This is a genomic window from Agrococcus sp. GW821-FHT14H11 (assembly GCF_058803545.1).
Map to the genome: position 1 here is coordinate 166608 of NZ_JBXAPA010000003.1, position 57671 is coordinate 224278.

Genomic DNA, 57671 nt, shown 5'->3' on the forward strand with positions numbered 1-57671 from the left:
AGGCGGTCGCGCTGCTCGACCTCGCCGAGGACATGCACCAGATCCAGGACCGCGAGGTGAAGAAGCTGCCGGCGCTGCGCGGCCGCACCGTCGTGAACCTGTTCTTCGAGGACTCCACCCGCACGCGCTCGTCGTTCGAGATCGCCGGCAAGTGGCTCTCGGCTGACGTGATCAACGTCTCCGGCAAGGGCTCGAGCGTCTCGAAGGGGGAGTCGCTGCGCGACACCGGCCTCACCATCGCGGCGATGGGCGTCGACGGCGTCGTGGTGCGCTCCGGCTCCTCGGGCGCGCCCGCGCAGCTCGCCGACTGGATCGGCCGCCCCGTGGTCAACGCGGGCGACGGCACGCACGAGCACCCCACGCAGGCGCTGCTCGACGCCTTCGCGCTGCGCCGCCGCATCCATGGCGGAGCCGCACGCGGCCGCGGCCTCGACGGCGTGCGCATCGCGATCGTCGGCGACATCGCCCACTCCCGCGTCGCGCGCTCCAACGCGCTGCTGCTGCCGGCGCTCGGCGCCGAGGTCACGCTCGTCGGCCCGCCCTCGCTGCTGCCCGTCGCCGCCGCGGACGGCACCCGGCTGGGCGTGCGCGCCGAGACGAGCCTCGATCGCGTCATCGCCGAGCGGCCCGACGCGCTCATGCTGCTGCGCGTGCAGCTCGAGCGGCAGGCCGGTCGCATCGCGCCGAGCGCGGGGGAGTACATCACGGGCTGGTCGCTGACCGACGAGCGCCTCGCGCGCCTCGGCGACGCGCACATCATGCACCCTGGCCCGATGAACCGCGGCCTCGAGCTCTCGAGCCGCGCCGCCGACAGCGACGCATCCACCATCCTCGAGCAGGTCACCGCCGGCGTCTCCGTGCGCATGGCCGTGCTCTACTCGCTCCTCGCATCCGACCACCCATCTTCCGTCGACGGAGGCACCCGATGACCACGCTGCTCACCGGCGCCCGAGTGCTCGGCGGCGAGGTCCGCGACCTCGCCATCGAGGGCGGCGCGCTCGTCGACCCGGCGACCGTCGACCGCGACGCGGCCGAGACGATCGACGCATCCGGCCTCGTCGCCCTGCCGGGTCTCGTCGACCTGCACACCCACCTGCGCCAGCCCGGCGGCGAGCAGGCCGAGACCGTCGCCACCGGCGTGCGCGCCGCGGCGGCGGGCGGCTACACGTGCGTGTTCGCGATGGCGAACACGAGCCCGGTCGCCGACACGCCCGCGGTGGTCGAGCAGGTGCACCGCCTCGGGCTCGAGGCGGGACTCGCCACGGTGCGGCCGATCGGCGCCGTCTCGGTCGGCCTCGCGGGGGAGCGGCTCGCCGACCTCGGCATGCTCGCCGGCAGCGCCGCGCGCGTCACCGTCTTCAGCGACGACGGCCACTGCGTCGCCGACGCCGAGCTCATGCGGCGCGCGCTCGAGCACGCCGCCGCGCTCGACGCGGTGATCGCCCAGCATGCGCAGGACCCCGCGCTCACCCGCGGCGCGGTCATGCACGAGAGCCCGCTCGCCGCCGAGCTCGGGCTCACCGGCTGGCCCTCGGTCGCCGAGGCGTCGATCGTCGCGCGCGACGCGATGCTCGCCGAGGCCGCCGGCGCCCGCCTCCACGTCTGCCACGTCTCCACCGTCGAGACGGTCGAGGTCGTGCGCCAGGCGAAGGCGCGCGGCATCGCCATCACCGCCGAGGTCACGCCGCACCACCTGCTGCTGACCGAGGAGCTCGTGCGCGGCTACGACGGCCGCTTCAAGGTCAACCCGCCGCTGCGCGCCGACCGCGACGTGCAGGCGCTGCGCGAGGCGCTCGCCGACGGCACGATCGACATCGTCGCCACCGACCACGCGCCGCACGCGCCCGAGGCCAAGCAGACGGCGTTCGCGGATGCCGCCTTCGGCATGGTCGGGCTCGAGACGGCGCTCGGGGTGGTGCAGCAGTCGATGGTCGAGACCGGCCTGCTCGATTGGGCCGGCGTCGCCCGCGTCATGTCGACCGCGCCCGCCGCGATCGGGCGGGAGCCCGGCTACGACGCGCCGCTCGCGATCGGCTCGCCCGCGCACGTCGTGCTCGTCGACCCCGGCGCCCGCGCCGTCGTCGAGGCGTCGAGCCTCAAGGGCCGGTCGGCGAACTCGCCGTTCCTGGGCGTCGAGCTGCCCGGCCGCGTGCTGCACGTGTGGCACGGCGGCCGCCGCACGGTCGCCGACGGCGAGGTCGTGACGGGCGGGGCCGCATGACCAAGGAGCTCTTCGCGCTGCTGAGCGCCGCGTTCGTCGCCGTGCTCGCGATCGCCGCCGTGCTCGGCGTGCTCGCCCACCGGCGCCGCCAGCGCGACATCGAGGCTCCGTCCGGCTGGATCGACGTCGCGCCGCAGCTCGTCGTCGACGCGCTCTACGTGGCCACGACCCGCGCCGGCGAGCCGTACCAGCGCATCTTCGCCCACGGCCTCGGCTTCCGCGGCCGCACGCGCCTCGCGATCGACGCCGCCGGCGTGCAGCTGCTCGCCGACCGCACCGAGATGCGCATCCCCGCCGGCCGCATCCGCGCCGTCGAGCGCGCCACCTGGACCATCGACCGCGTCGTCGAGCCGGGCGGCATCATCGTCATCGCCCACTCGCTCGGCGCCGACGTCGACACCTACCTCCGCGTGATCGGCGACGACAGCGCTGCCTTCGCGGCGCTGCACGCGCTCGCCGCGAAGGCCTCGCCGGCGACGCCGACCGCCCAGCGCGCCCAGCACACCCAGTCCACCCAGCAGGCAACCGGGGAAGGAGCCACCCCATGACCGCACCCGCTCCCGCGGCCCTCGTCCTCGAGGACGGCACGATCCACCGCGGCACCGCCTACGGCGCGACCGGCGTCGCGCTCGGCGAGGCCGTCTTCGCGACCGGCATGACCGGCTACCAGGAGACGCTCACCGACCCGTCGTACGCGGGCCAGATCGTCGTGCAGACCGCGCCGCACATCGGCAACACCGGCGTGAACGCCGAGGACGCCGAGTCGCGCCGCATGTGGCCCGCCGGCTACGCCGTGCGCGCCGCGAGCCGCACCGTCTCGAACTGGCGCGCCGAGGGCAGCCTCGACGCGCAGCTCGAGCGCGACGGCATCGTCGGCATCGCCGGCGTCGACACCCGCGCGATCACCCGCCGCCTCCGCGACGCCGGCTCGATGCGCGCGGGCGTCTTCTCAGGCGACGCGCTCGCCGACGACGCCACGATGCTCGCTGCCGTCCGCGAGAGCCCGCAGATGGCCGGCCGCAGCCTCGCCGACGTCGTGACGACGCCGGAGGCCTACCGGCTGCCCGCGACGGGCGAGCCGATCGGCACGCTCGCCGTGCTCGACCTCGGCGTCAAGGCATCCACCCTCCGCTTCCTGCAGGAGCAGGGCTTCGACCTCGTCGTGCTGCCGCAGAGCGCCACGCTCGAGGAGGTGCTCGCCCACGAGCCGATCGCCGCGTTCTACTCGAACGGCCCCGGCGACCCCGCCGCGAGCGACAGCCAGGTCGAGCTGCTGCAGGGGCTGCTGCGGGAGGACCTGCCCTTCTTCGGCATCTGCTTCGGCAACCAGCTGCTCGGGCGCGCCCTCGGCTTCGGCACCTACAAGCTGCCCTTCGGCCACCGCGGCATCAACCAGCCGGTGCTCGACAAGGCCACCGGCCGCGTCGAGATCACGAGCCAGAACCACGGCTTCGCGGTCGACGCGCCGCTCCACGAGGAGCTCGCGAGCCCCGCCGGCTTCGGCCGCGTCGAGGTGAGCCACTGGTCGCTCAACGACGAGGTGGTCGAGGGCCTGCGCGCCCTCGACATCCCCGCCTTCAGCGTGCAGTACCACCCCGAGTCGGCCGCAGGCCCCAACGACGCCCGCCACCTCTTCTCCCGGTTCCGCGAGCTCGTGCTCGAGCACCGCGCCGCGACCGCCACCCACTCCGAGCAGAAGGACGCCTGATGCCCAAGCGCGACGACATCCGCTCCGTCCTCGTCATCGGCTCCGGCCCGATCGTCATCGGGCAGGCCGCCGAGTTCGACTACTCCGGCACGCAGGCCTGCCGCGTGCTGCGCGAGGAGGGCGTGCGCGTCATCCTCGTGAACTCCAACCCGGCGACGATCATGACCGATCCCGACTTCGCCGACGCGACCTACATCGAGCCGATCACGCCCGAGGTGATCGAGACGATCATCATCAAGGAGCGCCCCGACGCGATCCTGCCGACGCTCGGCGGCCAGACGGCGCTCAACGCGGCGATCGCGCTCCACGAGCAGGGCATCCTCGCCCGCCACGGCGTCGAGCTCATCGGTGCGAAGGTCGACGCGATCCAGCGCGGCGAGGACCGCATGCTGTTCAAGCAGCTCGTGCTCGACTCCGGCGCCGACGTCGCCTCGAGCGCCATCGCGAAGTCGGTCGACGACGCGCTCGCGTTCGCCGAGGAGTACGGCTACCCGGTCGTCGTCCGCCCCTCGTTCACGATGGGCGGCCTGGGCTCGGGCTTCGCGCACGACGAGGCGGAGCTGCGCCGCTTCGTCGGCGACGGCATCCACTCGTCGACGATCGGCGAGGTGCTGCTCGAGGAGTCGATCCTCGGGTGGAAGGAGTACGAGCTCGAGCTCATGCGCGACACGGCCGACAACACGGTGGTCGTCTGCTCGATCGAGAACGTCGACGCCGTCGGCGTGCACACGGGCGACTCGATCACGGTCGCGCCCGCGCTGACCCTCACCGACCGCGAGTACCAGCGGCTGCGCGACATCGGCATCGACATCATCCGCCGCGTCGGCGTCGACACCGGCGGCTGCAACATCCAGTTCGCCGTCGACCCGGCCACCGGCCGCGTCATCGTCATCGAGATGAACCCGCGCGTCTCGCGCTCCTCGGCGCTCGCGTCGAAGGCGACCGGCTTCCCGATCGCCAAGATCGCGGCGAAGCTCGCGCTCGGCTACCGACTCGATGAGATCCAGAACGACATCACACGCGTCACGCCCGCCTCGTTCGAGCCCGCGCTCGACTACGTCGTCGTGAAGGTGCCCCGCTTCAACTTCGAGAAGTTCCCGGCGGCGGATGCGACGCTCACGACGACCATGAAGTCGGTCGGCGAGGCGATGGCCATGGGCCGCACGTACGCGCAGGCGCTGCAGAAGGCGCTCCGGTCGCTCGAGAAGAAGGGCTCCTCGTTCCACTGGGAGGGCGAGCCCGGCGACGCCGCGGCGCTGCTCGAGACCGCAAGCATCCCCACCGACGGCCGCATCGTCACGCTGCAGCAGGCGCTGCGCGCCGGCGCGACGGTCGAGCAGGCGCACGAGGCGACGGGCATCGACCCGTGGTTCCTCGACCAGATGGTGCTCATCAACGAGGTCGCCGACGAGGTGCGCGAGGGCGAGCTCGACGAGCGCCGGCTGCGGCTGGCCAAGGAGCACGGCTTCTCGGACGCGCAGATCGCGCAGCTGCGCGGCCTCGAGGAGGCCGAGGTGCGCGAGGCGCGCTGGGCGATGGGGCTCCGCCCCGTCTACAAGACGGTCGACACGTGCGCGGGCGAGTTCCCGGCGGTCACGCCGTACCACTACTCGAGCTACGACCTCGAGACGGAGGTCGTGCCCTCCGACCGCCGCAAGGTGATCATCCTCGGCTCCGGCCCGAACCGCATCGGCCAGGGCATCGAGTTCGACTACTCGTGCGTGCACGCGTCCTTCGCGCTCGCCGACGCGGGCTTCGAGACCATCATGGTCAACTGCAACCCCGAGACGGTCTCGACCGACTACGACACGAGCGACCGGCTCTACTTCGAGCCGCTCACGCTCGAGGACGTGCTCGAGATCGTGCACGCCGAGCGCGGTGCGGGCGAGCTCGTCGGGGTCATCGTGCAGCTCGGCGGGCAGACGCCGCTCGGCCTCGCGCGGGGCCTCGAGGCCGCGGGCGTGCCGATCCTCGGCACCACGCCCGACGCGATCGACGCGGCCGAGGAGCGCGGGCGCTTCCAGCGCATCCTCGACGCGGCCGGCCTCGTCGCGCCGCGGAACGGCACCGCCACGACCGAGGCGCAGGCGGTCGAGATCGCCGAGCGCATCGGCTACCCGGTGCTCGTGCGCCCCTCGTTCGTGCTCGGCGGGCGCGGCATGGAGATCGTCTACGACACCCCGAGCCTGCACGGCTACTTCGACCGCATCGCGGCGCACGGCATCGTCGGCCCCGACGCGCCGCTGCTCGTCGACCACTTCCTCGACGACGCCGTGGAGATCGACGTCGACGCGATCTACGACGGCGAGGAGCTCTACGTCGGCGGCATCCTCGAGCACATCGAGGAGGCGGGCATCCACTCGGGAGACTCGTCGTGCACGCTGCCGCCGGTCGGCCTCGGCCGGGCGCAGCTGCACGAGATCCGCGACGCCACGCTGCGCATCGCCGAGGGCCTCGACGTGCGCGGGCCGATCAACGTGCAGTTCGCCTACGCGACCGGCGTGCTGCACGTCATCGAGGCGAACCCGCGCGCGAGCCGCACGGTGCCGTTCGTCGCGAAGGCGCTCGGCACGCCGATCGCGAAGGCCAACGCGCGCGTGCTCGCCGGCGCGACGATCGCCGAGCTGCGGGCCGAGGGCATGCTGCCCGAGCAGGACGGCACGATCCTGCCGATCGACGCGCCGGTGGCGGTGAAGGAGGCCGTGCTGCCCTTCCGCCGCTTCCGCACCGCCGACGGCCGCATGGTCGACTCGCTGCTCGGCCCCGAGATGCGCTCGACCGGCGAGGTGATGGGCATCGACCGCGACTTCCCGACCGCGTTCGCGAAGAGCCAGGCCGCCGCGTACGGCGGGCTGCCGACCTCCGGCACCGTCTTCGTCTCGCTCTCCGACCGCGACAAGCGGCAGGCGGTGCTGCCGATGCACCGGCTGCAGCAGCTCGGCTTCACGATCATCGCCACGACGGGCACCGCCGAGGTGCTCGCGCGCAACGGCATCCGCGTGCAGACGGTGCGCAAGCACTCGGAGGCGGGCGACGAGCCGTCGATCGTCGACCTGATCGACGCCGGCGAGGTCGACATCATCATCAACACGCCGACCGGCGGCGCCGCGCGCGCCGACGGCTACGAGATCCGCGCCGCGACGGTGGCGGGCGACAAGGCGCTGTTCACGACGGTGTCGCAGCTGGGCGCGGCGGTCGCGGCCATCGAGGCGGCGCGCGAGCCCTTCGAGGTGACGAGCCTGCAGGAGTACCACGCGCGGCGGTCGGCGTGACGCTCGCCGCGCGCCTGCGGGCGGCGGTCGCCCGGCGCGGCGCGCTGTGCGTCGGCATCGACCCGCACCCGGGGCTGCTGTCGTCGTGGGGCCTGCCGACGGATGCGTCGGGGGCCGAGCGGATGGGCCGCGCGGTCGTCGAGGCGGCGGCCGGGCGCGCGGGCGTGGTCAAGCCCCAGGTGGCGCTGTTCGAGGCGCACGGGGCCGCAGGGCTCGCGGCGCTCGAGCGCGTGCTCGCCGACGCGCGCGAGGCGGGGCTGCTCACGATCGCCGATGCGAAGCGCGGCGACATCGGCTCGACGAACCTCGGCTACGCCGCGGCCTGGCTCGAGCCCGGTTCGCCGCTCGAGGCCGACGCGCTCACCGTGAGCCCCTACCTCGGCGTCGGCGCGCTCACGGGCGCGTTCGAGGCGGCGGAGCGCGCCGGCAAGGGGCTCATCGTGCTCGCGGCGACCTCCAACCCCGAGGGCGCGGCGCTGCAGCGCGCGCGGCTCGAGGACGGCCGCACGGTCGCGCAGGCGGTCGCCGAGGAGGTCGCCGCCCGCGGCGCGGGCCACGGCCTCGTGATCGGCGCGACCGTCGACCGCGCCGCCTTCGGGCTCACCGACGCCGCGATCGCCGCGACGCCGGTGCTCGCTCCCGGCTTCGGGGCGCAGGGTGCACGGCTCGCCGACCTCGACGCCCTCTTCCCGCCCGAGGCGCTCGTGCTCGCGAGCGCCAGCCGCAGCATCCTCGCCGCAGGCCCCGACGGCCTCGCCCGGGCGATCGACGCGGCGCGCGCCGAGCTGCCGCGGTGACGCTGCCGGATCCCGCCGCCGCGGGCAGGGCGGCGGTCGAGGCGCGGCGCGCCCGCGCGGCCGTGAAGCGCGCGCTGCGCGCGGGCCAGCGCGGGCCGCGCGACGTCGCCGAGCGCGCGTGGCAGGAGCCGGAGAGCCCCGAGGGCCGGCTGCGCGTGCCGGAGTACCTCGGGGCGCTCCGCGGCATGGGGCCGAAGCGCGTCGAGCAGCTGCTCGCGACGCTCGGGATCGCCGAGGGCAAGCGGCTCGGCGGGCTCGGCGGTTTGCAGCGCGAGCGCGTTCGCGGTTGGCTTGCCGACGTGGATCCCTCGCGTCGCCCCCGTCTCATCGTGCTCGCCGGTCCGACCGCGGTCGGCAAGGGCACGGTCGCGCAGTACGTGCGCGAGCACTTCCCGCAGATCCGCCACTCGGTGAGCGCCACGACGCGCGCACCGCGCCCCGGCGAGATCGACGGCGTGCACTACTCGTTCGTCTCCGACGCCGAGTTCGACCGGATGGTCGACGAGCGGGAGTTCCTGGAGTGGGCGACGGTGCACAACCAGTCGCGCTACGGCACGCCGCGCTCGAGCGTGCAGGCGGCCCTCGACGCCGGCGACTCGGTGCTGCTCGAGATCGACCTGCAGGGCGCGCGCCAGGTGCGCGAGTCGTTCCCGGATGCGGTGCTGCTGTTCCTCGCGCCGCCGTCGTGGGACGAGCTCGTGCGCCGGCTCGTCGGCCGCGGCACCGAGACCGAGTCGGAGCGCGAGCGCCGGCTCGAGACCGCGAAGGTCGAGCTCGCGAGCCAGCCGGAGTTCGACGCGACCATCGTGAACACCGACGTCGCCGAGGCCGCCCGCGAGGTCGTGGAGCGCATCCTCACCGCGGAGGCGGACAGCGGAGCGTGAGCCGATCCCGGGGCCCGGGACGGGCCCCGGCGCTGGCGTCGCGGCGACGGTCCGAAAGGACCGTCGCTCCCAGCTCCAGCGCGCGATAGGATGACCCATTGCGCCCTGTCGGCGCACGATCTTCCGCGGGCGGCGCCCGCATCACCACGAGTCGCAGGAGGCACCCATGCGCACCAAGGGCATCATCAACCCGCCGATCGACGAGCTGCTCGACAAGGTCGACTCGAAGTACCAGCTGGTCATCTTCGCGTCGAAGCGCGCGCGCCAGATCAACGACTACTACACCGACATCCACGAGGGCTCGATGTTCGACAACGTCGGCCCGCTCGTCGACGCGACGATCGAGGACAAGCCGCTCTCGGTCGCCCTGCACGAGATCCACCGGGACAAGCTCGTCCTGACCAAGGACGAGGTGGCCTCGGCCTGATGCGCGTCGTCGTCGGCGTCTCCGGCGGGATCGCCGCGTACAAGGCCGCGCTCGCCATCCGCGAGCTCGTGCAGGCGGGCCACGACGTGCACGTCGTGCCGACCGCGTCGGCGCTGCGCTTCATCGGGCGGCCGACGCTCGAGGCGCTCAGCCGCAACCCCGTCTCCGACGAGGTCTTCGACGACGTCGCCGCCGTGCGGCACGTCGCGCTCGGCCAGTCGGCCGACCTCATCATGGTGCTGCCGGCGACCGCCAACACGATCGCGAAGCTCGCGACCGGCCTCGCCGACGACCTGCTCGGCACCACCGTGCTCGCCTCCCGCGCACCGCTCGTGATCGCCCCGGCGATGCACACCGAGATGTGGGAGCACCCGGCGACGCAGGCCAACGTGCGCACGCTCGCCGGGCGCGGCGTGACGGTCGTCGGGCCCGTCGCGGGAGAGCTCACCGGCGGCGACCGCGGCCTCGGCCGCATGGCCGAGCCGGCCGACGTCGTCGCCGCGGCCCTCGAGGTCGCCCGAGCCGCGGCGGCCGAGCCGCGCCCGCTCGCGGGCCGCAGCGTCGTCATCTCGGCGGGCGGCACCCGCGAACCCATCGACCCCGTGCGCTTCCTCGGCAACCGCTCGAGCGGCGCGATGGGCGTCGCCCTCGCCGCGGCCGCGCACGCCGCCGGCGCCGACGTGGTGCTCGTCGGGGCCAACCTCGACGTCGCGCCGCCTGCGGGCGTCGAGGTCGTGGCCGTCGAGACGACCGCCCAGCTGCGCGACGCGATGCTCGCCCGTGCCGACGCCGACGTGGTCGTGATGGCCGCCGCTGTCGCCGACTATCGCGTCGACGGCGTCGCCGACGAGAAGCGGTCGAAGGAGTCGTGGGGCGACGCGCCCACGATCGTGCTGTCGCTCAACCCCGACATCCTCGCCGAGATCGCCCGTGCGCCCAGGGACGGGCTCGTCGTCGGCTTCGGCGCCGAGACCGAGCCCGACGACGAGGCGCTGCTGCGCCGCGGCCGCGAGAAGCTCGCCCGGAAGGGCGCCGACCTCCTCGTCGTCAACCGCGTCGGCCACGACGCGGGCTTCGGGGACGTCGACACGCGCATCCGCGTCCTCGACGCCTCCGGTGTCGTCGCCGACGCCTCAGGCAGCAAGGCGTCGGTGGCCCGCGCCATCATCGAGACGATCGCCGAGCGCCTCCACGCGCCGAGCGCCGCAGACACCGCACAGGAGCCCCAGTGAGCCTCAGGCTGTTCACGTCGGAGTCGGTGACCGAGGGTCACCCCGACAAGATCTCCGACCAGATCTCCGACGCCGTCCTCGACGCGATGCTCGCGCAGGACACCGAGGCGCGCGTCGCGGTCGAGACGCTCGTCACGACCGGCCTCGTGCACGTCGCCGGCGAGGTGCGCACGACCGGCTACGTCGACATCGCCTCCGTTGCGCGGCGCGTCATCGTCGACATCGGCTACGACTCGAGCGAGGTGTCGTTCGACGGCAACTCGTGCGGCGTCACCGTGTCCATCGGCGAGCAGTCGCCCGAGATCGCGACCGGCGTCGACACCGCGGTCGAGGCGCGCGACGGCTCGGTCGACCCGCTCGACCGCGACGGCGCGGGCGACCAGGGCATCATGTTCGGCTTCGCCACCGACGAGACGCCCTCGTTCATGCCCGCGACCGCGTGGGCCGCGCACCGGCTCGCCGAGCGCCTCGCCGCGGTGCGGCGCTCGGGCGAGATCGACTTCCTGCGGCCCGACGGCAAGACGCAGGTCACGATCGGCTACGACGGCTTCCGGCCGGTCAGCGTCGACACCGTGCTCGTCTCGACGCAGCACGCGCCCGGGGTCACGAACGACGACATCCGCGCCGCCGTGGTCGAGCACATCATCGACCCCGTCGTGGGCGAGCTCGGCCTCGACACGAGCGCGATGCGCGCGATCGTCAACCCCTCGGGCTCGTTCCTGACCGGCGGCCCGAAGGGCGACGCGGGGCTCACGGGCCGCAAGATCATCGTCGACACCTACGGCGGCGCCGCTCGCCACGGCGGCGGCGCGTTCAGCGGCAAGGACCCGTCGAAGGTCGACCGCTCGGCCGCCTACGCGCTGCGCTGGGTGGCGAAGAACGCCGTCGCCGCAGGCCTCGCGAAGCGGCTCGAGGTGCAGGCGGCCTACGCGATCGGCATGGCGCAGCCCGTCGGCCTCTACGTCGAGTCGTTCGGCACCGGCGTGCTCGACGACGCGGCGATCGGCGAGGCCATCCAGCAGGTGTTCGACCTGCGGCCGGGCGCGATCGTGCGCGACCTCGACCTGCGCAAGCCCAAGTACCGCCAGACGGCGGCCTACGGCCACTTCGGCCGCGACCTGCCGGACTTCACCTGGGAGCGGCTCGACCGCGTCGACGACCTGCGCGCCGCCGCAGGGCTCTGACTCCCGTGACGGCGCGGTACGCGCGGGTCGTCGTCGACTCGCGGCTGCCGCAGCTCGACCGGCTGTTCGAGTACCGCATCCCGCCCGCGCTCGAGGGCGTCGCGCCCGGCGTCCGCGTGCGCGTGCCGCTGCGCGGCGACCGCACGGCGGCCGGCTACGTCGTCGAGGTGGCGGATGCGCGTGCCTGGGAGGGCGAGGTCGCCGACGTCGAGGCGGTGGTGTCGCCCGTCCCGGTGCTGCGGCCCGAGGTCTGGGCGCTCGCGCGCGCCGTGGCCGACCGCGCCGCGGGCGGCGCCGCCGACGTGCTGCGCGTCGCGATCCCCGGCCGCCAGGCCAGGGTCGAGAAGGCGTGGCTCGCACGTGCGGCGGAGGGCGCCGCGGCCGAGGCCGCCGATCGCGCCGCGACCGAGGGCGCGGCCGAGCAGACCGCGTCGTCCGAGCCGCCCGAGTCGCCCGCACTGCCCGAGCCGACCGCATCGCTGGAGCCGGACGCACCGCTCGAGCCGGACGACGCATCCGCCCCGCTGCTGCCGGGCCTCGTCGAGGCGCGCCGCAAGGTGGCGCTCGAGTGCGCCGGGGGCGTCGCCGAGGTGCCGGTCGCCGGCGGCGGCACGGCGTGGGTGGGCCGCTGGGCGGTCGCGCTCGCCGCGCTCGCGAGGCAGGCCGTCGAGCGCGGCGAGCAGGCGATCCTCGTCGTGCCCGACCACCGCGAGCAGCGGCAGCTGCGGCTCGCGCTCGAGGCGGCGGTCGGCGAGGAGCGCGTCGTCGAGCTCGATGCGCGGCAGCGCAACCCCGAGCGCTACGCGGGCTTCCTGCGCTGCGTCGACGGGGGCGGCCTCGCGATCATCGGGCCGCGCTCGGCCGTCTACGCGCCGGCCGCCGACCTCGGCCTGCTCGTCGTCTGGGAGGACGGCGACCCGCTGCTCGCCGAGCCGCTCTCGCCGTGGGTGCACGCGCGCGACGCGGCCCTCGTGCGGCAGGGGCAGACGGGCTGCGCGCTCGTGATCGCCGGGCACGCGCGCTCGACCGACGCCGAGCGGCTCGTCGAGGTCGGGTTCCTCGAGCACGAGCGGGTCGGCGCGCACCGCGTGCGCGTGCTGCCGACCGCGCTCGCCGACGACGGCCGGCGGGTGCCCGCGGCGGCCTTCCACGCCGCGAGGGAGGCGCTCGCCTCGCGCCCCGTGCTCGTGCAGGTCGCCCGGCCCGGCCACGCGCCGGGCCTGCGCTGCGGCGACTGCGGCACCCGGGCGCGCTGCGCTGCGTGCGGCGGCCCGCTCGGCCAGCGCACGCGCGGCGGCCAGCCCGGCTGCCGGCTCTGCGGCCGCCTCGCGGCGGCCTGGCGATGCCCTTCCTGCCACGGCACCCGGCTCGTCGAGGTCGGCCGCGGCTCGACGCGCATCGCCGAGGAGCTCGGCCGCGCGATCCCCGGCGTGCCCGTCGTCGTCGCCGACGGCGAGCACGAGCGGCTCACGATCGACGCGCGGCCGCGCATCGTCGTCGCGACGCGCGGCGCGGAGCCGGTCGCCGACGGCGGCTACGGCGCCGTGCTGCTGCTCGACGGCGACTCGCTGCTCGCCCGCGAGGGACTCCGGGTCGCCGAGGAGGCGGTGCGCCAGTGGGCGACGGCGCGCGCGCTCGCCGCCGAGGGCGCGACGGTCGTGCTCGCCGGCGTCATCGGCCCGACCGTCGGCGCGCTGACCGGCGACACGACGGTGCCGTTCGCGAAGGCCGAGCTCGCCGAGCGCCGCAGCCTCCGGTTCCCGCCCGCCGTGCGCACCGCATCCGTCGTGGGCCACCCGGACGCCGTCGCCGAGGCGCTCGAGGCGCTGGCCGGCATCGAGCACGTCGACGTGCTCGGGCCCGTGCCGGCCGAGGGCGCGTCGGGCGACCGGCTCGAGCGCGCCATCGTGCGCTTCGCGTACGCCGACGGCGCGCGCGTCGCGGGCGTCGCGCGCGGGCGGGTGCTCGCCGCGGCCGCCCGGCCCAGGAAGCCCGGGGCGGCACCCCGGCTCCGCATCCGGTTGGATGATCCCGAGCCCTTCGACGGCCTCTGACCCCCACGCGAACGGAACCCATGCGCATCGTCTTCGCCGGCAGCCCCGCCGCCGCCGTCCCCAGCCTCGAGGCGCTCGCGCGCGCTCACGAGGTGGTCGCCGTCGTCACGCGCGCCGCCTCGCCGCAGGGCCGCAGGCGCGTGCTGACGCCGACGCCGGTCGCTGCACGTGCCGCCGAGCTCGGGCTGCCGGTGATCGAGGCCGACCGGCTCGACGCCGCGGCGACGACCGCGATCGAGGCGCTCGGTGCCGAGCTCGGCGTGATCGTGGCGTACGGCGGGCTCGTGCGCGAGCCGCTGCTGTCGGCGCCTGCGCACGGCTGGATCAACCTGCACTTCTCGCTGCTGCCCGACTACCGCGGCGCCGCGCCCGTGCAGCGCGCGCTCATCGACGGCCGCGGTGTCACGGGCGTGAGCGTCTTCCGGCTCGTCGAGGCGCTCGACGCGGGACCGGTGGTGCGGATGCGCGAGGCCGGGATCCCGGAGGGCGCGACCGCGGGCGCCCTGCTCGAGCAGCTCGCGGAGCTCGGCGCCCACGAGCTCGTCGAGGCCGTCGACGCGATCGAGGCCGGCACCGCCGTCTTCGAGGAGCAGACGGGGGCGCCGAGCTTCGCGCCGAAGCTCACGCTCGCCGACGGCGCGCTCGACCTCGCCGCCACCGCGCCCGCCGTGCTCGCGCGCTGGCGCGGCGTGACGCCCGAGCCCGGCGCGCACGCGGTCGTCGACGGCGAGCGCGTGAAGCTGCTCGCGCTCGCCCGCTCAGGCGCGGAGCCGGTGCCGCCTGGCCGCGCGGTGCTCGCGGGCCGCGCCGCGATCGTCGGCACCGGCAGCGCCCCGCTCGAGCTGCGCGAGGTGCAGCCTGCCGGGCGGCGGCCGATGCCGGGCGCCGACTGGCTGCGCGGCCGCGGCGGCAGCGCCGACTTCGAGGTGGCGTCGTGAGCCAGGAGCGGCAGCACGCGCCCGGCGCGCGCGAGGTGGCGCGCGACGTCGTGCTCGCGGTCGACCAGGACGACGCCTACGCCAACCTGCTGCTGCCCGCCCGCATCCGCGAGGCGCGGCTCACGCCCGCCGACGCGGCGTTCGCGACCGAGCTCGCCTACGGCACGCTCCGCTGGCAAGGGCAGCACGACGCGCTCATCGCCGACGCGGCGGGCCGGCCGATCGACCAGATCGACCCGACGACGCTCGCGACGCTCAGGATCGGGTCGCACCAGCTCAGCCGCATGCGCACCCCGGCGCACGCCGCCGTGCACGAGACGGTCGCGCTGCTCGGCCGCCACCGCGGCAGGGCCGGCTTCGCGAACGCGGTGCTGCGCCGGCTCGCGGAGGTGCCCGCCGAGGAGCGCCTCGCGCGGCTGACGGCAGGGCTCGCCGACGACGAGCGGCTCGCGCTCGAGACCGGCCACCCCGCCTGGGTGCTGCGGGCGCTCCGGCGCTCGCTCGACCGCGAGGGCGCCGCCGACGAGCTCGGCGCGCTGCTCGCCGCCGACAACGACCCGCCCGCCGTGCAGCTCGTCGCGCTGCCGGGGCTCGCCGATCCCGCCGACCTCGACCTGCCGGCGACCGCGAGCCCGATCGGCCGCGTCGCGCCTCCGGGGGACCCCGCGCGCCTGCCGCAGATCGCCGACGGCAGCTGGCGGGTGCAGGACTCCGGCTCGCAGCTCGCGGCGCTCGCGCTCAGCCGCGCCCGCCCCGTCGCGGCGGGGGAGCGGTGGCTCGACCTGTGCGCGGGCCCCGGCGGCAAGGCGGCGCTGCTCGCCGCCGAGGCGGCGGCGTCGGGCGCGCGGCTCGAGGCCAACGAGGTCGCGCCGCACCGCGCGCGGCTCGTGCGCGAGGCCGTGCGCACGATCGAGCCGCGGCCGCAGGTCGTCACGGGCGACGGCCGCCGGTACGGCCGCGGCGAGACCGAGGGCGCGTTCGACCGGATCCTGCTCGACGCGCCGTGCACGGGCCTCGGCGCGCTCCGCCGGCGGCCCGAGGCGCGCTGGCGCAAGCAGCCCTCCGACGTGCCCGGCCTCGCGGCGCTGCAGGGCGAGCTGCTCGAGGCGGCCGCGCGCGCCGTCGCGCCCGGCGGCCTCATCGCCTACGTCACCTGCTCGCCGCACCTCGCCGAGACGCGCGCGGTCGTCGACCGGGCCGGGGCGCTCGGGCTCGTGCCCGTCGACACCCGCGCCGTGGTGCGCGAGCTCTCACCGGGCATCGAGCTGGGCGAGACGGGCGACGCGGTGCAGCTGTGGCCGCACCGCAACGGCACCGACGCCATGTTCGTGCAGCTGCTGACGACCGCCCCCGACGCGGCCGTGGCCGAGGCGGCACCGGCCGGTCGATAGGCTGGAGCCCATGGTCAGGATCCACCCCAGCATCCTCTCGGCCGACTTCGTCAACCTCGAGCGCGACCTCGAGCGCATCGCGAGCGCCGACGGCGTGCACCTCGACGTCATGGACGCGCACTTCGTGCCCAACCTGACGTTCGGCCTGCCCATGGTGCAGCGCATCGCCGAGGTGACGAGCCTCCCCATCGACGTGCACCTCATGATCGACGACCCCGACACGTGGGCGCTGCAGTACGCGATCGACGGCGTCGACTCGGTCACCTTCCACGCCGAGGCCACGCGCGACGCGGTCGCGCTCGCGCGGGAGCTGCGGGCGCGCGGCGCGCGGGCGGCCATCGCGCTGAAGCCGGGCACCGCCGTCGACGACGTGCTCGAGCACCTGCGCGAGTTCGACATGGTGCTCGTCATGACGGTCGAGCCGGGCTTCGGCGGGCAGTCGTTCATGCCCGAGATGATGCCGAAGCTCCAGGAGCTCCGCGGTCGCGCCGACGAGCTCGGCATCGAGCTCGCGCTGCAGGTCGACGGCGGCATCACCGCCGACACCCTGCCGATCGCCGCGGCCGCCGGCGCCGACGTCTTCGTGGCCGGCTCCGCCGTCTACGGGCACGCCGACCCGGCCGAGCGCATCCACGCCCTCCGCCTGGCCGCGGCCCCGCAGCCCGGTAGCCTGGACCGGTGAAGACCTTCGACGAGCTGTACGCCGAGCTGGAGCAGACGCTCGCCGAGCGCCGCGAGGGCTCCGGCACCGTCGCCGCCGTCGACGCGGGCGTGCACACGATCGGCAAGAAGATCGTCGAGGAGGCCGCCGAGGTCTGGATGGCCGCCGAGCACGAGACCGACGAGGACGCCGCCATCGAGATCTCGCAGCTGCTGTACCACCTGCAGGTGCTCATGCTCGCGAAGGGCATCACGCTCCAGGACGTCTACCGACATCTCTGACGCGTCGCACCCCGTTCGCAGCAGCACACGTCAGTCGTGAAGGAACCCATGCTCAAGATCGCCGTGCCCAACAAGGGCTCGCTGGCCGAGACGGCCGCCTGGATGCTCGCGGAGGCCGGCTACCGCGGCCGCCGCGACGGCAAGGAGCTCATCGTCGTCGACGCGCGCAACGAGGTGGAGTTCTTCTACCTCCGGCCGCGCGACATCGCCACCTACGTCGGCTCGGGCGCGCTCGACGTCGGCATCACCGGTCGCGACCTGCTGCTCGACTCCGGCTCCGACGCCGTCGAGGTGCAGGGCCTCGGCTTCGCGCACTCCACGTTCCGGTTCGCGGGCCCCGCGGGCCGCTTCGGCTCGGCGGCCGACCTCGCCGGCGTGCGCATCGCCTCCTCGTACACCGGGCTCGTCGAGCAGCACCTCGCCGGGCACGGCGTGCGCGCCGAGCTCGTGCGCCTCGACGGCGCCGTCGAGTCGGCCGTGCGGCTCGGGGTGGCGGATGCCGTGGCCGACGTCGTCGAGACGGGCGCGACGCTGCGGGCCCAGGGCCTCGAGGTCTTCGGCGAGCCGATCCTCTCGAGCGAGGCCGTGCTCATCTCGAACGGCGCCGGCGGTGCCGAGAAGCCGGGCATGGCGACCCTCAAGCGGCGCCTCGACGGCGTCATCGTGGCGCGCGACTACGTGCTCGTCGACTACGACATCGAGCGCTCGCGCCTCGACGCGGCCATCGGCGTCGCCTCGGGCTTCGAGAGCGCGACCGTGAGCCCGCTGCACGACCCCGAGTGGGCGGCCGTGCGCGTCATGGTGCGCCGCGACGAGACGAACCACATCATGGACGCGCTCGCCGACGTCGGGGCGCGCGCGATCATCGTGACGCGCATCCACGCGGCTCGGATCTGACGCCGTGCTCGCGACCCGCGTCATCCCCTGCCTGGACGTCGCGCACGGCCGGGTGGTCAAGGGCGTGCAGTTCCAGGGCCTCACCGACCAGGGCGACCCGGTCGAGCTCGCCGCGCGCTACGCCGAGCAGGGCGCCGACGAGCTGACCTTCCTCGACGTGAAGGCGACCGTCGAGGACGCCGGCACGATGCTCGAGGTGGTCGAGCGCTGCGCCGAGCAGATCTTCATCCCCCTCACCGTCGGCGGCGGCGTGCGCAGCCGCGACGACGTCGCGCGCCTGCTCGCGCACGGCGCCGACAAGGTGGGCGTCAACTCCGCGGCGATCCGCGACCCGGGGCTCATCGACCGCATCGTTGCCGACTTCGGCTCGCAGGTGCTCGTGCTGTCGCTCGACGTGCGGCGCGCCGCCGACCAGCCCTCGGGCTTCGAGGTGACGACGCACGGCGGCTCTCGCGGCGCGGGGCTCGACGCGCTCGCCTGGGCGCGGGAGGGCGTGGAGCGGGGCGTCGGCGAGCTGCTCGTGAACTCGATCGACGCCGACGGCACGAAGCAGGGCTTCGACCTCGAGCTGCTGCGCGCGGTGCGCGCGGTGGCGACGACCCCGGTGATCGCCTCGGGCGGCGCGGGGGAGCCGGCGCACTTCGCGCCCGCGGTCGAGGCGGGTGCCGACGCGGTGCTCGCCGCGAGCATCTTCCACAGCGGCCAGTGCACGATCGGTGAGGTCAAGGACGCGATGCGCGCGGCGGGGGTGACGGTGCGATGACGGCGACGCCGACGGAGGATGGGATGCGCATCCCGCCGCTGAAGAAGGACGCCGACGGCCTCGTGGCCGCGGTCATCCAGGACGACGCCACCGGCGACGTGCTGATGGTCGGCTACATGGACGACGAGGCGCTGCGCCGCACGGCGACCGAGGGCCGCGTGACCTTCTGGTCGCGCTCGCGCCAGGAGTACTGGCGCAAGGGCGACACCTCCGGCAACATCCAGGTGCCGCGCTCGATCGCGCTCGACTGCGACGGCGACGCCCTGCTCATCCGGGTCGACCAGACGGGGCCCGCGTGCCACACCGGCGCCCGCTCGTGCTTCTTCACGCCGATCGAGCTGGGGGAGCGGCCGTGACCGGCTCCACCGACCGGGCCGGCTTCGAGGCGCTGCTCGAGGCGCACCGGGTCGTGCCGGTCGTGCGCGAGGTCTTCCTCGACGCCGAGACGCCCGTCGGCGTCTACCGCCGGCTCACCGCCGGTCGACCGGGCACGTTCCTGCTCGAGTCGGCGCAGCAGGGCGTGTGGAACCGCTACTCGTTCGTGGGCGTCGAGTCGTTCGGCACGCTCACGGCCGACGGCGACCGCGTCGAGTGGCGCTCCGACCGCGTCAGCCGCGAGCGCCTGCTCGGCGACGACGCGCCGCGCACCGGCCTCGAGACCGTCGAGCACGTGCTGCGCCGCTGGGCGACGCCGCGCATCGACGGCCTCCCGCGGCTCACGAGCGGCCTCATCGGCCACATCGGCTGGGAGGCGGTGCGCGAGCTCGAGCGCCTGCCGCAGCCGCCCGCGCGCGAGGTCGACGTGCCGGCGATCGCGATGTCGCTCGCCGCCTCGCTCGTGGTGCTCGACCACCGCACGGGCGCCGCGCACCTCGTCGCGAACGTGCTGAACGACGGGCACGAGGGCGCGGATGCGCTGTGGCGCGACGCGCAGGACCGGCTCGACGCGCTCGAGGCCGGCCTGCAGCGCGACGCGCCCGGCTCGGTCGCGGCGCTCGACCGCGGCGCCGCCCCCGACGCGCGGGCGCGCGTCGGGGCCGACGCGTTCCGCGCCATGGTCGAGACGTCGAAGCGGCACATCGTCGACGGCGACGTCTTCCAGGTGGTGCTCTCGGCGCGCTTCGACCTCGAGACCGACGCCGAGCCGCTCGAGGTGTACCGCGTGCTGCGCATGCTGAACCCCTCGCCGTACCTGTACCTGCTCTCGCTCGAGGACGCCGACGGCGGCGCCTACGCCGTCGTCGGGTCGAGCCCCGAGGCGCTCGTGACCGTGCACGACGGCAGCGCCACGATGCATCCGATCGCCGGCAGCCGTCCGCGCGGCGACGACGCGGTCGCCGACCGCGCGCTCGCCGACGAGCTGCTCGCCGACCCGAAGGAGCGCAGCGAGCACGTGATGCTCGTCGACCTCGCCCGCAACGACCTCGCGAAGGTCTGCGCGCCGGGCACCGTCGCGGTGACCGAGCTCATGGCGATCGAGCGCTTCAGCCACATCATGCACATCGTCTCGACCGTCGAGGGCCGGATGCGCGAGGACGCGACCGCGGTCGACGCCTTCCGCGCGACGTTCCCGGCCGGCACGCTCTCGGGCGCGCCGAAGCCGCGGGCGCTCGAGCTGATCGACGAGCTCGAGCCCGCGCAGCGCGGCGTCTACGGCGGCGTGGTCGGCTGGCTCGACCTCGCGGGCGACGCCGACCTCGCGATCGCGATCCGCACCGTCACGATGCGCGACGGCGTCGCGCACGTGCAGTCGGGCGCGGGGCTCGTCGCCGACAGCGACCCCGACGCCGAGCTGCAGGAGGTGCGGGCGAAGGCCGCGGCGCCCCTGCGCGCGGTGGCGGTCGCCTCCACCATGCGGCACCGGCCGTGAGCGAGGCGGCGGGCGCCCGGCGCGGGCCGAGCGGCCGCGTCGTCGCGGTGCTCGCGCTGCTCGTGGCCGGCGCGCTCGGCCTGCTCGGCGCCACGCAGCCGTGGGCGACCGTCGCGCTCGTCGACGGGCGGATGCTCGCGACCGCGGGGCAGGAGATCGCCGGCGGCCTGACGATCCTGTCGCTCGCGACCGTGGCGCTCGCGCTCGTGCTGCCGCTCGCGGGTCGCGTCTGGCGCCTGGTGCTCGGAGCGCTCGCGCTCGCGCTCGGCGTGCTGATGGCCGTGCACGCCGCGGGCGCAGTCGCCGGGGTCGGGCCCGCGCTCGAGGCGCTCGTCGCCGAGGCGACGGGCCTCGCCGGCACGGCGCAGCAGGCGGAGGTCGCCGAGCTCGCGACGACCGGCTGGTCGAGCGCCGCGACCGCGGGCGGCGCGCTCGCCGCGCTCGCCGGCGTCTGGGTGCTGCTCACCGCGCACCGGTGGCCCGCGCGGGCGCCCCGCACCGCCCGCTACGAGCGCACGGGCTCCGGGCTCGCGTGGGACGCCATGGACGACGGCGAGGACCCGACTCGGTAGACTCGAGGCAGGCGCGCGGCGCGCGCCGAGCAGATCGACCTGAGGAGCACCGTGAGCGCACGCACCGGCATCACCGACGACCACGCAGCCGAGCTGCACATCGCCGACTACGACCCCGCGTTCGTCGACCCCGGCCACGGCAACTCGCGCGCCGCGTGGATCAGCGTCATCGTCATGCTCGTCGCGATCACCCTCGGCACGCTGTTCTTCTTCCTCGACATGCCGATGCTCGTGTGGGCGAGCGCGGGCCTGCTCGTGATCGGCGCGGTGCTGTGGCCGATCCTGACGCGGGCCGGCCACGGGCCGACGGCCCACTGAGCGTGCTCGACGCGCTCACCGCGGGCGCGCTCGAGGACGCGGCGCGACGCCGCGAGAGCCTGCCGCTCGAGCGGCTGCAGGCGATCGCCGAGCGCACGCCCGCGCCCCTCGACGCCGCCCGGATCCTCGGCACGCCGAAGGCCGACTCGCCGGGTCCCCACATCATCGCCGAGGTGAAGCGGGCGAGCCCCTCGAAGGGCCCGCTCGCCGACATCCCCGAGCCCGCATCGCTCGCCGCGCGCTACGCCGCCGGCGGCGCGAGCGCCATCAGCGTGCTCACCGAGGAGCGCCGCTTCCTCGGCTCCCTCGACGACCTCCGCGCCGTGCGCGCCGCGGTCTCGGTGCCGGTGCTGCGCAAGGACTTCATCGCCGACGAGTACCAGCTGCTCGAGGCGCGCGCGTTCGGCGCCGACCTCGTGCTGCTCATCGCCGCGTCGCTCGAGCCCGCGCGGCTGCGGCAGCTGCACCGCGAGGCCGAGGGCCTCGGCCTGTCGGTGCTCGTCGAGGTGCACGACGAGCGCGAGATCGACGCGGCCCTCGGTGCTGAGGCGCGCATCCTCGGCGTCAACACCCGCGACCTCAAGACGTTCGCGATGCACCCCGAGCGCTTCGCGGAGCTGCGCGCTCGCATCCCCGCGGGCACCGTCGCGGTCGCCGAGTCGGGCGTGCGCACCGCTGCCGACGTCGCGCGCTACCGGCAGGACGGCGCCGACGCCGTGCTCGTCGGCGAGGCACTGGTCACCGACGGCGACCCCGAGTCGCGCGTCGCGGAGTTCGGGAGGGCAGCATGAGCGCATCGCAGCAGTCCCCGTCGCTGCGGGAGCAGCACGGGCCGTGGTTCGGCGCCTACGGCGGCGTCTTCATGCCGGAGCCGCTCATGGCGGCGATCGACGAGCTGGCCGAGTGCTACGCCGAGTGCAAGGCCGACCCCGCCTTCCAGGCCGAGTTCGCGCGCCTGTCGCGCGACTACACGGGCCGCCCGTCGCTCCTCACCGACGCGACGCGGCTGAGCGAGCAGGCCGGCGCCCGCATCCTCCTCAAGCGCGAGGACCTCAACCACACCGGCAGCCACAAGATCAACAACGTGCTCGGGCAGGCGCTCGTCGCGCAGCGGCTCGGCAAGACGCGCCTGATCGCCGAGACCGGCGCCGGCCAGCACGGCGTCGCGACCGCGACGGCGGCCGCGCTGTTCGGCATGGAGTGCGTCGTCTACATGGGCGAGGTCGACACGGAGCGCCAGGCGCTCAACGTCGCCCGCATGCGGCTGCTCGGCGCCGAGGTGGTGCCGGTGAAGAGCGGCTCCCGCACGCTGAAGGACGCGATCAACGAGGGCCTGCGCGACTGGGTCGCGAACGTCGACAGCACCCACTACCTCATGGGCACCGTCGCCGGCCCGCACCCGTTCCCCGAGATGGTGCGCGACTTCCACCGCGCCATCGGCGACGAGGCGCGCGAGCAGACGATCGCCCTCACCGGCGGGCTCCCGGATGCGGTGCTCGCGTGCGTGGGCGGCGGCTCGAACGCGATGGGCATCTTCCACGCCTTCCTCGACGACGCCGACGTGCGCCTCATCGGCCTCGAGGCGGCCGGCGACGGCGCCGAGACCGCCCGCCACGCGCTCTCGATCGAGCGCGGCGCGCCGGGGCTGCTGCACGGCATGCGCACGTACCTGCTGCAGGACGACGAGGGCCAGACGCTCGAGTCGCACTCGATCTCGGCCGGCCTCGACTACCCGGGCGTCGGCCCGGAGCACGCGTGGCTGCACGACCTCGGCCGCGCCGAGTACCAGCCGGTGAGCGACACCGAGGCGATGGATGCGTTCCTCGCGCTCACGCGCGCCGAGGGCATCATCCCCGCCATCGAGTCGGCGCACGCCATCGCGGGCGCGCTGCGGCTCGCGAAGGAGCAGCCGGGCTCGACGCTGCTGGTGTCGCTGTCGGGCCGCGGCGACAAGGACGTCGCGACCGCCGGGCGCTGGTTCCACCTGCTCGACGAAGGGGCGCAGCAGCTGTGAGCCGCACCGAGGACGCCATCCGCGCGAGCGGCAGCCGCGCGCTGATCGGCTACCTGCCGGTCGGCTTCCCCGACCTCGCCACGAGCATCGAGGCGGCCGTCGCGATCGCCGAGGCCGGCTGCACGGCGATCGAGCTGGGCGTGCCCTACTCCGACCCCGGCATGGACGGCCCGGTCATCCAGGCCGCGACCCAGTCGACCCTCGAGCGCGGCTTCCGCCTCGAGGAGCTCTTCGAGGCCGTCGCGGCGATCACCGCCCGCACGAGCGCGCCGGTGCTCGTGATGACCTACTGGAACCCGGTGCTGCGCTACGGCGTCGACCGCTTCGCCGAGCGGCTCGCCGCCGCGGGCGGCGCGGGCCTCATCACGCCCGACCTCACGCCCGAGAACGGCCGCGACTGGCTCGAGGCCGCCGAGCGGCACGACCTCGACCGAGTGTTCCTCGCGGCGCCGTCCTCCTCCGACGCGCGCATCGACGCGGCCGTCGCTGGCTCGCGCGGCTTCGTCTACACCGTCTCGACCATGGGCACGACCGGTGCGCGGAACGACGTCGACCTCGCCGCGCGGGCGCTCGCCGACCGCATCGCCGCCCGCGCCGCATCCGTCGGCACCGAGGCGCTGCGGTGCGTCGGCCTGGGCATCTCGACCGCCGAGCAGGTGCGCGACGTGCTCACCTACGCCGACGGCGCGATCGTCGGCTCGGCGCTCGTGCGGGCGCTCGGCGCCGGCGGCGTGCCCGCCGTCCGCGAGCTCGCCGCCTCCCTCGCCGCCGGTACACTCGACGACGGCCCGGCCGCCGCAGGCACTCAGGCCGCCGGCGCGCCGGCCCCCAGCACGCCGGCCCCCAGCACAGGGTCGACCCACAGCACAGAGAAGGGCGCTTCCGCGTGACACCTCTCCTCCAGAGCATCCCGAGCCCGCCGCCCGAGTGGCAGCAGGTGCCGATCGGGCAGTGGCTGCACAGCATCGGCCTGACGTTCGTGCCGGCCGGCTGGGGCATCCAGACCTACGCGCTGTGCATCCTCGCGGGCATCGTCGTCGCCGCGGTGCTCACCGGCTGGCGCCTGCGCCAGCGGGGCGTCGAGGCCGGGTACGTCATCGACATCGCCGTCTGGGCCGTGCTGCTCGGCATCGTCGCCGCGCGCGTCTTCCACGTCGTCTCGCACCCCGACGACTACTTCGGCCCCGGCCGCGACCCGCTGAGCGCCCTCTACATCTGGGAGGGCGGCATCGCGATCTTCGGCTCGCTCATCGGCGGCGCCATCGGCATCTGGATCGGCTGCCGCCAGACCGGCCTGCGGTTCACGACGTTCGTCGACGCGCTCGCGCCCGGGCTGCTGCTCGCGCAGGCCTTCGGCCGGCTCGGCAACTGGTTCAACCACGAGCTCTTCGGCCAGCCCACCGCGCTGCCGTGGGGCCTCGAGATCGAGGCGACCAACCCCGCGTTCCCCGTGGGTCTGCCCGAGGGCACGCTCTTCCACCCGACCTTCGCCTACGAGATCGTCTGGAACGTGCTCGGCGCGGCGCTGCTGCTGTGGATCGACCGCAGGCGCGACGTGCAGTGGGGCCGCCTCGTGGCGCTCTACCTCATCTGGTACGGCGTGGGCCGCTCGATGTTCGAGACGATCCGCGTCGACCCGTCCGAGCTCATCCTCGGCATCCGCACCAACGTGTGGATGGCGTTCCTCGCGATCGCGGTCGGACTCGTCGTCTGGATCGTGCAGACGCGACGCCACCCGGGCCTCGAGCCCTCGCCGTGGCAGCCAGGGCGCGAGCCGGGCACGCAGGAGGGCGTAGACTCGGATGTCTACACCGAGCTCCCCGAGTCCCGCACCCAGGACGAGGCCGAGCCCGCCGCAGATCCCGCGGTCGTCACCAGGTAGTCCTGCGCGCTCCTCGCGCGCCGCGGGCCGACGGCGTCCCGCTCCCACCGCAGCAGCAGCTGAAGGAGCACCATGCGAGCATCCAGCGAGCCCCCGTTCGGGGGAGACCGGTTCCAGGGGATGGGCGCGCCCGCGGCGACGGGCATGTACGACCCGCGCCATGAGCGCGACTCGTGCGGCCTCGCCATGGTCGCGACCACCCGCGGCACCGCCGGGCACGACATCGTCGCGCTCGCGCTCGACGCGCTGCGCAACCTCGAGCACCGCGGCGCGGTCGGCTCCGACGCGGGCACCGGCGACGGCGCCGGCATCCTGACGCAGATGCCGGATGCGTTCCTGCGGGCCTCGGTGCCGTTCCCGCTGCCCGAGGCGGGGGCGTACGCCGCCGGGCTCGCCTTCCTGCCGCTCGACGACGCGCACCGCGCGCGCGTGAAGGAGCAGCTGCAGGAGATCGCAGGCCAGGAGCGCCTGCGGGTGCTCGGCTGGCGCGAGGTGCCGACCGTGCCCGACGCGCTCGGCAAGCTCGCCCGCAGCGCGATGCCCGCGATCGAGCAGGTCTTCATCGCGTCGGCCGGCTCGCCCGTGGCCGGCATCGAGCTCGACCGGCTCGCGTGGCGGCTGCGCAAGCGCGTCGAGCGCGAGGTGGGGGAGTACCTGCCGTCGCTCTCGAGCCGCACCATCACGTACAAGGGCATGGTGACGACGCTCCAGCTGGAGCCGTTCTACCCCGACCTGTCCGACGAGCGCTTCGAGACGAAGCTCGCGATCGTCCACTCCCGCTACTCCACGAACACGTTCCCGTCGTGGCCGCTCGCGCAGCCGCTGCGGATGATCGCGCACAACGGCGAGATCAACACGGTCGAGGGCAACCGCAACTGGATGCGCGCGCGCGAGTCGCAGCTCGCGAGCGAGCTGCTCGGCGACCTGCGGCCGCTGAAGCCGATCGTCACGCCCGGCATGAGCGACTCCGCCTCGTTCGACGAGGTGCTCGAGCTGCTCACGCTCGCCGGCCGCTCGCTCCCGCACGCGATCATGATGATGGTCCCGCAGGCGTGGGAGAACCAGCCCGACATGCCGCAGGAGCTGCGCGACTTCGCCGAGTACCACTCGCTGCTCATGGAGCCGTGGGACGGGCCGGCGGCGATCAGCTTCACCGACGGCAGCCTCGTCGGTGCGACCCTCGACCGCAACGGCCTGCGCCCCGGGCGCTGGCTCGAGACCTCCGACGGGCTGTTCGTGCTCGCCTCGGAGACCGGCGTGCTGCCGATCGAGCCGAGCCGCGTCGTGCGCCGCGGGCGCCTGCAGCCGGGCCGGCTGTTCCTCATCGACACCGAGGCGGGCCGCTTCGTGCCCGACGAGGAGGTCAAGCAGCAGCTCGCCGCGATGGAGCCGTGGGGCGAGTGGCTCGAATCGAGCCGCATCCACCTCGCCGACCTGCCCGACCGCGAGCACGTCGCGCACACCGCCGCATCCGTCACCCGCCGCCAGCGCACCTTCGGCTACACCGAGGAGGAGGTGCGGATCCTCATCGCGCCGATGGCGAAGACCGGCGCCGAGCCGCTCGGCGCGATGGGCTCCGACACCCCGATCGCCGTGCTCGCCGAGCGACCGCGGCTGCTGTTCGACTACTTCAAGCAGGCGTTCGCGCAGGTGACCAACCCGCCGCTCGACTCGCTGCGCGAGTCGATCGTGACGAGCATGTCGATGGGGCTCGGCCCCGTGCGCAACCTGCTCACGGCCACGCCCTCGCACGCGAGCCAGATCATCCTCGACTTCCCCGTGATCGACAACGACCAGCTGGCGAAGATCCGCTCGATCGACCGCACGCCGGGCTCCCGCCGCACGGTCGTCGTGAAGGGGCTCTACCGCGTCGACGACGGGCCCGAGGCGATGGAGCGGCGGCTCGAGGCGATGTGCCGAGAGGTCGACGAGGCGATCGCCGAGGGCGCGCAGTTCATCGTGCTCTCCGACCGCGACTCGACCGACCAGCTCGCGCCCATCCCGACGCTCCTCATGACGAGCGCCGTGCACCACCACCTCATCCGCGCATCCACCCGCATGCGGGCCGGCATCGTCGTCGAGGCCGGCGACGTGCGCGAGGTGCACCACGTGGCGCTGCTCATCGGCTACGGCGCGAGCGCCGTCAACCCGTACCTCGCGATGGAGACCGCCGAGCAGCTCGCCCTCACCGGCCAGCTCGGCGCCGACGTCGACACCGCGGTGCGCAACCTCATCAAGGCGCTCGGCAAGGGCGTCACGAAGATCATGTCGAAGATGGGCATCTCGACCGTCGGCTCCTACGGCGGCGCGCAGGCGTTCGAGGCGATCGGCCTCTCGCAGCAGCTCGTCGACCGCTACTTCACCGGCACCCACTCGCCGCTCGGCGGCGTCGACCTCGACGTCATCGCCGAGGAGAACCGGCTGCGGCACCGCTCCGCCTACCCGGACGAGCGCGCGCCGCTCGCCCACGAGCGCCTCGCGACCGGCGGCGAGTACCAGTGGCGCCGCGACGGCGCGCCGCACCTGTTCAACCCCGAGACGGTCTTCAAGCTGCAGCACTCGACGCGCACGGGCCGCTACGACGTGTTCCGCGAGTACACGCGGATGGTCGACGACCAGGCGGCAGAGCTCAAGACGCTGCGCGGCCTCATCGGGCTCCGCACGGACGCGGCCCAGCCCATCCCGATCGACGAGGTCGAGCCGGTCTCCGAGATCGTGAAGCGCTTCTCGACCGGCGCGATGAGCTACGGCTCCATCTCGCAGGAGGCGCACGAGACGCTCGCGATCGCGATGAACCGGCTCGGCGCGAAGTCGAACACCGGCGAGGGCGGCGAGACCGAGGAGCGGCTGCTCGACCCCGAGCGGCGGAGCGCCATCAAGCAGGTCGCCTCCGGCCGCTTCGGCGTGACGAGCATGTACCTCACGCACGCCGACGACATCCAGATCAAGATGGCGCAGGGCGCGAAGCCCGGCGAGGGCGGCCAGCTGCCGCCGGGCAAGGTGTACCCGTGGGTCGCCTCGACCCGGCACGCGACGCCGGGCGTGGGCCTCATCTCGCCCCCGCCGCACCACGACATCTACTCGATCGAGGACCTCAAGCAGCTCATCTTCGACCTGAAGCGCTCCAACCCGCGCTCGCGCGTGCACGTCAAGCTCGTGTCGCAGTCGGGCATCGGCGCGGTCGCGGCGGGCGTGGCGAAGGCGAAGGCGGATGTCGTGCTCGTCTCCGGCCACGACGGCGGCACGGGCGCGAGCCCGCTCAACTCGCTGAAGCACGCGGGCACCCCGTGGGAGATCGGCCTCGCCGAGACGCAGCACACGCTCATGGTCAACGGCCTGCGGGAGCGCGTCAGCGTGCAGGTCGACGGCCAGCTGAAGACCGGCCGCGATGTCATCATCGGCGCGCTGCTCGGCGCAGAGGAGTTCGGCTTCGCCACCGCCCCGCTCGTGGTCTCGGGCTGCATCATGATGCGGGTCTGCCACCTCGACACGTGCCCGGTGGGGGTCGCGACGCAGAACCCCGTGCTGCGGCAGCGCTTCACGGGCAAGCCGGAGTTCGTGGTGCAGTTCTTCGAGTTCATCGCGCAGGAGGTGCGCGAGATCCTCGCGTCGCTGGGCCTGCGCACCCTCGACGAGGCGATCGGCCGCGGCGACCTGCTGCAGGTCGACCGGGCGGTGGCGCACTGGAAGGCCGACGGGCTCGACCTCGCGCCCGTGCTCGCGCAGCCCGACGGCGCGCACGGCGCGCCCCGGCGCACGACCGCGCAGGACCACGAGCTCGACGAGCAGCTCGACAGCCGGCTGCTCGCGCAGCTCGAGCGCGCGATCGACGCGGGGGAGCGGCTCGAGCTCGACCTCGAGATCGCCAACACCGACCGCGCGGTCGGCACGATGCTCGGCAACGCCGTCACGCTGCGGGCCGGCGCGCGGGGCCTCGAGCCCGGCACCGTCGACCTGACGCTCCGCGGCTCCGCCGGCCAGTCGCTCGGCGCCTTCGTGCCGCGCGGCATCGCGCTGCGCCTCGTCGGCGACGCGAACGACTACGTCGGCAAGGGCCTCTCCGGCGGCCTCATCACCGTGCGCCCGCCCGAGGACGCGGCGCTCGTCGCCGAGGAGAACGTGATCGCCGGCAACGTCATCGGGTACGGCGCCACGAGCGGCGAGCTCTACCTCCGCGGCATCGTCGGCGAGCGGTTCCTCGTGCGCAACTCCGGTGCCACCGCGGTCTGCGAGGGCGCGGGCGACCACGCGCTCGAGTACATGACCGGCGGCACCGCGGTCATCCTGGGCTCCACCGGCCGCAACGTCGGCGCCGGCATGTCGGGCGGCGTCGCCTACGTGCTCGACCTCGACGAGCGGCTGCTCAACCAGGACTCGTTCCACCAGGGCGAGCTGCGCGTCGAGCAGCCGAGCGAGGAGGACGAGATCGAGCTGCGCGCGATCCTCGCCCGGCACGTCGAGCTGACCGGCTCGACGGTGGCGCAGGCGGTGCTCGACTCCGGCCTCGCCGGCATCTCGAAGATCGTGCCGCGCGACTGGGCGATGGTGCAGTCCATCCGCCTCGACGCGCAGGCGCAGGGGGTCGACCCCGACTCGGACAACATCTGGCGGCGGATCCTGGAGGTGACCGGTGGCTGACCCTCGTGGCTTCCTGAAGGTGACGGAGCGCGAGCTCCCGAAGAAGCGGCCGGTGCCGGTGCGCATCCTCGACTGGCGCGAGATCGGCGAGCCCGGCGACAAGGCGGTGCTGCGGCGCCAGGCGAGCCGCTGCATGGACTGCGGCGTGCCGTTCTGCCACCAGGGCTGCCCGCTCGGCAACCTCATCCCCGAGTGGAACGACCTCACGTGGCGGGGCGAGGGGCGCGCCGCGAGCGACCGGCTCCACGCGACGAACAACTTCCCCGAGCTCACCGGGCGCCTGTGCCCGGCGCCCTGCGAGTCGTCGTGCGTGCTCGGCATCAACCAGCCCGCGGTGACGATCAAGTCGATCGAGCAGACGATCGCCGACGAGGCGTTCGCGAACGGCTGGACCGAGCCGCACCCGCCCGCGCGCCTCACGGGCAAGACGGTCGCGGTGGTCGGCTCCGGCCCTGCGGGCCTCGCGGCGGCGCAGCAGCTCACGCGCGCCGGCCACACGGTCGCCGTGTACGAGCGCGACGACCGCATCGGCGGCCTGCTGCGCTACGGCATCCCCGACTTCAAGCTCGAGAAGCGCACGCTCGAGGCGCGGCTCGCCCAGATGCAGGCCGAGGGCACGCGCTTCCGCGCGGGCGTCGAGATCGGCCGCGACATCACGTGGGAGCAGCTGCGCGACCGCTTCGACGCGATCGTCGTCGCCACGGGCGCCCCCGTCGCCCGCGAGCTGCCCATCCCCGGGCGCGAGCTCGACGGCGTGCACCTCGCGATGGACTACCTGGTGCAGCAGAACCGCGCGGTCGCCGGCACCGTCCCCGCCAACCAGATCACCGCATCCGGCAAGCACGTCGTCGTCCTCGGCGGCGGCGACACCGGGGCCGACTGCATCGGCACCGCGCATCGGCAGGGCGCGCTGTCGGTGACGAACCTCGCGATCGGCGTGCAGCCGCCGAGCGAGCGGCCCGAGCACCAGCCGTGGCCCGTGCACCCGACGCTCTTCGAGGAGCAGTCGAGCCACGAGGAGGGCGGCGAGCGCAGCTACCTCGTCTCGACCGTCGAGTTCCTCGCGAACGCCGCGGGCGAGGTGCGCGCGCTCAAGGTCGCCGACACCGAGATCGTCGACGGCACGCGCCGCCCGAAGGCCGGCACCGAGCGCGAGATCCCCGCCGACCTCGTGCTGCTCGCGCTCGGCTTCACGGGGGCGGATGCGTCGATCGGCGAGGCGCTCGAGGTCCCGTTCGAGCGCGGCGTGCCGCAGCGCGGCGCCGACTTCGCGACCGGCACGCCGGGCGTCTTCGTCGCCGGCGACGCCGGCCGCGGCGCCTCGCTCATCGTGTGGGCGATCGCCGAGGGCCGCGCCGCGGCGGCCTCGGTCGACGCCTACCTCGAGGGCGAGACGGCGCTGCCGTCGCCCGTGCGCGCGACCGACCGCCCCTTCGCGGCAGTGTGACCCGCGCCGTGCCGAGCCGCCCGTGTGGCGCGCTCGGCGCGGCGACCTGGGAGTATGGAGACGTCCGCGCCGATCCCACCCAGGCGGCGCGCCGATGAAAGCGAGCTGACGATGAGAAGAGCCAAGATCGTCGCGACGTTCGGCCCGGCACTGGCCGGCTATGAGCAGACGAAGGCCGCGATCGCGGCCGGCGTCAACGTCGCGCGCATGAACCTGAGCCACGGAGACCACACCGTCCACGAGGGGGTGTACGCCGACATCCGCAGGGCGAGCGACGAGCTGGGGATCCCGGTCGGCATCCTCGTCGACCTGCAGGGGCCGAAGATCCGCCTCGGCAAGATCCCCGGCGGCCCGTACGACCTCGCCGAGGGCGACCGGTTCACGATCACCACCGACGAGGTCGAGGGCGACGGCCAGCGCGCCGGCACCACGTTCAAGGGCCTTCCGGCCGACGTGCAGCCGGGCGACCCGCTGCTGATCGACGACGGCCGCATCGTGCTGCGCGCGGTCGAGGTCACCGACACCGACGTCGTCACCGAGGTCGTCGTCGGCGGGCCGGTGAGCTCGAACAAGGGCATCAACCTGCCCGGCGTCGCGGTCAACGTGCCCGCGCTGAGCGAGAAGGACGAGGACGACCTGCGCTGGGCGCTGCAGCTGGGCGCCGACATCATCGCCCTCTCCTTCGTGCGCGACGCGAAGGACATCGAGCGCGTGCACGAGATCATGGCGGAGGAGGGCAGGAAGCTGCCCGTCGTCGCGAAGATCGAGAAGCCGCAGGCGGTCGAGAACCTCGCCGACATCATCGACGCGTTCGACGCGATCATGGTCGCCCGCGGCGACCTCGGCGTCGAGCTGCCGCTCGAGCAGGTGCCGCTCGTGCAGAAGCGCGCGGTCGAGCTGGCACGCCGCTGGGCGAAGCCGGTCATCGTCGCCACCCAGGTGCTCGAGTCGATGATCGAGAGCCCCCGCCCGACGCGCGCCGAGGCGAGCGACTGCGCCAACGCGATCCTCGACGGCGCGGATGCGGTGATGCTGTCGGGCGAGACGAGCGTCGGCAAGCACCCGATCGTCACGATCAAGACGATGGCGCGCATCATCGAGGCGACCGAGGAGGACGGCCTCGGCCGCATCCCCCCGCTCGGCACGAAGCCGCGCACGCAGGGCGGCGCGATCACGCTCGCCGCGCTCGAGGTCGCGGAGTTCGTCGAGGCGAAGGCGATCGTCGTCTTCACCGAGTCGGGCGACTCGGCGCGCCGCATGTCGCGCCTGCGCACCTCGATCCCGATGTTCGGCTTCACGCCCGACCCCGAGATCGAGTCGCGCATGCAGATGATCTGGGGCATGCAGACGCACCTGGTCGACCGCGTGACGCACACCGACGAGATGATCGCGCAGGTCGACGACGTGCTCATCGGCAAGCGCCTCGCGCAGGTCGGCGACAAGGTCGTGGTGATCTCGGGCATGCCGCCCGGCACCTCCGGCTCGACGAACGACCTGCGCATCCACCGGGTCGGCGACGTGCACGCCGACGCCGTGCCGGCGTACCACGGCAAGCGCCGCATCGAGGTCGTGCACCAGTCGGTGCCGCACCCCGCGGAGGCGTAGCCGCCAGCACCTCGCGAAGCCCGGCCGGTCCAGTGGACCTGCCGGGCTTCGTGCCGGTGGTGGGACTCGAACCCACACTCCTCGCGGAAGCGCAGTTTGAGTGCGCCGCGTCTGCCTGTTCCGCCACACCGGCGAGGGCCGGGGCATCCGCCCGGTCGGCCGAACACTAGGCTAGTGCTCATGACCGACGACCTCTTCGCCGAGCCCCAGATCGACGCGGCTGCCGCACCGACCGCATCCTCCGCACGCCGGGTGCTCGTCGCCGAGGACGAGTCGCTCATCCGCCTCGACATCGTCGAGACCCTGCAGGCCGCCGGCTTCGAGGTCGTCGGCGAGGCCGGCGACGGCGAGCGCGCCGTCGAGCTCGCCACCGAGCTCGAGCCCGACCTCGTCGTCATGGACGTGAAGATGCCGAAGATGGACGGCATCACCGCCGCCGAGCGCATCGGCGCCGCGAAGATCGCGCCCGTCGTGCTGCTCACCGCCTTCAGCCAGAAGGAGCTCGTCGAGCGCGCCGGCGAGGCCGGGGCGCTCGCCTACGTCGTGAAGCCGTTCACGCAGAACGACCTGCTGCCGGCGATCGAGATCGCGCTCGCCCGCTGGGACCAGATCCGCGCGCTCGAGGCCGAGGTCACCGACCTCTCCGACCGGTTCGAGACGCGCAAGCTCGTCGACCGCGCGAAGGGCCTGCTCAACCAGCGCATGGGCCTGGCCGAGCCGGAGGCGTTCCGCTGGATCCAGAAGGCGTCCATGGACCGCCGCCTGACGATGGCCGAGGTCGCCCAGGCCGTCATCGAGCAGCTCGGCACCCCCAAGAAGTAGCCGCCCGCCGCCCCCGCCCTCCGCGCGGCGCCTGCCCCCGTGTGAGTGGCGCCTCGCCCGATCGAGTGGCGCCTCCCGCGACTGCGTGGCGCCTCCCGCGACTGAGTGGCGCCTCCAGCGACTGAGTGGCACCTCCCGCGACTGAGTGGCGACTTGCGCGATCGAGTGGCGCGCCTTGCGGTCGAGTGGCGCCCCCACCACATCCGTTCTATCCACACCCCGCCCGTCCGCGGCGACAACGGATGCGGGCGGGCGTCACCATGCGAGCCATGGACACCCCTCACGGCTTCACCGTCCGTGCCGGACTCGAGCGCGGCTACTCGGCCGCAGAGCTCCGTTCGATGGCCTTCACCACACCCGCGCGCGGCGTCCGCATCACCGCGGCGATCGGCGACGAGGGCCGCGCGCTGCTCGAGGCCGTGCGCGCGCTCGCACAGGACGACCAGTTCTTCTCGCACACCACCGCCGCACGCATCCACGGGATGCCGCTCCCAGCTCGCTTCGAGCAGGAGGCGCGGGTGCACCTCGCCTCGCCGACGGGACGCGCCCGGATGCACCGGCCCGGCGTCGTCGGCCATCGGCTGAAGTCGGCGACGACGGAGGTCGACGGGATGCGCGTGGAGGCTCGGGCCGACGCCTTCGTCCATGTCGCGACGCTCCTGACCGTCGAGGAGCTCGTCGCCGTCGGCGACTGGCTGGTGTCGCCGAAGCGGCGCGAGCCGATGGCGCTCGAGGAGCTCACGGAGGCGCTGCGCCGCTATGCCGGCGCGCGCGGCTTGAACCGCGCACGACGCGCGCTCGCGCTCGTGCGCGTCGGCGCGGAGTCGCCGCGGGAGTCGCTCGTGCGGCTGCTGATCCTCCGAGCGCTGCCGGAGCCGGTGCTCCAGCACGAGGTCGTCGATGCTGCAGGCTGCTTCGTGGCGCGCCTCGACCTCAGCTGGCCGCACCTGCGGCTCGGCGTCGAGTACGACGGGGAGCACCACGAGGATCCGGAGCAGCGAGCCCGCGATGCCGTCCGGCTCGCGAGGCTGCGCGCGGAGGGCTGGCGCATCATCACGGTCACCCGCGACGACCTTGCCGACGGCGGTGAGGCGCTGCTGCGCACGATCGTCGCTGCGCACCGGCGGTACTCCTCCTGGGAGGCGGCCTGATCGCGGCGAGCCGCCACTCGATCGCCGGAGCCGCCACTCGATCGCCGGAGCCGCCACTCGATGACGGAAGGCGCCACTCGATCGCGGGAGGCGCCACTCGATCGCGGGAGGCGCCACTCGATCGCGGGAGGCGCCACTCAGTCGCGGGAGGCGCCACTCGAGGGGCGGGGAGGCGGTCAGCGGTCCTTCACGAAGTTCGTGATGCGGATCGTCGAGGCGCGCCTGCCCTCGTCGTCGCGGCAGACGATCTCGTGCACGGTCATCGACCGGCCGAGGTGCAGCGCGGTGCACTCCGCCGTCACCCAGCCGCTCGTGATCGAGCGGGTGTGCGTCGCGTTGAGGTCGACGCCGACGGCGTACCGGCCGGGGCCGGCGTGGATGTTGGCGCTCACGGAGCCGAGCGTCTCGGCGATCACGCAGTAGGCGCCGCCGTGCACGAAGCCGACCGGCTGCCGGTTTCCCTCCGCCGGCATCCGCGCGACCGAGCGCTCGGCCGACAGCTCGAGGAACTCGATGCCCATGCGCTCCGCGAGCTCGCCGCCCGGCCTGCCCTCGCGCTCCTGCAGCAGTCGCTGCGCGGCCTCGTCGGGCTGGATGGGCTGGGTCACGCGGGTCTCCCGTGCTCGGCGGCCGTGTCGGTGACGCGGGCTAGGCTGACTGCCGTGTCGGACACGAAGCCTACCCTCATGGTCATCGACGGCCACTCGCTCGCGTTCCGGGCGTTCTTCGCCCTCCCGCTCGAGAACTTCGTCAACTCGGAGGGGCAGCACACCAACGCCATCCACGGGTTCCTGTCGATGCTCCTCAAGCTGCTGCAGGACCACAGGCCGACGCACCTCGCGGTCGCGTTCGACATCTCCCGCTTCTCGTTCCGCACCCGCGAGTACGCCGAGTACAAGGGCACGCGCGACGAGACGCCGAAGGAGTTCAAGGGCCAGGTGCCGCTGCTCGAGGAGGCGCTGCACGCGATGGGCGTGCGCACCCTCTCGAAGGAGGACTACGAGGCCGACGACATCCTCGCGACGCTCTCGGTGCAGGGCGCGCAGGCGGGCATGCGCGTGTTCGTGGTCTCGGGCGACCGCGACACGATCCAGCTGGTGAACGACGACGTGACGCTGCTCTACCCGTCGGTGCGCGGCGTCTCCGAGCTGAAGCACTACACGCCCGAGTCGGTGCGCGAGCGCTACGGCATCGAGCCCGCGCAGTACCCCGAGATCGCGGCGCTCGTGGGCGAGACGAGCGACAACCTCATCGGGATCGACAAGGTCGGCGAGAAGACGGCCGTCAAGTGGATCACGCAGTACGGCACGGTCGAGAACCTGCTCGCGCACGCCGACGAGATCAAGGGCGTCGTCGGCAACAACCTGCGCGAGCAGCGCGAGCGCGCCGAGCGCAACCGCCGCCTCAACCAGCTGCTCACCGACGTCGAGCTGGGCGTCAGCCTCGACGAGCTCACGCGCGGGCAGGTCGACGAGGCGAAGCTCCGCGACGTCTTCCAGCGCCTGCAGTTCCGCACGCTGCTCGACCGCGTGCTCAAGCAGGAGGGCAGCGGCGAGTCGGCCGCGGCGCTCGAGCCGCAGGTGCAGGCGCCCGCGGTGCAGAAGCTCGTCGACGAGGAGCTCGACCTGTGGCTCGCGCGCGCGGCCGGCACGGTCGCCGTGTCGATCGCCGGCGACGGCGCGGGCGGCATCGCCGGCTTCGGCGTCGCGACCGAGGGCGCGAGCGCGTACGTGCCGTACAAGGCGGGCACGGCCGACTACGACGGATTCGCGGCCTGGCTCGCGTCGGACGCCCCGAAGGCGCTCCACGACGTGAAGGCCTCGATCAAGCTCCTCGAGCGCGCAGGGCTGTCGCTCGGCGGCGCCGCGCACGACACGCGCGTGGCCGCCTGGCTCGCGACGCCGACCGCCCCGCCGAAGACCTTCGAGCTCGACTGGCAGACCGAGGCGCTGCTCGGGGCGACGCTCCCGGCGCCCGACCCGAACCAGCTGGTGCCCGAGATCGAGCCGGAGGAGCTCGGCACCGTCGCGTGGCTCACGGGCGAGGTGGCGCGCGCGCAGCGGCCGCGGCTCGACCCGGGCACGCTCGGCGTGCTCGACGACATCGAGCTGCCGCTCATGCCCGCCCTCGTGCGCATGGAGCAGCAGGGCGTGCAGATGGATCGCGCGGTGCTGCAGCGCATCCTCGACAGCATGCGCGAGCAGGCGGCCGGCCACGCCGAGGCCGCCTACGCCGAGATCGGCCACGAGGTCAACCTCGGCAGCCCGAAGCAGCTGCAGGCCGTGCTCTTCGAGGAGCTCGACATGCCCAAGACGCGCGCGACGAAGACGGGCTACTCGACCGACGCGCAGGCGCTCGCCGACCTGCAGGAGACCAACCCGCACCCGTTCCTGGGGCTCCTCCTGCAGCACCGCGAGACGACGAAGCTCGCGCAGATCATCGAGACGCTGCTGCGGGCGATCCAGGACGATGGGCGCATCCGCACCCGGTACGACCAGACCGGCTCCGCATCCGGCCGCCTGTCCTCGAACGACCCGAACCTGCAGAACATCCCGGTGCGCACCGAGGTGAGCCGCGAGATCCGCTCGGCCTTCGTGCACGGGCCGGAGTTCGAGACGATGCTCACCGCCGACTACTCGCAGATCGAGATGCGCATCATGGCGCACCTCTCCGGCGACGAGGGGCTCATCGAGGCGTTCCTGTCGGGCGAGGACCTGCACCGCTTCGTCGGCAGCCGCATCTTCGGCGTCGACCCCAGCGAGGTGACCGCGCTGCAGCGCGTGAAGGTCAAGGCGATGAGCTACGGCCTCGCCTACGGGCTGAGCGCCTTCGGGCTGTCGAAGCAGCTGCGCATCTCGCAGGCCGAGGCGAAGCAGCTGATGCTCGACTACTTCCAGCGCTTCGGCGGCATCCGTGACTACCTGCGCGGCGTGGTCATGCAGGCGAAGGACGACGGCTACACGACGACGATCTTCGGCCGCCGCCGTCCGTTCCCCGACCTCACCTCCTCCAACCGCGTGCTGCGCGAGAACGCCGAGCGGCAGGCGCTCAACTCGCCCATCCAGGGCTCCGCCGCCGACATCATCAAGCGCGCCATGATCGCGATCGACCGGCGCATCATCGACGAGGGGCTCGGCTCGCGCATGCTGCTGCAGGTGCACGACGAGCTCGTGTTCGAGGTGGCGACGGGGGAGCGCGAGGCGCTCGAGGCCATCGTGCGGGCCGAGATGGGCGGCGCCGCCGAGCTGTCGGTGCCGCTCGAGGTGCAGGTCGGCGTCGGCCCGAACTGGGACGCCGCCGCGCACTAGCGCCGAGGTCGGTCGGCGCGGGGCCGGAGGGCGGTCGCGGTGCCGATGATGCCGCACAGCAGCAGGCCGGCGACGAGCACCGTCGTCCACACGCCGCGCGGCGTCGTGAGCGCGTGGCTGCCGCCGCCGATGAGGGGCACGGTGGCCGCGACGCCGACGACGAGCAGCAGCGCGGTCACGAGGCACGCGACGCGCACCGCCCGCGGGCCGATGGAGCCCAGCCCGAAGCCGCCGAGCACGAGCGCGGCGGCGACGCCGATCGCCCCGCCGCCCGGGCCCTGCGTGAGCAGGCTCTCGAGCGCCCCGGGCTGGAGCAAGGGCAGCACCGCGAACGCGAGGGGCCCGAGCCCGAGCAGCCACGCGCGCTCCGCCCCGCGGGCGTGGAGCGCATGCGCGAGCCCGATGCACGCGCCGGCGATCGCCCCCGGCAGCAGGATCGCGCCGACCGACCACCAGGTGAAGACCGAGGTCGTGCCGACGAGCTCGACCATGTAGGCCCGGAGGGCGGCCGCCCAGGTGAGCCCGACGAGCGCGCCGACCGCCGTCGCGCCGAGCTGGTGCGCGACGCCGTGCGAGCGCCTGCGCCCGGTCGATGCCGCGGCGTCGACGCCATCGGTCGTCTGCATGGGCGGCTCCCAACGGCTGCGCGGCGCTCCGCGGAGCGTGCTCCTGCGGCTCGCACGATCCTCCGCCGGACGGGCGCTGTCAATCCCGCCGGTACCACCTTCCTGCAGGCCCCAGCCGGCGCGCCTAGGCTGGCGCCATGACTCACGACGCACTCCAGTACGGCCTCTTCGTCCCGCAGGGCTGGCGGCTCGACCTCGTCGGCATCGACCCCGCCGACCAGTGGGGGCGGATGCTCGACGTCGCGAAGCGCGCCGATGCCGGCGCGTGGGACTCGATCTGGGTCTACGACCACTTCCACACGACGCCGCAGCCCACCGGCGAGGCCACGCACGAGGCCTGGACGCTCATGGCCGCGCTCGCCGCCACGACGAGCCGCGTGCGGCTCGGCCAGATGTGCACGTGCATGGGCTACCGCAACCCCGCCTACCTCGCGAAGGTCGCCGCGACCGTCGACGTCATCTCCGGCGGCCGGCTCGAGTTCGGCATCGGCGCCGGCTGGTACGAGCACGAGTGGCGCGCGTACGGCTACGGCTTCCCGGGCGTCGGCGACCGCATCTCGGCGCTCCGCGACGGCGTGCAGATCATCCAGCGCCTGTGGGCCGACGGCGAGGCGACGATCGAGTCGCAGACGTACGCGGTCGACGGCGCGATCTGCCGCCCCCAGCCGCTGCAGACCGGCCGCGACGGCCGGCCGCGCATCCCCACGTGGATCGCCGGCGGCGGCGAGCAGCGCACGCTGCGCTACGCGGCGAAGTGGGCCGACGCGACGAACTTCGGCGGCAGCCCCGAGCAGTTCGCCCGCAAGCGCGACGTGCTGCTCGGGCACCTCGAGCGCGAGGGGCGCGACCCCGCCGAGGTGCGCCTGACCTCGAACCTCAACATCGTCGTCCGGGAGACCGAGGCGGAGGCGCGACGCGTCGTCGACGAGGTGAACGCGCGCGCCGACTCGGCGATGCCCGCCGAGCACGCCGGCACCGGCTTCTCGACGAAGGGCGCGGTCGTCGGCACGCCGCAGCAGGTGCTCGACCACGTGGGCGCGCTGCGCGAGGCGGGCCTCGGCACGCTCATCGCCTACATGCCGGAGGTCGCGTTCGAGCAGGACGGCATCGAGCTGTTCGAGCGCGAGGTGATGGGGCGCCTCGTCTGACTAGGCTGTCGCCATGACTGACGAGACCGCCGGCGCTCCGTCGCGCCCGCAGACCGAGATCGACCGCATCGCCGAGGCCTACGTGCACAGGGCGGCGGCGCTGAACCCCGAGATCAACGTGTACGTCGGCCTCGAGGGCGACAAGGCCGGCTACGGCGACTACTCGCCCGAGGGCCGCAGGGCCGACGCCGAGCTCGCGCGCGAGACGCTCGCCGCGCTCCAGGCCGCCGAGCCCGCCGACGACGTCGACTGGGTGACCAAGACCGACCTGTCGCGCGAGCTGCAGCTGGAGCTCGACGTCGAGGCCTCCGGCTGGGGCGACCGCGACCTGAACAACCTCGCGAGCCCGGCCTCGGGCATCCGCGACATCTTCGACCTGATGTCGACCGCGACCGAGGACGACTGGTCGACGATCGCCGAGCGCATGCGCAACGTGCCGGCCGCGATCGACGGCTACATCGCGTCGCTGCGCAACGGCATCGCGACGGGCAACACGCCCGCCGCGCGCCAGATCGACAACGTGCTCGAGCAGTTCACCGACTACGCGCCCGGGAAGGGCTTCTTCCACGAGTTCGCCGGGTCCGCGAAGGCGGGGGAGGCGGAGCTGCCCGAGTCGCTCCGCAGCGACCTCGCGGCCGCGGCTGGCGAGGCGACCGAGGCGCACGCGCGGCTCGCCGAGTTCCTGCGCTCCGAGCTCGCCGCATCCGCCAACCCCGTCGACGCCGTGGGCCGCGAGTTCTACTCGCTCATGTCGCGCCGCTTCCTCGGCGCCGAGGTCGACCTCGACGAGACCTACGCGTGGGGCATCGAGGAGCTCGAGCGCATGCGCACCGAGCAGGAGGCGATCGCGCACGAGATCAAGCCGGGCGCCTCCGTGCAGGAGGCGATCGCGTTCCTCGACCAGGATGCGAGCCGCAAGCTGCACGGCACCGACGCGCTCAAGGCGTGGATGCAGGCGACGAGCGACCGCGCGATCGAGGAGCTCGGGCGCAGCCACTTCGACATCGCCGAGCCCATCACGGCGCTCGAGTGCATGATCGCGCCGACCCAGACCGGCGGCATCTACTACACGGGCCCCTCCGACGACTTCTCGCGCCCCGGCCGCATGTGGTGGTCGGTGCCCGAGGGCGTCACGGAGTTCGACACCTGGCGCGAGCTGACGACCGTCTACCACGAGGGCGTCCCGGGCCACCACCTGCAGATCGCGCAGGCGACGTACAACCGCAAGCAGCTGAACCTCTGGCGGCGAGCGTTCGCCGGCACCTCCGGCCACGCCGAGGGCTGGGCGCTGTACGCCGAGCGGCTGATGGAGTCGCTCGGCTACCTCGACGACCCGGCCGACCGCCTCGGCATGCTCGACGGGCAGCGGATGCGCGCGGCCCGCGTCGTGCTCGACATCGGCGTGCACCTCGGCAAGCCGCGCCTCGACGGCACGGGCGAGTGGGACTTCGACTACGCCTTCGAGTTCATGCGCTCGAACGTGAACATGAACGAGCCCTTCGTGCGGTTCGAGGTGAACCGCTACTTCGGCTGGCCCGGGCAGGCGCCGTCGTACAAGATCGGCCAGCGCATCTTCGAGCAGATCCGCGATGCCGCGAAGGACGCCGAGGGCGACGCGTTCGACCTGAAGCGCTTCCACATGCGCGTGCTGAACATCGGCGGCGTCGGGCTCGACACGCTGCGCGAGGCCGTGCTGCGCGGCGCATGAGCGCACGCGACGCGGCAGCCGGGCTGCGCGAGCCGGTCGACCACTTCGACCAGCTCGCGCAGCTCGAGCGCGCCGCGCTCGGGCCGCACGCGGGTGAGCCGATGCGCGTGTGCGAGACGGCCCGCGCCGCCTCGCTGCGGCTGCAGGCGGAGGAGCCTGCGGCCCCGGAGCGCGGCATGCTCGCCCGCCTGCTCGGCGGCGGCCGCGCCGAGCGCGAGCACGAGCGGCGCATGGACGCCTGGGACGAGGCGCTCGACGCCCTCGAGGCAGAGACCGAGGCGGCGATGGCGCGCTGGCGCGCGAGCGCCGACCCGGCGCTGCTGGCCGCGGCGACCGCCGACCGCGACGCCGCGTTCCGCTCGCTCGCCGACCGCGGGCTGTTCGACGCCGAGCTCGCGGCGGGCACGGCCGCCGAGCCGATCGGCACCATGATGGTGCGGTCGGCGCTCGCGCACGACTGAGCCGGGCTCAGCCCTCGTCGGCGTCGAGGCGCATGCCGCGCCGCCCGAGCTCGAAGCGGAGCGCGTCGACCACGCGGGCGAACTCCCGGTCGTCGGCGAAGGGGCCCGCGTGCAGCGCGACCTCGGGAGCGCCGTGGGGCAGCAGCAGCACCGACCGGTGCGCGTCGAGCCCGGTCCGGCGGCCGATGGCGCGGCCCACCTCCCGGCCGGCGACGTCGCCGAGGGTGAGCGTCGGTCGCAGCCGCACGCCGTGCCAGCGCACCGCGACGCGCTGCAGCGCCTCGTAGGGCATGAGGCCGGCCGGCCCCTCGACGCCTGCGGGTCCGACGGCGAGGAGCGTGGCGCCGAGCGGGAAGCGGCGCTCGACGTGGCGCACGACGCCCGCCGACCAGACGGCGAGCGCAGCGATCAGCGCTGCGCAGACCATGCCGACACCGCCGAGCGCGAGCAGCGCGAAGCGGCCGAGGCCCAGCGGATCGACGCCCGTCAGGCCGCCCACGAGCGCGCCGCCGAACCAGAGCGCGGCCCAGGCCGCCGTGACGCCGGCGCCGATCGCGAGCACGCGGTAGACGCGCGCGACCGGGCGGCGCCGCTCGGGGTCGACGACAATGCGGAGCGAGGAGCCGTCTGCGATGAGCACCCGCCGAGGATAGCCATCCCGGCTCCGCGGAGCGGGTTGTCGGGGGTGGCGGCGCCCGTGTAGGATCGCTGGGTCACGCGTGTGACGCATCACCCATCCGAACCGCCGCCGAGCATCCGCATGCCCGTCGGCCCGAGATCCCCCAATAAGGCACCTTGAACTCTATGACCACTGCAACGACCAAGGCTCCCAAGCAGGTCGCTGTGAACGACATCGGCTCGACCGATGACTTCATGGCCGCCGTTGAGAAGACCCTGAAGTTCTTCAACGACGGCGACCTCATCGAGGGCACCGTCGTCAAGATCGACCGCGACGAGGTCCTGCTCGACGTCGGCTACAAGACCGAGGGCGTCATCCCCTCGCGCGAGCTCTCCATCAAGCACGACGTCGACCCGACGGAGGTCGTCGAGGTCGGCGACACCGTCGAGGCGCTCGTCCTCCAGAAGGAGGACAAGGAGGGTCGCCTGATCCTCTCGAAGAAGCGCGCGCAGTACGAGCGCGCCTGGGGCGACGTCGAGCGCATCAAGGACGAGGACGGCGTCGTCACCGGCACCGTCATCGAGGTGGTCAAGGGCGGTCTCATCGTCGACATCGGCCTGCGCGGCTTCCTGCCGGCCTCGCTCATCGAGCTCCGCCGCGTGCGCGACCTCACCCCGTACCTGGGCCAGGAGATCGAGGCCAAGATCCTCGAGCTCGACAAGAACCGCAACAACGTGGTCCTGTCGCGCCGGGCGCTGCTCGAGGAGACGCAGTCCGCATCGCGCGGCCAGTTCCTCCAGTCGCTGCAGAAGGGCCAGGTCCGCAAGGGCGTCGTCTCGTCGATCGTCAACTTCGGCGCCTTCGTCGACCTCGGCGGCGTCGACGGCCTCGTGCACGTCTCCGAGCTCTCGTGGAAGCACATCGAGCACGCGTCGGAGGTCGTCGAGGTGGGCCAGGAGGTCACCGTCGAGATCCTCACCGTCGAGCTCGACCGCGAGCGCGTCTCGCTGTCGCTCAAGGCGACGCAGGAGGACCCGTGGCAGATCTTCGCCCGCACCCACGCCATCGGCCAGGTCGCACCGGGCAAGGTCACGAAGCTCGTCACGTTCGGCGCGTTCGTGCGCGTCGCGGACGGCATCGAGGGCCTCGTGCACATCTCCGAGCTGTCGGCCCGCCACGTCGAGACGGCTGACCAGGTCGTCGCGGTCGGTGACGAGGTCTTCGTGAAGATCATCGACATCGACCTCGAGCGCCGCCGCATCTCGCTCTCGCTGAAGCAGGCGAACGAGGGCGTCGACCCCGAGGGCACCGACTTCGACCCGGCGCTCTACGGCATGCTCGCCGAGTACGACGAGCAGGGCAACTACAAGTTCCCGGAGGGCTTCGACCCCGAGACGAACGAGTGGAAGGAAGGCTTCGAGTCGCAGCGCGAGGCCTGGGAGGCCGAGTACGCCGCAGCGCAGACGCGCTGGGAGGCGCACAAGGCGCAGGTCGCCGCTGCTCGCGACGCCTCCGTGCTCTCGAACGACGTGCCCTCGGGCGCCCAGTCGTTCGGCGGCAGCTCCGAGGAGTCCTCCAGCGCCGGCACGCTCGCCGACGACGAGGCCCTCGCCGCGCTCCGCGAGAAGCTCACGGGCTCGAGCGAGTAGTCGATCGCACCACGAGCGGGCCGCATCCTCCGGGATGCGGCCCGCTCCGCGTTGCGGGGCATGCCAGGATCGGAGGCATGCCCGCCGATGACGCGATCCCGCACGCCCTCGAGTACGCCGACCGCTGGCTCGCCTACCGCCGCTGGCGGCTGCGCATCCCCGGCGTGCAGGCGGCGGTGCGCATCGGGGGCGAGCTCGTGCTCGACACGGCGCACGGCGTCGCGGACGAGGCGACGGGCGAGGCGCTCACGAGCGCGCACCGCTTCCGCATCGCCTCCCACTCGAAGGCGCTCGCCGCGATCGTCGCGATGCGGCTCGTCGACGAGGGCCGCCTGCGCCTCGACGACGTGGCGCAGCAGCACGCGCCGGTGCTCCGCGGCACCGACGCCGGCAGGCTGCTCGTGCGGGAGCTGCTCTCGCACGGCGGCGGAGCGGTGCGCGACGGCGACGACGTGGGCTTCTGGCACCTCGCGGGCCCGTTCCCCGACCACGACGGCCTGCTCGCGATCGCGAGGTCCGGCGTCGAGCGGATCCCCGCATCCGTCGAGTTCAAGTACTCCAACGTCGGCTTCGGGCTGCTCGGGCTCGTCGTCGAGGGCGCGACCGGCGTGCCCTACGCCGACGCCTTCGCGCGCCTGCTCGCCGAGCCGCTCGGCCTCGCCGCGACGGCGGCCGACCTCGACGACGGCGCCGCGCCGCTCGTGACCGGCCACTCGGCGCTGCACTCGGCGACCGAGCGCACGGCGCTCGGCAGCCCCGCGGCACGAGCCCTCGCAGCCGCGACCGGCGCGGTGTCGACGGCGGCGGAGCTGACGGATGCGCTGCGGACGGTCGTCGACGCCGACGACCGGCTGCTGAGCGCAGCCGCCCGCAGGCGCATGCGGCAGCAGCACTGGTCGACGACCGGTCGCGACGGGGGCGCGGGCGGCTATGGCCTCGGCCTCATGCTGCGCGAGGTCGACGGACGCACCTGGGCGGGCCACGGCGGCGCCTGGACGGGCCAGGCGACGCGCACGCTCGTCGACGCGGAGCGCGACGTGGTGGTGAGCGTGCTGACGAACGCGATCGACGGCCCGGCGGAGGAGCTCGCGGTCGGGCTCGCGCGGCTCGTGCACGCGGCGCTCGAGGGCACCGACGCCCCGGTCGAGCGCGCCCGCTCGTTCGAGGGGTCGTTCGCGAGCGTCTGGGGCCGCGTCGACGTCGTCGAGCTCGGCGGGCGCCTGCTCGGCGTCTCGCCGACGGCCGCCGACCCGATGGCGGCGGTCGACGAGCTCGAGCCGCTCGACGACGACCGGGTGCGCATCCGCGCCGCGACGGGCATGGGCTCCGGCCACGAGACCGCGATCGCGGAGCGGGGCGCCGACGGCCGCGTCGCGCGGTGGCGGGGCGCCTGGCGCATGGAGGCCGTCGAGGCGGTGCCCGCCTAGCCGTCTGCCATGCGCTCGGTCGCCGGCCGCAGGTCGGCGTTGCGGCGCCTGCGCGCGCTCCGCCACACCGACCAGCCGAAGAGGCCGAGGAGCAGCAGCGCGACCACGACGAGCAGCGGCGCCACGATCGCGAGCAGCGACATGCCGACCGCGCCGACGTCCTCGATCGTCGACACGACAGGGGCGGCCGCACCGGCGGTCGCGATGTTCGCGGCGGGCCGGAGCGCCGTCTTCCCCGCGTGCACCGTCAGCGCGATCACGGCGCCGACGAGGATCGGCACCCACTGGTGGGTCGAGAAGAACTCCGCCGGGTCGGTGACCGCGACGGTCGATGCGGTCGAGGACGAGCCGAAGACGAGCCCGCCGGCCGTGGGCCGCACGATCGTCTGGATGACGTCGTTGACGCTGTCGACCGCGGGGATCTTGTCGGCGACGACCTCGACGACGAGCAGCACCGCGATGATGCCGAGCACCCAGCCGTTCGACAGCCAGGCCCACCCGTCGGGCAGCTGCATCGCATCCGGGAAGAAGCGGCCCGCCACCCCGACCGCGAGCAGCGGGATGTAGGCGTTCATGCCGGCCGCAGCCGCCAGCCCGGACCCCGTCAGGAACTCCAGCACGATGCCTCCTCGCCGCGACCCGGTCGGCCGCTCGCGCCGATCGTAGCGGCGGGGCCCGGGCGTGCGCCGAAGCGAGCCGCGGCGCGGTAGCGTCATCCCATGATCGCGGCGGTCATCCCAGCGCGCACCGGCACGGTGCGCCCCGACCGCACGCGCGAGCGCGCGACCGCCGTCAACCAGCTGCTGCTCGCCGCCGCGACGCTCGTCGCGTGCGGGCTGGTGGTCGTGCTCGGCGGCGTCTCCGACGCCGACCTGCTCTTCACGGGCGTGCTGCTCGTCTTCGCGCTCACGGTCGCCGCGCTCGTCGTGCCCTGGAACCGCGTGCACCCGGCGTGGGTCGCGCTCATCCCGATCGGCGATCTGGTCGCCATCTACATGCTGCAGATCGCCGATCCCGCCTCCGAGCTGTGGCTGCTGTGGCTCGTGCCGGCCACCTGGCTCGCGACGGTCGGCGGCTGGCGGGGACTCGTGATCGGCGCCGGCGGCTCCTCGCTGCTGTTCTGGACGGCGCTGCTGTTCTCCGACGACCTGCCGAACCGCGTGCACATCTACCTCGGCCCGATCGCGATCGTGACCGCGGCCGTCATCGCCTTCGTCGGCGCGCGTCGGGCCGCGGCGCAGCGAGCGCTGCTCGACGAGCAGGCGGAGTACCTCGACCACGCGGTCGAGCGCGCCCGGCGGCAGGAGGATGCGGTGAGCGAGCTGCTCGACGCGGTCGACTTCGGCGTCGTGCGCATCGGCGCGGACGGCTCCATCTCGATCGAGAACGATGCGAACGCCCGCCTGACGGCCGTGGGTGAGGGCGGGCAGATGTTCGGGCCCGACGGCGTGACGCCCATCGAGCCCGGCATGACGCCGGCGGCCCGAGCGCGCCGCGGGGAGACGTTCGAGAACGAGCTGTCGTGGATCGGCCCGCCGGGGGAGAGCCGTCGCGCGCTGCAGTCGACCGCCCGGCGGCTCCTCGACGTCGACGGGGCCGACGCGGGCGCGATCCTCGTCACGCGCGACGTCACGGCCGAGCAGACCGCGGTGCACATGCGCGACGAGCTCGTCGCCTCCGTCTCGCACGAGCTGCGCACGCCGCTCACGAGCGTGCTCGGGCACCTCGACCTCGCGCTCGACGGCGGCGACGTCGGCCCGCAGGCGCGCCGCAGCCTCGAGATCGCCGAGCGCAACGCCTCGCGCCTCCTCGTGATCATCGGCGACATCCTCGCCGCGACCGCCGACGGGCCGGGACGGTTCGACGTGCGCCCGGTGCGCGAGGACCTCTCGGCCGTCGTCGTGGCGTCGGTCGAGGCGCTCGAGCCGCGCGCCGCGGCGCGCAACATCGTCGTCGACACGTCGGGCATCGAGCCCGTGCACGCCGACATCGACCCCATCCGCATCCGCCAGGTGGTCGACAACCTCGTCGGCAACGCGGTCAACTACCACACGGGCGACGGGCTCATCGAGGTCGGGGTCACCTCCGACGACAAGCACGCGTGGCTCGTGGTGCGCGACGACGGGCCCGGCATCCCGGAGGACGCGCTGCCGCACCTGTTCGAGCGCCGCTACCGCGGCGCCACGGCGCGGGCGCCGGGCAACGGGCTCGGCCTCACGATCAGCAGGGACCTCGTGCGTGCGCACGGCGGGGAGATCACCGTCCAGAGCGAGCCGGGGAGCGGCGCGACCTTCGTGGTGCGCCTGCCCCTGCGCAGGAGCGGAGTGCAGGCATGACCCTCGACCCGGACACCGTCCGCCTCATCACCGCGCTCGTCGTGCACGTCGCGGGCGGCCTGTTCGTGCTCGAGACGATGGTCCGCAAGGACGACCGCGCCGGCCGCGTCTGGGCGCTCGGCTTCATCGGCGGCATGATCGCCACCGAGGCCTTCATCGTCTACACCGTGAGCGAGGGCAGCTGGTGGCCGCTCGCGATCGGCAACGCCGCCTGGGTCGCGTGCCTCGGGCTGCTGTGGCTCGGCTGCCGCGTCTTCAACGGCCGGGCCGCGCGGCGTCCCGCCTACGTGCTGGGCGCCACCGTGGCGCTCGTGTTCCTCGCCGCGCTCATCGACGTGCCGCTCGAGGGCGCCTGGTCGGGCGCCTGGGTGATGTTCGCCGCGAACGCCGCCTTCGGCGCGCTCGGCGCGTTCGAGACCTTCCGGCGGGGCGCGATGCGCCGCACCCGCACCGCGCTCGGCCTCGGCGTCGTGCTCGCGCTCGCGTCGGTGTTCCAGGCGGTGCGGCTCGTGAGCGCCGTCACGCTCGGCACCGAGCACCCGGTGTTCCAGGAGTGGGTGAGCAGCGGCCTGGCCGGGGTGGCCACGATCTGCCTGGCGATCGTCGCCGTGACCGTCGCATCCGTCCTCCGCGCCGAGCAGGTGCGCCTGCGCGGCACCGAGGACTCGACGCTCATGGCGATCGCGCCCGACGGCGTGCTGCTCGCGCCGTCGTTCTCACGGGTGCTCGGCGGCCGGCTCATGCGCGCCAACCGGCGCGCGGAGCTGTTCGGCGTGCTCGTGGTGCGCATCGACGCGCTCTCGCGGATCGCCACCGCCTTCGGCGCCGACGAGGCCGACCACGTGCGGCAGGCAGCCCGTGCCGCGGTGCGCCGCCTGTCGCCGACGACGGCGGCGCTCGGCACCGACGATCACGGCATCCTCATGCTCGCGTTCCAGCCCTCGTCGCCCGCCGACGCGCGCCAGCTCGCCGCGCGCATGCACCGCGCCATGCTCGACCAGATGCGCACGGCGGGCGTGCCCGTCGTGCCGCCGATCGGCATGGGCGTGAGCCTCACGAGCATCACCGGCTACGACCGCGAGGCGCTCATCGAGGCGGCGCGCTCGGCGGCGCGGCGCGCCATGGCGAGCGACGACGTGACGGTCGTGGTCGCCGGCGAGGACGATGAGACCGATCAGGCCCTGGGTCAGGCGGTGCGGCGGTAGCCGACGCCGCGCACGGTCTCGATCCAGCGGGGCTCCGAGGGCGACTCGCCGAGCTTGCGGCGCAGGTTGGCGACGTGCACCTCGATGGCGCGCGCGTCGTGCTCGCTGAGGAAGTGGTCGGGCTCGCCGCGCTCGCCGCGCAGCATGCCGGCCAGCTGCAGCTTGCTGACGACGCGGCGGCCGGAGCCGAGCAGCATGCGCAGGATGTCGAACTCGCTGCGCGTCAGCTCGACCTCGGCGCCGTCGAGCTCGACGACGCGCGCGCCCGGCTCGAGCCGCAGGCCGCGGTGCACGAGCGGGGCGACGCCCGGCTCGTCCTCGGCCCAGGGGGCCGACGAGGCGTGCGCGGGGCTCGGCGCCACCTGGTGGGGGCCGGTGTGTTCGGAGACGCCCTGGCCCCAGCCCTGCGGCGGCTGCGGCGCCGACGGCGGGGGAGACGGATGCGTCGAGGCGATCGCGCGGGGCCGGCGCATCATCGCCTCGATCCGGGCCCGCAGCTCGCGGGGCCGGAACGGCTTCACGATGTAGTCGTCGGCACCGGTCTGCAGGCCCACGAGCGTGTCGATCTCGTCGCCGCGCGCGGTGATCATGACGAGGTAGGCGGTCGTCAGGCTGCGGATCTGGCGCGCGGTCTCGAAGCCGTCGATGCCGGGCATGTTGACGTCGATCGTGACGACGATCGGGTCGTGCTCGCGCACGAGCTCGACGCCCGCGGCGCCGTCGGCGGCGGTGTGGACGGTGAACCCGCCCTGCGTGAGGACCTGCGCGAGCAGCTCGCGGATGTCCTCGCCATCCTCGATGACGACGGCGACGTCCTCGTCCACGGGGCCTCCCAGGTCTCGCATCGCGCTCTTGGGTGCGACAGCGGTCATGCTACCTTCTGCGGTCCTCACGGAGACCACCTCCTCGTCGAGCGGGTCGATCCCGGCTCACACGAGCCGGCGCGCCGGCGGCGCCGCCGGCGACTTCGCGAACAGGACCACGGCGAGCAGGAGCCCGACCGCGGCGAGCAGGGGGAGGCCGAGCTTCGGTTCCAGCACCGAGGCGGCGACGGCGCCGATGCCGGGGACGCGGAGCGTCGGGGCCCAGGCCTCCGCGCCGACGCGGTGCTCCGAGACGCGCTCGGTGGCGTCCGCCGCCGTGGTGAGGCTCCATGAGCCCGGGGCGAGCGCCTCCACGGCGACGATCCGCTCGGGCACGAGCGTGCCGCCGCTCGGGACGCTGACGACGTCGCCCTCGCCGAGGTCGGCGGTGGGCACGCGCGTCGTGACGAGCAGGTCGCCGGCCGCGTACGAGGGCTGCATGGCGCCGGTCGCGACCACGACGGGGTGCGCGAGGCCGGCGAGCGCGGCGGCCCAGAGCACGGCGGCGACCGCGGCGGCGGCCGCGAGCAGCGCGAGCGTCGCGATGGCGATGCGTCGGAGGGCGATCACGGCGCCTCCTTCCCTGGGACGCTCGTGACGCTACGGCGGGCGCCTCAGCAGGCGCGGACGGCGAGGCGCAGCGAACGCTTGAGGTTGACTCAGGAAACGCCGTGGGAGACTGCTGCCATGCCCCTCGTCGCGCTCACCGGCGGCATCGCCTCCGGCAAGTCCACCATCGCCGGCCGCCTCGCCGAGCTCGGCGCGGTCGTCGTCGACGCGGATGCCGTCGTGCGCGAGCTGCAGCAGCCGGGGGAGCCCGTGCTCGCCGCGATCGCGGAGGCCTTCGGCCCGCAGGTGCTGCGCGCCGACGGATCGCTCGACCGCGCGGCGCTCGGCGCCGTGGTGTTCGCCGACGACGCGGCCCGCCGCCGCCTGAACGCGATCGTGCACCCGGCCGTCTCGGCCGAGTCGGGCCGCCGGTTCCGCGCGGCGCTCGAGGCCGACCCCGCGGCGGTCGTGGTCTACGACGTGCCGCTGCTCGTGGAGGCGCGCCCCGATGACCCCTGGGACCTCGTCGTCGTCGCCCACGCGCCCGAGGACATCCGGGTGCAGCGGCTCGTGGCGCTGCGCGGCATGACGGAGGCGGATGCGCGGGCGCGCGTCGCGTCGCAGGCGAGCGACGAGCGCCGGCTCGCCATCGCCGACGTCGTGATCGACACCGGCGGGGACCTCGATGCGACGGTCGCGCAGACCGATGCGCTGTGGCGACGGCTCTCGCAGGAGCCTGTGGGCGGCCGCTCGTAGGCTGGAGGCATGGAACCGACCCGTGCCGTGCGGCCGTTCGAGGTCATCAGCGAGTACCAGCCGAGCGGCGACCAGCCGAAGGCCATCCGCGAGCTCGCCGACGCGCTCGGGCGCGGCGAGACCGACGTGGTGCTGCTCGGCGCGACGGGCACCGGCAAGAGCGCGACCACCGCGTGGCTCGTCGAGCAGGTGCAGCGGCCCACCCTCGTGCTCGCCCACAACAAGACGCTCGCCGCGCAGCTCGCCAACGAGTTCCGCGAGCTCTTGCCCAACAACGCCGTCGAGTACTTCGTCTCGTACTACGACTACTACCAGCCCGAGGCGTACATCCCGCAGACGGACACCTTCATCGAGAAGGACTCCTCGCTCAACGCCGAGGTCGAGCGGCTGCGGCACTCCGCGACGAACGCGCTGCTGTCGCGGCGCGACGTGATCGTCGTCTCGACCGTCTCCTGCATCTACGGCCTCGGCACGCCCGAGGAGTACCTCGAGGCGATGGTGGCGCTGCAGGTCGGCATGCGCGTCGACCGCCAGGCGCTGCTGCGCCGGTTCGTCGCGATGCAGTACCAGCGCAACGACGTCGCGTTCACGCGCGGCACCTTCCGCGTGCGCGGCGACACGATCGAGATCATCCCGATGTACGAGGAGCACGCGATCCGCATCGAGCTCTTCGGCGACGAGATCGAGGCGCTGTCGACGCTCCACCCGCTCACGGGCGAGGTGCTCGAGACGCACGACGCGGTGTCGATCTTCCCCGGCAGCCACTACGTGGCCGGCAACGAGCGCATGCACCGGGCGATGGAGCGCATCCGCGACGAGCTCGACGGCCGCCTGAAGGAGCTCGAGCGCGAGGGCAAGCTGCTCGAGGCGCAGCGGCTGCGCATGCGCACGACGTTCGACCTCGAGATGATGGAGCAGATCGGCTTCTGCTCGGGCATCGAGAACTACTCGCGCCACATCGACGGCCGCGGGCCGGGGGAGCCGCCGCACTGCCTGCTCGACTACTTCGCCGACGACTTCCTCGTCGTCATCGACGAGTCGCACGTCACCGTGCCGCAGATCGGCGCCATGTACGAGGGCGATGCGAGCCGCAAGCGCTCGCTCGTCGAGCACGGCTTCCGGCTCCCGAGCGCGCTCGACAACCGGCCGCTGAAGTTCGACGAGTTCCTCGAGCGCACGCCGCAGAAGGTCTACCTGTCGGCGACGCCGGGCAAGTACGAGATGGGCCTCGCCGACACGGTCGTCGAGCAGATCATCCGCCCGACGGGCCTCGTCGACCCGAAGCTCGTCGTCAAGCCCACGAAGGGCCAGATCGACGACCTGCTCGAGGAGATCCGCGTGCGCGCCGAGCGCGACGAGCGCGTGCTCGTGACGACGCTGACGAAGAAGATGGCCGAGGAGCTCACCGAGTACTTCACGGAGGCGGGCGTGCGGGTGCGCTACCTGCACTCCGACGTCGACACGCTGCGGCGCGTCGAGCTGCTGACGCAGCTGCGGCAGGGCGTGTTCGACGTGCTCGTCGGCATCAACCTGCTGCGCGAGGGTCTCGACCTGCCGGAGGTGTCGCTCGTCTCGATCCTCGACGCCGACAAGGAGGGGTTCCTGCGCTCGTCGACCTCGCTCATCCAGACCATCGGCCGCGCCGCCCGCAACGTGTCGGGCGAGGTGCACATGTACGCCGACCGCATCACCGACTCGATGCGCCTCGCGATCGACGAGACCGACCGCCGGCGCGCGGTGCAGGTCGCGTACAACACCGAGCACGGCATCGACCCGACGCCGCTGCGGCGCCGCATCGCCGACATCACCGAGGTGCTCTCGCGCGAGCAGGCCGACACCGACGAGCTGCTCGCCGGCACCAAGCGCGGTGCGCCGACGCCCAGGCTCGCGCGCGACCGCTCCGATCTCGACGGGCCGGCGCAGCTGGAGGCGATCATCGCCGACCTCACGGCGCAGATGACGGAGGCGGCGGGCGAGCTGAAGTTCGAGCTCGCGGCGCGGATCCGCGACGAGCTGCACGACCTGAAGCGCGACCTGCGGCAGATGCGCGCGGCGAGCTAGGTGTACTGCGCCGGGACGTTGGTGACAGTTCGGGTCTTGTGAGCGAGGAGAACCTCCGGGCTTAGTGGAGCTGTTCAGGTCTTCACTTCCCGGAGGTTCTCGTGCCCCAAGTTATCCCGCGTCTGTCTCCGTTTGGCAGAGCGTTGATCGTCGAACGTGTCGGCAGCGGCAGGCCCGTCGCCCATGTTGCGGCTGAGCTCGGTGTCTCTCGTCAGACTGCGTATCGGTGGGTGAAGCGGTACCGCGAGGGCGGCGTCGAGGCGCTTTTCGACCGGTCGAGTCGGCCGCATGCGTCACCGAACCGCACGACTCAGGATCGTGAGGCGGCGGTGCTCGCCGCCCGGGCGGAGCTCCGCCAGGGCCCGGCACGGCTCGCAGCCGTCACCGGTGTCCCGGCCCGGACGATCTCGCGGATCCTGAACCGACACCAGGTTCCGCGCCTGGCTTGGTGTGATCCGATCACCGGGCAGCTGATCCGCGCATCCCGCACGACCGCGCTCCGCTACGAGCGGGAACGGCCAGGGCAGCTGATCCACGTCGACGTGAAGAAGCTCGGCCGCATCCCGGACGGCGGCGGCTGGCGCGTTCACGGCCGCTCCGAAGAGGTTCGTGGTCGCGGCATCGGCTATGACTTCGTCCACGCCGCCGTCGACGACCACAGCCGGCTCGCCTACGCGGAGATCCACGCCGACGAGCGCTCCGAGACCTGCGCGAGCTTCCTTCGGCGAGCGGCGGACTACTTCTCCGACCACGGCATCGCTCGCATCGAGCAGGTCATCACCGACAACGCGCTCGCCTACCGACGCGCCCATGCCTTCCCGGCAGCCGTCGCAGCGCTCGGCGCCCGGCAGCTGTTCATCAAGCCCCACTGCCCCTGGCAGAACGGCAAGGTCGAACGCTTCAACCGCACCCTCGCCGCCGAATGGGCTTACCGGCAGCCCTTCGACTCGAACAGCGCACGAACCGACGCGCTTGCACCCTTCATCGAGCACTACAACACTGAACGCATCCACTCAGCCCACGGGACACCACCAGCTGCCCGAGTGTCACCCAGGTGAGGTCAAGTCCCAGGTAGTGGTGTAGCGGTGTCCTTCGTTCTGATCGGTTAGGCGGAGAGCAGGAGGGCGGTGTCGGTGGTCACCTCGCTTCCGGTGCCGGCCACGAGGGTGAGGCGGCTCTTGGCGAGCAGGTCGAGGCCGAGGTAGCGGCGACCTTCGGCCCATTCGTCGGTCTGCTCGGCCAGGACCGCGCCGACGAGGCGGATGATCGCGTCGCGGTTGGGGAAGATGCCGACGGAGTCGGTGCGGCGGCGGATCTCGCGGTTCAACCGCTCGTTGGGGTTGTTCGACCAGATTTGCTGCCAGAGGGCTTCGGGGAAGCCGGTGAAGGCGAGGATGTCGGCGCGGGCGGCATCGAGGTGCTCGTGCGCGTCGGGCAGCTTCTCCTCGACGTAGTCGAGCAGCCGCTCGAACTGGGCGTGCACGGACGGCCCGTCGGGCTGGTCATAGACCGAGTGGAGCATCGCCTTCACGGCCGGCCAGTAGCTCTTCGGCGTCACCGACATGAGGTTCGCGGCGTAGTGGGTGCGGCAGCGCTGCCAGGCCGCTCCCGGCAGGTTCGCAGCGATCGCCTCGACGAGGCCGCGGTGGGCGTCGGAGGTGACCAGGCGCACGCCAGCCAGTCCGCGGGCGACGAGGTCGGCGAAGAAGCTGTTCCAGGCCGGCCCGGTCTCACTGGTGGCGACCTGCATGCCCAACACCTCGCGGCGGCCGTCGCCGTTGACGCCGGTCGCGATGAGCACGACCGCGTTGATGACGCGGCCGCCCTCGCGGACCTTCATCGTCAGCGCGTCGGCGGCGACGAACGTGAACGGCCCTGCTTCGTCGAGCGGCCGGTGGCGGAACTGCTCGACGTGCTCGTCGAGCTCGGCCGCCATGCGGGAGACCTGTGACTTCGACAGCGAGTGGATGCCGAGCGTCTTCACCAGCTTGTCCATCCGGCGGGTCGAGACGCCGGCGAGGTAGCAGTCGGCGACCACCGTGATCAGCGCCGTCTCGGCGCGCTTGCGCCGCTCGAGCAGCCAGTCGGGAAAGTAGGTGCCGGCCCGCAGCTTCGGGATCGCGACATCGACCGTGCCCACGCGCGTGTCGAGCGGGCGGTGCCGGTAGCCGTTGCGGCGAGTCAGGCGGTCGGGGCTGGGCTGGCCCCATTCGGCGCCGACGACGGCGTCGGCGTCGGCGGAGAGCAGCGCGTTGATCATCGTCTGCAACAGACTGCGTATCAGATCCGGCGACGCGTCGGTCAGTGCTTCTGCCAGCACGCCGGCAGGGTCGACAATATGAGGAGCGGTCATCGTGATGACTCCATTCGAGTGGGTTGTAGGAGATTCCTCGAAGGATCACACGGTGACCGCGCTCACGTCGGTAGCGACGAGCCCGGCCACCGGGGGTTACACCACTATGCGGGACTCAACTCCAGGTGATGGCTCAGTACAGCTAGGAGGCGGCCCTTTCGGGCCGACTCCTCGCCGCGCCGAGGCCCGTCCCGGGCCGAGGGGGCGAGCGCCGCGCCGAGGCCCGTCCCGGGCCGAGGGGGCCAGCTAGCCGCTCACCTCACCGCCGCCCCATCCGCGAGTACGCGCCCAGCACGCGCCGCTCCGAGTCGACGAGGTAGCGCTCGAGCTCCTCGGCGGCGCGGGCGGGCCCCTCGTCGGTGAGCGCCTCGAGCACGGTGCGGTTCTTCGCCACGAACGGGCGGTGCAGCGACTCGGGGTCGTCGATCGCGAGGAACGCGAGGCGCAGCTCCGCCGCGAGCTGGTCGTGCGCGCGCGTCAGGCGGGGGCTGTCGGCGAGCGACACGAGCGCCGCGTGGAACGCCATGTTGGCGCTGCCTACGACCGTCCAGTCGGCCCGGCCCAGCGCATCCTCGGCCCGTTCGAGCGCTGCGCGCATGGCGGTCACGCCGGGGTGCAGCGCCGACGCCTCGCGCAGCACGCCGCCCTCGATGAGCCGGCGCGCGCGGTAGATGTCGATGACGTCGGCGGTCGTGGGGGAGGCGACGGAGACGCCGCGGTGGGGCACGTGCTCGACGAGCCCGTGCTGGGCGAGCACGCGGAACGCCTCGCGGAGCGTGTTGCGGGAGACGTCGAGCCGGTCGGCGAGGGACGCCTCGGAGAGCCGCTCGCCGGGCGCGAACGCGCCCTGGATGATCTGCTCGCGCAGGGTGTCGGCGAGGGTCGTCCCGTGGTCGCTCATAGTCGGATGCTACGGCGCGATGCAACGAGGACGAAACATTCCGGACCCAGATTGTTCAACAATCGTTGCGACGATGTCCTACGGAAGCTACGCTCTGGTCTGCGCGCCCCGCGCAGCAGAGCCCTTCGACGGAGATGGGGATCCGATGACCGACGCACAGCACACGACCGCCGGCGAGGCCGACGCGGGCACGAGGGCCAAGGCCTTCGCGAAGAGCCGGAGGGGCCCGATCCTCGGCGCCATCTTCCTCATGGCGACCTCGGCCATCGGCCCGGGCTTCATCACGCAGACCGCGACCTTCACCGCCCAGCTCGGCGCGGCCTTCGCGTTCGCGATCCTCGCCTCGGTGCTCATCGACTTCGCGGTGCAGATGAACATCTGGCGCATGATCACCGTCTCCGGCAAGCGCGCCGGCGACCTCGCGAACAGCGCCCTGCCCTACTCGGGCCACGTGCTCGGCGTGCTCATCATCATCGGCGGCCTCGCCTTCAACATCGGCAACATCGCGGGCGGCGGCCTCGGCCTCAACGCCCTGCTGGGGCTCGACCCGAAGATCGGCGGCCTGCTCACGGGCCTCCTGGCGATCGGCATCTTCCTCTTCAAGCGCGCGGGCCGCGTCGTCGACATCGTCGTCATGGTGCTCGGCATCGGCATGATCGTCATGACCGTCGC

Annotated in this window: 50 protein-coding genes and 1 tRNA gene (2 of these 51 cut by a window edge); 42 read left to right on the forward strand and 9 right to left on the reverse strand. The window is 73.6% G+C overall.

Annotated features, from left to right (window positions below; translation table 11 throughout):
• The 28 genes from AC1RNL_RS04745 to pyk all read left to right on the forward strand — a co-directional run.
• Positions 1–929: the 3' portion of an aspartate carbamoyltransferase catalytic subunit gene (locus tag AC1RNL_RS04745; protein WP_364194008.1), read on the forward strand. 37 nt of this gene lie to the left of the window's left edge; only the last 929 of its 966 coding nucleotides appear in the window; its start codon lies beyond the left edge, outside the window; its stop codon occupies positions 927–929.
• Positions 926–2221 carry a dihydroorotase gene (locus AC1RNL_RS04750; RefSeq protein ID WP_492934589.1) on the forward strand — a complete coding sequence of 432 codons (1296 nt, stop codon included), beginning with the start codon at positions 926–928 and terminating at the stop codon, positions 2219–2221. Before AC1RNL_RS04745 ends, AC1RNL_RS04750 begins: the two co-directional genes overlap by 4 nt.
• On the forward strand, positions 2218–2769 hold the full coding sequence (locus tag AC1RNL_RS04755) for a PH-like domain-containing protein (RefSeq protein ID WP_492934590.1): 552 nt from the start codon (positions 2218–2220) through the stop codon (positions 2767–2769). Before AC1RNL_RS04750 ends, AC1RNL_RS04755 begins: the two co-directional genes overlap by 4 nt.
• Positions 2766–3929, forward strand: coding sequence for a glutamine-hydrolyzing carbamoyl-phosphate synthase small subunit (carA, locus tag AC1RNL_RS04760; RefSeq protein WP_128190039.1), 1164 nt, complete (start codon positions 2766–2768; stop codon positions 3927–3929). Before AC1RNL_RS04755 ends, carA begins: the two co-directional genes overlap by 4 nt.
• Positions 3929–7201 (forward strand): carbamoyl-phosphate synthase large subunit, encoded by a 3273-nt coding sequence (carB, locus tag AC1RNL_RS04765; RefSeq protein ID WP_492934591.1) that lies wholly within the window; start codon positions 3929–3931, stop codon positions 7199–7201. Before carA ends, carB begins: the two co-directional genes overlap by 1 nt.
• Positions 7198–7998 carry an orotidine-5'-phosphate decarboxylase gene (gene pyrF / locus AC1RNL_RS04770; protein WP_492934592.1) on the forward strand — a complete coding sequence of 267 codons (801 nt, stop codon included), beginning with the start codon at positions 7198–7200 and terminating at the stop codon, positions 7996–7998. The genes carB and pyrF overlap by 4 nt, the downstream gene beginning before the upstream one ends.
• Complete coding sequence (gene gmk, locus AC1RNL_RS04775) at positions 7995–8882, forward strand: guanylate kinase (protein ID WP_146356198.1); 888 nt, start codon at positions 7995–7997, stop codon at positions 8880–8882. The genes pyrF and gmk overlap by 4 nt, the downstream gene beginning before the upstream one ends.
• A 166-nt stretch (positions 8883–9048) precedes the next feature.
• The gene (rpoZ, locus tag AC1RNL_RS04780) at positions 9049–9309 is read left to right on the forward strand and encodes a DNA-directed RNA polymerase subunit omega (RefSeq protein ID WP_128190043.1); all 261 of its coding nucleotides are present in this window, start codon (positions 9049–9051) and stop codon (positions 9307–9309) included.
• Positions 9309–10541, forward strand: coding sequence for a bifunctional phosphopantothenoylcysteine decarboxylase/phosphopantothenate--cysteine ligase CoaBC (coaBC, locus tag AC1RNL_RS04785; protein WP_492934593.1), 1233 nt, complete (start codon positions 9309–9311; stop codon positions 10539–10541). Before rpoZ ends, coaBC begins: the two co-directional genes overlap by 1 nt.
• Positions 10538–11725: a methionine adenosyltransferase gene (gene metK, locus AC1RNL_RS04790; protein WP_364193990.1), complete on the forward strand. Its 1188-nt coding sequence runs from the start codon at positions 10538–10540 to the stop codon at positions 11723–11725. Before coaBC ends, metK begins: the two co-directional genes overlap by 4 nt.
• 5 nt (positions 11726–11730) lie before the next feature.
• Positions 11731–13779 carry a primosomal protein N' family DNA-binding protein gene (locus AC1RNL_RS04795; protein WP_492934594.1) on the forward strand — a complete coding sequence of 683 codons (2049 nt, stop codon included), beginning with the start codon at positions 11731–11733 and terminating at the stop codon, positions 13777–13779.
• 20 nt (positions 13780–13799) lie between these two features.
• Positions 13800–14717, forward strand: coding sequence for a methionyl-tRNA formyltransferase (locus AC1RNL_RS04800; protein WP_364193984.1), 918 nt, complete (start codon positions 13800–13802; stop codon positions 14715–14717).
• Positions 14714–16108 (forward strand): RsmB/NOP family class I SAM-dependent RNA methyltransferase, encoded by a 1395-nt coding sequence (locus tag AC1RNL_RS04805; protein ID WP_492934595.1) that lies wholly within the window; start codon positions 14714–14716, stop codon positions 16106–16108. Before AC1RNL_RS04800 ends, AC1RNL_RS04805 begins: the two co-directional genes overlap by 4 nt.
• Before the next feature lie 10 nt (positions 16109–16118).
• Positions 16119–16790 carry a ribulose-phosphate 3-epimerase gene (gene rpe, locus AC1RNL_RS04810; protein ID WP_128189701.1) on the forward strand — a complete coding sequence of 224 codons (672 nt, stop codon included), beginning with the start codon at positions 16119–16121 and terminating at the stop codon, positions 16788–16790.
• Complete coding sequence (locus tag AC1RNL_RS04815) at positions 16787–17050, forward strand: phosphoribosyl-ATP diphosphatase (RefSeq protein ID WP_128189702.1); 264 nt, start codon at positions 16787–16789, stop codon at positions 17048–17050. The genes rpe and AC1RNL_RS04815 overlap by 4 nt, the downstream gene beginning before the upstream one ends.
• Positions 17051–17098: 48 nt before the next feature.
• Entirely contained in the window at positions 17099–17947 is an 849-nt protein-coding gene (gene hisG, locus AC1RNL_RS04820) for an ATP phosphoribosyltransferase (RefSeq protein ID WP_128189703.1), read from the forward strand.
• A gap of 4 nt (positions 17948–17951) precedes the next feature.
• The gene (gene hisF, locus AC1RNL_RS04825) at positions 17952–18710 is read left to right on the forward strand and encodes an imidazole glycerol phosphate synthase subunit HisF (RefSeq protein ID WP_128189704.1); all 759 of its coding nucleotides are present in this window, start codon (positions 17952–17954) and stop codon (positions 18708–18710) included.
• Between the two features lie 23 nt (positions 18711–18733).
• A complete protein-coding gene (gene hisI, locus AC1RNL_RS04830; RefSeq protein WP_492934596.1) occupies positions 18734–19066 on the forward strand; it encodes a phosphoribosyl-AMP cyclohydrolase in 333 nt (110 codons plus the stop codon).
• A complete protein-coding gene (locus AC1RNL_RS04835) occupies positions 19063–20580 on the forward strand; it encodes an anthranilate synthase component I (protein WP_492934597.1) in 1518 nt (505 codons plus the stop codon). The genes hisI and AC1RNL_RS04835 overlap by 4 nt, the downstream gene beginning before the upstream one ends.
• Positions 20577–21152, forward strand: coding sequence for a Trp biosynthesis-associated membrane protein (locus AC1RNL_RS04840; RefSeq protein WP_400530338.1), 576 nt, complete (start codon positions 20577–20579; stop codon positions 21150–21152). The genes AC1RNL_RS04835 and AC1RNL_RS04840 overlap by 4 nt, the downstream gene beginning before the upstream one ends.
• A gap of 99 nt (positions 21153–21251) precedes the next feature.
• The gene (locus AC1RNL_RS04845; protein ID WP_128189717.1) at positions 21252–21470 is read left to right on the forward strand and encodes a DUF6704 family protein; all 219 of its coding nucleotides are present in this window, start codon (positions 21252–21254) and stop codon (positions 21468–21470) included.
• Positions 21425–22261, forward strand: a complete 837-nt coding sequence (gene trpC / locus AC1RNL_RS04850; protein WP_492934598.1) for an indole-3-glycerol phosphate synthase TrpC — start codon at positions 21425–21427, stop codon at positions 22259–22261. Before AC1RNL_RS04845 ends, trpC begins: the two co-directional genes overlap by 46 nt.
• Entirely contained in the window at positions 22258–23484 is a 1227-nt protein-coding gene (trpB, locus tag AC1RNL_RS04855) for a tryptophan synthase subunit beta (protein WP_146356176.1), read from the forward strand. The genes trpC and trpB overlap by 4 nt, the downstream gene beginning before the upstream one ends.
• Positions 23481–24374: a tryptophan synthase subunit alpha gene (gene trpA, locus AC1RNL_RS04860; RefSeq protein ID WP_492934599.1), complete on the forward strand. Its 894-nt coding sequence runs from the start codon at positions 23481–23483 to the stop codon at positions 24372–24374. Before trpB ends, trpA begins: the two co-directional genes overlap by 4 nt.
• Positions 24371–25366 carry a prolipoprotein diacylglyceryl transferase gene (lgt, locus tag AC1RNL_RS04865; protein WP_364193959.1) on the forward strand — a complete coding sequence of 332 codons (996 nt, stop codon included), beginning with the start codon at positions 24371–24373 and terminating at the stop codon, positions 25364–25366. The genes trpA and lgt overlap by 4 nt, the downstream gene beginning before the upstream one ends.
• Positions 25367–25438: 72 nt before the next feature.
• Positions 25439–30004 carry a glutamate synthase large subunit gene (gene gltB / locus AC1RNL_RS04870; protein ID WP_492934600.1) on the forward strand — a complete coding sequence of 1522 codons (4566 nt, stop codon included), beginning with the start codon at positions 25439–25441 and terminating at the stop codon, positions 30002–30004.
• Positions 29997–31451, forward strand: a complete 1455-nt coding sequence (locus AC1RNL_RS04875) for a glutamate synthase subunit beta (RefSeq protein WP_246991076.1) — start codon at positions 29997–29999, stop codon at positions 31449–31451. Before gltB ends, AC1RNL_RS04875 begins: the two co-directional genes overlap by 8 nt.
• Before the next feature lie 111 nt (positions 31452–31562).
• Positions 31563–33056, forward strand: coding sequence for a pyruvate kinase (gene pyk, locus AC1RNL_RS04880; protein WP_310125162.1), 1494 nt, complete (start codon positions 31563–31565; stop codon positions 33054–33056).
• 51 nt (positions 33057–33107) lie between these two features.
• On the opposite strand, the gene AC1RNL_RS04885 is transcribed toward pyk, so the two are convergent.
• A tRNA-Leu gene (locus tag AC1RNL_RS04885) sits at positions 33108–33189 on the reverse strand.
• A 47-nt stretch (positions 33190–33236) separates the two neighbouring features.
• Between AC1RNL_RS04885 and AC1RNL_RS04890 the strand changes: the two genes are divergently transcribed.
• Both AC1RNL_RS04890 and AC1RNL_RS04895 read left to right on the forward strand, forming a co-directional pair.
• Entirely contained in the window at positions 33237–33878 is a 642-nt protein-coding gene (locus AC1RNL_RS04890; protein WP_128189714.1) for an ANTAR domain-containing response regulator, read from the forward strand.
• 269 nt (positions 33879–34147) lie between these two features.
• A complete protein-coding gene (locus AC1RNL_RS04895; RefSeq protein WP_364193952.1) occupies positions 34148–35029 on the forward strand; it encodes an endonuclease domain-containing protein in 882 nt (293 codons plus the stop codon).
• A gap of 176 nt (positions 35030–35205) precedes the next feature.
• Here AC1RNL_RS04895 and AC1RNL_RS04900 read toward each other — a convergent pair whose 3' ends face one another.
• The gene (locus AC1RNL_RS04900) at positions 35206–35625 is read right to left on the reverse strand and encodes a PaaI family thioesterase (protein WP_225792745.1); all 420 of its coding nucleotides are present in this window, start codon (positions 35623–35625) and stop codon (positions 35206–35208) included.
• Positions 35626–35715: 90 nt separating this feature from the next.
• On the opposite strand from AC1RNL_RS04900, the gene polA reads away from it, so the two are divergent.
• Positions 35716–38337: a DNA polymerase I gene (polA, locus tag AC1RNL_RS04905; protein WP_492934646.1), complete on the forward strand. Its 2622-nt coding sequence runs from the start codon at positions 35716–35718 to the stop codon at positions 38335–38337.
• Here the strand turns inward: polA and AC1RNL_RS04910 are convergent.
• Positions 38334–38963 carry a hypothetical protein gene (locus AC1RNL_RS04910; protein WP_492934601.1) on the reverse strand — a complete coding sequence of 210 codons (630 nt, stop codon included), beginning with the start codon at positions 38961–38963 and terminating at the stop codon, positions 38334–38336. The two genes, polA and AC1RNL_RS04910, sit on opposite strands and share 4 nt — an antisense overlap.
• A gap of 137 nt (positions 38964–39100) precedes the next feature.
• Here AC1RNL_RS04910 and AC1RNL_RS04915 point away from each other — a divergent pair, with 137 nt between their 5' ends.
• From AC1RNL_RS04915 to AC1RNL_RS04925, 3 genes are read left to right on the forward strand one after another with little or no spacing between them, the layout of a single operon-like run.
• On the forward strand, positions 39101–40111 hold the full coding sequence (locus tag AC1RNL_RS04915) for an LLM class F420-dependent oxidoreductase (protein ID WP_146356160.1): 1011 nt from the start codon (positions 39101–39103) through the stop codon (positions 40109–40111).
• Positions 40112–40124: 13 nt separating this feature from the next.
• A complete protein-coding gene (locus AC1RNL_RS04920) occupies positions 40125–41819 on the forward strand; it encodes a DUF885 domain-containing protein (RefSeq protein ID WP_128190111.1) in 1695 nt (564 codons plus the stop codon).
• On the forward strand, positions 41816–42280 hold the full coding sequence (locus tag AC1RNL_RS04925; RefSeq protein ID WP_128190112.1) for a hypothetical protein: 465 nt from the start codon (positions 41816–41818) through the stop codon (positions 42278–42280). The genes AC1RNL_RS04920 and AC1RNL_RS04925 overlap by 4 nt, the downstream gene beginning before the upstream one ends.
• 7 nt (positions 42281–42287) lie before the next feature.
• Here AC1RNL_RS04925 and AC1RNL_RS04930 read toward each other — a convergent pair whose 3' ends face one another.
• A complete protein-coding gene (locus AC1RNL_RS04930) occupies positions 42288–42920 on the reverse strand; it encodes a hypothetical protein (RefSeq protein ID WP_492934602.1) in 633 nt (210 codons plus the stop codon).
• 164 nt (positions 42921–43084) lie between these two features.
• Here AC1RNL_RS04930 and rpsA point away from each other — a divergent pair, with 164 nt between their 5' ends.
• Both rpsA and AC1RNL_RS04940 read left to right on the forward strand, forming a co-directional pair.
• Positions 43085–44548, forward strand: a complete 1464-nt coding sequence (rpsA, locus tag AC1RNL_RS04935) for a 30S ribosomal protein S1 (RefSeq protein ID WP_128190114.1) — start codon at positions 43085–43087, stop codon at positions 44546–44548.
• A gap of 77 nt (positions 44549–44625) precedes the next feature.
• On the forward strand, positions 44626–45975 hold the full coding sequence (locus tag AC1RNL_RS04940) for a serine hydrolase domain-containing protein (RefSeq protein ID WP_364193937.1): 1350 nt from the start codon (positions 44626–44628) through the stop codon (positions 45973–45975).
• On the opposite strand, the gene AC1RNL_RS04945 is transcribed toward AC1RNL_RS04940, so the two are convergent.
• The gene (locus tag AC1RNL_RS04945) at positions 45972–46595 is read right to left on the reverse strand and encodes a DUF4126 domain-containing protein (RefSeq protein ID WP_364193934.1); all 624 of its coding nucleotides are present in this window, start codon (positions 46593–46595) and stop codon (positions 45972–45974) included. The genes AC1RNL_RS04940 and AC1RNL_RS04945 overlap by 4 nt on opposite strands.
• Before the next feature lie 99 nt (positions 46596–46694).
• On the opposite strand from AC1RNL_RS04945, the gene AC1RNL_RS04950 reads away from it, so the two are divergent.
• Positions 46695–48311 carry a sensor histidine kinase gene (locus tag AC1RNL_RS04950; protein WP_128190116.1) on the forward strand — a complete coding sequence of 539 codons (1617 nt, stop codon included), beginning with the start codon at positions 46695–46697 and terminating at the stop codon, positions 48309–48311.
• Positions 48308–49516, forward strand: coding sequence for a diguanylate cyclase domain-containing protein (locus tag AC1RNL_RS04955; protein ID WP_128190117.1), 1209 nt, complete (start codon positions 48308–48310; stop codon positions 49514–49516). Before AC1RNL_RS04950 ends, AC1RNL_RS04955 begins: the two co-directional genes overlap by 4 nt.
• Here the strand turns inward: AC1RNL_RS04955 and AC1RNL_RS04960 are convergent.
• Together AC1RNL_RS04960 and AC1RNL_RS04965 are read right to left on the reverse strand one after the other, a co-directional pair.
• A complete protein-coding gene (locus tag AC1RNL_RS04960) occupies positions 49498–50388 on the reverse strand; it encodes a response regulator transcription factor (RefSeq protein WP_492934603.1) in 891 nt (296 codons plus the stop codon). The two genes, AC1RNL_RS04955 and AC1RNL_RS04960, sit on opposite strands and share 19 nt — an antisense overlap.
• A 57-nt stretch (positions 50389–50445) precedes the next feature.
• Complete coding sequence (locus AC1RNL_RS04965; RefSeq protein WP_492934604.1) at positions 50446–50949, reverse strand: S24/S26 family peptidase; 504 nt, start codon at positions 50947–50949, stop codon at positions 50446–50448.
• 117 nt (positions 50950–51066) lie between these two features.
• Between AC1RNL_RS04965 and coaE the strand changes: the two genes are divergently transcribed.
• The 3 genes from coaE to AC1RNL_RS04980 all read left to right on the forward strand — a co-directional run bounded on the left by coaE (position 51067) and on the right by AC1RNL_RS04980 (position 54803).
• Positions 51067–51684: a dephospho-CoA kinase gene (coaE, locus tag AC1RNL_RS04970; protein WP_246991032.1), complete on the forward strand. Its 618-nt coding sequence runs from the start codon at positions 51067–51069 to the stop codon at positions 51682–51684.
• 9 nt (positions 51685–51693) lie between these two features.
• Positions 51694–53745: an excinuclease ABC subunit UvrB gene (gene uvrB, locus AC1RNL_RS04975; protein ID WP_246991030.1), complete on the forward strand. Its 2052-nt coding sequence runs from the start codon at positions 51694–51696 to the stop codon at positions 53743–53745.
• Between the two features lie 101 nt (positions 53746–53846).
• A complete protein-coding gene (locus AC1RNL_RS04980; protein WP_492934605.1) occupies positions 53847–54803 on the forward strand; it encodes an IS481 family transposase in 957 nt (318 codons plus the stop codon).
• 47 nt (positions 54804–54850) lie between these two features.
• Here AC1RNL_RS04980 and AC1RNL_RS04985 read toward each other — a convergent pair whose 3' ends face one another.
• Entirely contained in the window at positions 54851–56098 is a 1248-nt protein-coding gene (locus AC1RNL_RS04985; RefSeq protein WP_492934606.1) for an IS256 family transposase, read from the reverse strand.
• A gap of 259 nt (positions 56099–56357) precedes the next feature.
• Positions 56358–56999, reverse strand: a complete 642-nt coding sequence (locus AC1RNL_RS04990; RefSeq protein ID WP_246991028.1) for a GntR family transcriptional regulator — start codon at positions 56997–56999, stop codon at positions 56358–56360.
• A 145-nt stretch (positions 57000–57144) separates the two neighbouring features.
• Here AC1RNL_RS04990 and AC1RNL_RS04995 point away from each other — a divergent pair, with 145 nt between their 5' ends.
• On the forward strand, positions 57145–57671 hold the 5' portion of the coding sequence (locus tag AC1RNL_RS04995) for an NRAMP family divalent metal transporter (RefSeq protein WP_435869482.1). Its footprint extends 754 nt past the window's final position; only the first 527 of its 1281 coding nucleotides appear in the window; its start codon is at positions 57145–57147; the stop codon falls past the right edge of the window.

Coding starts and splice junctions, on each gene's coding strand:
- AC1RNL_RS04750 (WP_492934589.1), top strand. CDS start 926: ATGACCACGCTGCTCACCGGCGCCCGAGTGCTCGGCGGCGAGGTCCGC.
- AC1RNL_RS04755 (WP_492934590.1), top strand. CDS start 2,218: ATGACCAAGGAGCTCTTCGCGCTGCTGAGCGCCGCGTTCGTCGCCGTG.
- carA (WP_128190039.1), top strand. CDS start 2,766: ATGACCGCACCCGCTCCCGCGGCCCTCGTCCTCGAGGACGGCACGATC.
- carB (WP_492934591.1), top strand. CDS start 3,929: ATGCCCAAGCGCGACGACATCCGCTCCGTCCTCGTCATCGGCTCCGGC.
- rpoZ (WP_128190043.1), top strand. CDS start 9,049: ATGCGCACCAAGGGCATCATCAACCCGCCGATCGACGAGCTGCTCGAC.
- coaBC (WP_492934593.1), top strand. CDS start 9,309: ATGCGCGTCGTCGTCGGCGTCTCCGGCGGGATCGCCGCGTACAAGGCC.
- AC1RNL_RS04800 (WP_364193984.1), top strand. CDS start 13,800: ATGCGCATCGTCTTCGCCGGCAGCCCCGCCGCCGCCGTCCCCAGCCTC.
- rpe (WP_128189701.1), top strand. CDS start 16,119: ATGGTCAGGATCCACCCCAGCATCCTCTCGGCCGACTTCGTCAACCTC.
- hisG (WP_128189703.1), top strand. CDS start 17,099: ATGCTCAAGATCGCCGTGCCCAACAAGGGCTCGCTGGCCGAGACGGCC.
- hisI (WP_492934596.1), top strand. CDS start 18,734: ATGCGCATCCCGCCGCTGAAGAAGGACGCCGACGGCCTCGTGGCCGCG.
- trpB (WP_146356176.1), top strand. CDS start 22,258: ATGAGCGCATCGCAGCAGTCCCCGTCGCTGCGGGAGCAGCACGGGCCG.
- gltB (WP_492934600.1), top strand. CDS start 25,439: ATGCGAGCATCCAGCGAGCCCCCGTTCGGGGGAGACCGGTTCCAGGGG.
- pyk (WP_310125162.1), top strand. CDS start 31,563: ATGAGAAGAGCCAAGATCGTCGCGACGTTCGGCCCGGCACTGGCCGGC.
- AC1RNL_RS04890 (WP_128189714.1), top strand. CDS start 33,237: ATGACCGACGACCTCTTCGCCGAGCCCCAGATCGACGCGGCTGCCGCA.
- AC1RNL_RS04895 (WP_364193952.1), top strand. CDS start 34,148: ATGGACACCCCTCACGGCTTCACCGTCCGTGCCGGACTCGAGCGCGGC.
- polA (WP_492934646.1), top strand. CDS start 35,716: ATGGTCATCGACGGCCACTCGCTCGCGTTCCGGGCGTTCTTCGCCCTC.
- AC1RNL_RS04910 (WP_492934601.1), bottom strand. CDS start 38,963: ATGCAGACGACCGATGGCGTCGACGCCGCGGCATCGACCGGGCGCAGG.
- AC1RNL_RS04915 (WP_146356160.1), top strand. CDS start 39,101: ATGACTCACGACGCACTCCAGTACGGCCTCTTCGTCCCGCAGGGCTGG.
- AC1RNL_RS04920 (WP_128190111.1), top strand. CDS start 40,125: ATGACTGACGAGACCGCCGGCGCTCCGTCGCGCCCGCAGACCGAGATC.
- AC1RNL_RS04925 (WP_128190112.1), top strand. CDS start 41,816: ATGAGCGCACGCGACGCGGCAGCCGGGCTGCGCGAGCCGGTCGACCAC.
- rpsA (WP_128190114.1), top strand. CDS start 43,085: ATGACCACTGCAACGACCAAGGCTCCCAAGCAGGTCGCTGTGAACGAC.
- AC1RNL_RS04940 (WP_364193937.1), top strand. CDS start 44,626: ATGCCCGCCGATGACGCGATCCCGCACGCCCTCGAGTACGCCGACCGC.
- AC1RNL_RS04950 (WP_128190116.1), top strand. CDS start 46,695: ATGATCGCGGCGGTCATCCCAGCGCGCACCGGCACGGTGCGCCCCGAC.
- AC1RNL_RS04955 (WP_128190117.1), top strand. CDS start 48,308: ATGACCCTCGACCCGGACACCGTCCGCCTCATCACCGCGCTCGTCGTG.
- AC1RNL_RS04960 (WP_492934603.1), bottom strand. CDS start 50,388: ATGACCGCTGTCGCACCCAAGAGCGCGATGCGAGACCTGGGAGGCCCC.
- coaE (WP_246991032.1), top strand. CDS start 51,067: ATGCCCCTCGTCGCGCTCACCGGCGGCATCGCCTCCGGCAAGTCCACC.
- uvrB (WP_246991030.1), top strand. CDS start 51,694: ATGGAACCGACCCGTGCCGTGCGGCCGTTCGAGGTCATCAGCGAGTAC.
- AC1RNL_RS04985 (WP_492934606.1), bottom strand. CDS start 56,098: ATGACCGCTCCTCATATTGTCGACCCTGCCGGCGTGCTGGCAGAAGCA.
- AC1RNL_RS04990 (WP_246991028.1), bottom strand. CDS start 56,999: ATGAGCGACCACGGGACGACCCTCGCCGACACCCTGCGCGAGCAGATC.